Origin of the sequence: Alteromonas sp. MTD1 (genome assembly GCF_042848195.1) — a bacterium.
In the GTDB taxonomy this organism is placed as follows: Bacteria; Pseudomonadota; Gammaproteobacteria; order Enterobacterales; family Alteromonadaceae; genus Alteromonas.
In genome coordinates this window covers 57,672-115,342 of the sequence record NZ_BTGG01000002.1, presented here as the reverse complement: position 1 = coordinate 115,342, position 57,671 = coordinate 57,672, and the positions used below count along the sequence as shown (strand labels likewise).

Annotated in this window: 50 protein-coding genes (1 of these 50 only partly in view); 36 read left to right on the top strand and 14 right to left on the bottom strand. The window is 44.9% G+C overall.

All coding sequences use genetic code 11. The features are described from left to right. The 4 genes from ACGHAV_RS03135 to ACGHAV_RS03120 form a co-directional block, all read left to right on the top strand. Positions 1-1,087, top strand: partial view of a sugar MFS transporter gene (locus ACGHAV_RS03135; RefSeq protein WP_390376316.1) — the 3' portion only. It extends 176 nt beyond the left edge of the window; 1,087 of the gene's 1,263 nt are visible here — the last part of the coding sequence; its start codon lies beyond the left edge, outside the window; it ends in the stop codon at positions 1,085-1,087. A 2-nt stretch (positions 1,088-1,089) separates the two neighbouring features. Further along, positions 1,090-3,660: an exo 1,3/1,4-beta-D-glucan glucohydrolase gene (locus ACGHAV_RS03130; RefSeq protein ID WP_390376313.1), complete on the top strand. Its 2,571-nt coding sequence runs from the start codon at positions 1,090-1,092 to the stop codon at positions 3,658-3,660. A gap of 153 nt (positions 3,661-3,813) precedes the next feature. After that, complete coding sequence (locus tag ACGHAV_RS03125) at positions 3,814-4,173, top strand: adenosine deaminase (RefSeq protein ID WP_334013905.1); 360 nt, start codon at positions 3,814-3,816, stop codon at positions 4,171-4,173. A gap of 6 nt (positions 4,174-4,179) precedes the next feature. After that, positions 4,180-5,988, top strand: coding sequence for a DUF4105 domain-containing protein (locus tag ACGHAV_RS03120; protein WP_390376310.1), 1,809 nt, complete (start codon positions 4,180-4,182; stop codon positions 5,986-5,988). A 51-nt stretch (positions 5,989-6,039) separates the two neighbouring features. On the opposite strand, the gene ACGHAV_RS03115 is transcribed toward ACGHAV_RS03120, so the two are convergent. From ACGHAV_RS03115 to ACGHAV_RS03105, 3 genes are all read right to left on the bottom strand, one after another. After that, on the bottom strand, positions 6,040-8,985 hold the full coding sequence (locus ACGHAV_RS03115) for a TonB-dependent receptor (protein WP_390376307.1): 2,946 nt from the start codon (positions 8,983-8,985) through the stop codon (positions 6,040-6,042). A 63-nt stretch (positions 8,986-9,048) separates the two neighbouring features. Next, a complete protein-coding gene (locus tag ACGHAV_RS03110) occupies positions 9,049-11,730 on the bottom strand; it encodes a family 16 glycosylhydrolase (protein ID WP_390376304.1) in 2,682 nt (893 codons plus the stop codon). A 348-nt stretch (positions 11,731-12,078) separates the two neighbouring features. Next, positions 12,079-12,831: a sulfite exporter TauE/SafE family protein gene (locus ACGHAV_RS03105; RefSeq protein ID WP_390376301.1), complete on the bottom strand. Its 753-nt coding sequence runs from the start codon at positions 12,829-12,831 to the stop codon at positions 12,079-12,081. Positions 12,832-13,061: 230 nt separating this feature from the next. On the opposite strand from ACGHAV_RS03105, the gene ACGHAV_RS03100 reads away from it, so the two are divergent. Further along, complete coding sequence (locus ACGHAV_RS03100) at positions 13,062-14,141, top strand: methyl-accepting chemotaxis protein (RefSeq protein ID WP_390376298.1); 1,080 nt, start codon at positions 13,062-13,064, stop codon at positions 14,139-14,141. Positions 14,142-14,362: 221 nt separating this feature from the next. Beyond that, positions 14,363-15,946, top strand: coding sequence for a methyl-accepting chemotaxis protein (locus tag ACGHAV_RS03095; RefSeq protein WP_390376295.1), 1,584 nt, complete (start codon positions 14,363-14,365; stop codon positions 15,944-15,946). 36 nt (positions 15,947-15,982) lie between these two features. Here the strand turns inward: ACGHAV_RS03095 and ACGHAV_RS03090 are convergent, their stop codons facing one another. From ACGHAV_RS03090 to ACGHAV_RS03080, 3 genes are all read right to left on the bottom strand, one after another. Beyond that, positions 15,983-17,395 carry an ABC transporter permease gene (locus ACGHAV_RS03090; RefSeq protein ID WP_390376292.1) on the bottom strand — a complete coding sequence of 471 codons (1,413 nt, stop codon included), beginning with the start codon at positions 17,393-17,395 and terminating at the stop codon, positions 15,983-15,985. Next, a complete protein-coding gene (locus tag ACGHAV_RS03085) occupies positions 17,389-18,141 on the bottom strand; it encodes an ABC transporter ATP-binding protein (RefSeq protein WP_390376982.1) in 753 nt (250 codons plus the stop codon). Before ACGHAV_RS03085 ends, ACGHAV_RS03090 begins: the two co-directional genes overlap by 7 nt. Before the next feature lie 315 nt (positions 18,142-18,456). Beyond that, entirely contained in the window at positions 18,457-18,744 is a 288-nt protein-coding gene (locus tag ACGHAV_RS03080; RefSeq protein ID WP_334013897.1) for a YebG family protein, read from the bottom strand. A gap of 245 nt (positions 18,745-18,989) precedes the next feature. On the opposite strand from ACGHAV_RS03080, the gene rpsF reads away from it, so the two are divergent. From rpsF to ACGHAV_RS03045, 7 genes are all read left to right on the top strand, one after another. Beyond that, positions 18,990-19,391 carry a 30S ribosomal protein S6 gene (gene rpsF / locus ACGHAV_RS03075; protein WP_014951120.1) on the top strand — a complete coding sequence of 134 codons (402 nt, stop codon included), beginning with the start codon at positions 18,990-18,992 and terminating at the stop codon, positions 19,389-19,391. Positions 19,392-19,402: 11 nt separating this feature from the next. Next, a complete protein-coding gene (rpsR, locus tag ACGHAV_RS03070; protein ID WP_012519954.1) occupies positions 19,403-19,630 on the top strand; it encodes a 30S ribosomal protein S18 in 228 nt (75 codons plus the stop codon). A 26-nt stretch (positions 19,631-19,656) separates the two neighbouring features. Continuing rightward, positions 19,657-20,109, top strand: a complete 453-nt coding sequence (rplI, locus tag ACGHAV_RS03065; protein ID WP_390376286.1) for a 50S ribosomal protein L9 — start codon at positions 19,657-19,659, stop codon at positions 20,107-20,109. A gap of 307 nt (positions 20,110-20,416) precedes the next feature. Then, positions 20,417-23,542: an efflux RND transporter permease subunit gene (locus ACGHAV_RS03060; RefSeq protein ID WP_390376283.1), complete on the top strand. Its 3,126-nt coding sequence runs from the start codon at positions 20,417-20,419 to the stop codon at positions 23,540-23,542. A 12-nt stretch (positions 23,543-23,554) separates the two neighbouring features. Further along, a complete protein-coding gene (locus ACGHAV_RS03055; RefSeq protein WP_390376280.1) occupies positions 23,555-24,640 on the top strand; it encodes an efflux RND transporter periplasmic adaptor subunit in 1,086 nt (361 codons plus the stop codon). Between the two features lie 89 nt (positions 24,641-24,729). Beyond that, a complete protein-coding gene (locus tag ACGHAV_RS03050) occupies positions 24,730-25,902 on the top strand; it encodes an MBL fold metallo-hydrolase (protein WP_390376277.1) in 1,173 nt (390 codons plus the stop codon). 106 nt (positions 25,903-26,008) lie between these two features. Next, positions 26,009-26,425 carry a hypothetical protein gene (locus tag ACGHAV_RS03045; RefSeq protein ID WP_390376274.1) on the top strand — a complete coding sequence of 139 codons (417 nt, stop codon included), beginning with the start codon at positions 26,009-26,011 and terminating at the stop codon, positions 26,423-26,425. On the opposite strand, the gene ACGHAV_RS03040 is transcribed toward ACGHAV_RS03045, so the two are convergent. Next, positions 26,397-27,035: an MOSC domain-containing protein gene (locus ACGHAV_RS03040; protein ID WP_390376271.1), complete on the bottom strand. Its 639-nt coding sequence runs from the start codon at positions 27,033-27,035 to the stop codon at positions 26,397-26,399. The genes ACGHAV_RS03045 and ACGHAV_RS03040 overlap by 29 nt on opposite strands. Before the next feature lie 123 nt (positions 27,036-27,158). On the opposite strand from ACGHAV_RS03040, the gene ACGHAV_RS03035 reads away from it, so the two are divergent. From ACGHAV_RS03035 to dnaB, 5 genes are all read left to right on the top strand, one after another. After that, positions 27,159-27,734 carry an RNA polymerase sigma factor gene (locus ACGHAV_RS03035; protein WP_334013890.1) on the top strand — a complete coding sequence of 192 codons (576 nt, stop codon included), beginning with the start codon at positions 27,159-27,161 and terminating at the stop codon, positions 27,732-27,734. Further along, a complete protein-coding gene (locus ACGHAV_RS03030) occupies positions 27,727-28,233 on the top strand; it encodes a hypothetical protein (protein WP_390376268.1) in 507 nt (168 codons plus the stop codon). Before ACGHAV_RS03035 ends, ACGHAV_RS03030 begins: the two co-directional genes overlap by 8 nt. Before the next feature lie 13 nt (positions 28,234-28,246). Then, positions 28,247-29,233 carry a DUF4097 domain-containing protein gene (locus ACGHAV_RS03025; protein WP_390376266.1) on the top strand — a complete coding sequence of 329 codons (987 nt, stop codon included), beginning with the start codon at positions 28,247-28,249 and terminating at the stop codon, positions 29,231-29,233. A gap of 190 nt (positions 29,234-29,423) precedes the next feature. Next, complete coding sequence (locus tag ACGHAV_RS03020; RefSeq protein ID WP_390376263.1) at positions 29,424-29,942, top strand: hypothetical protein; 519 nt, start codon at positions 29,424-29,426, stop codon at positions 29,940-29,942. Positions 29,943-30,056: 114 nt separating this feature from the next. After that, entirely contained in the window at positions 30,057-31,442 is a 1,386-nt protein-coding gene (dnaB, locus tag ACGHAV_RS03015; protein WP_390376260.1) for a replicative DNA helicase, read from the top strand. A 75-nt stretch (positions 31,443-31,517) separates the two neighbouring features. Here the strand turns inward: dnaB and ACGHAV_RS03010 are convergent, their stop codons facing one another. The 5 genes from ACGHAV_RS03010 to rsd all read right to left on the bottom strand — a co-directional run bounded on the left by ACGHAV_RS03010 (position 31,518) and on the right by rsd (position 34,672). Then, positions 31,518-32,714, bottom strand: a complete 1,197-nt coding sequence (locus ACGHAV_RS03010) for an OmpA family protein (RefSeq protein WP_390376258.1) — start codon at positions 32,712-32,714, stop codon at positions 31,518-31,520. Positions 32,715-32,816: 102 nt separating this feature from the next. Further along, complete coding sequence (locus tag ACGHAV_RS03005) at positions 32,817-33,254, bottom strand: secondary thiamine-phosphate synthase enzyme YjbQ (protein ID WP_390376254.1); 438 nt, start codon at positions 33,252-33,254, stop codon at positions 32,817-32,819. Beyond that, positions 33,244-33,708 carry a chemotaxis protein CheX gene (locus ACGHAV_RS03000; RefSeq protein ID WP_390376251.1) on the bottom strand — a complete coding sequence of 155 codons (465 nt, stop codon included), beginning with the start codon at positions 33,706-33,708 and terminating at the stop codon, positions 33,244-33,246. Before ACGHAV_RS03000 ends, ACGHAV_RS03005 begins: the two co-directional genes overlap by 11 nt. Then, on the bottom strand, positions 33,698-34,171 hold the full coding sequence (locus ACGHAV_RS02995) for a transcriptional repressor (protein WP_334013882.1): 474 nt from the start codon (positions 34,169-34,171) through the stop codon (positions 33,698-33,700). Before ACGHAV_RS02995 ends, ACGHAV_RS03000 begins: the two co-directional genes overlap by 11 nt. A gap of 54 nt (positions 34,172-34,225) precedes the next feature. Next, positions 34,226-34,672 (bottom strand): sigma D regulator, encoded by a 447-nt coding sequence (gene rsd, locus ACGHAV_RS02990; RefSeq protein WP_390376248.1) that lies wholly within the window; start codon positions 34,670-34,672, stop codon positions 34,226-34,228. A gap of 179 nt (positions 34,673-34,851) precedes the next feature. Between rsd and nudC the strand changes: the two genes are divergently transcribed. From nudC to ACGHAV_RS02975, 3 genes are all read left to right on the top strand, one after another. Then, entirely contained in the window at positions 34,852-35,685 is an 834-nt protein-coding gene (gene nudC / locus ACGHAV_RS02985) for an NAD(+) diphosphatase (protein ID WP_390376245.1), read from the top strand. Between the two features lie 267 nt (positions 35,686-35,952). Next, entirely contained in the window at positions 35,953-37,044 is a 1,092-nt protein-coding gene (gene hemE, locus ACGHAV_RS02980) for a uroporphyrinogen decarboxylase (protein ID WP_334013879.1), read from the top strand. Positions 37,045-37,066: 22 nt separating this feature from the next. Continuing rightward, a complete protein-coding gene (locus ACGHAV_RS02975) occupies positions 37,067-37,642 on the top strand; it encodes a hypothetical protein (RefSeq protein WP_390376242.1) in 576 nt (191 codons plus the stop codon). A gap of 28 nt (positions 37,643-37,670) precedes the next feature. On the opposite strand, the gene queG is transcribed toward ACGHAV_RS02975, so the two are convergent. Continuing rightward, positions 37,671-38,825, bottom strand: a complete 1,155-nt coding sequence (gene queG, locus ACGHAV_RS02970; RefSeq protein ID WP_390376239.1) for a tRNA epoxyqueuosine(34) reductase QueG — start codon at positions 38,823-38,825, stop codon at positions 37,671-37,673. Positions 38,826-38,831: 6 nt separating this feature from the next. Here queG and ACGHAV_RS02965 point away from each other — a divergent pair, with 6 nt between their 5' ends. The 14 genes from ACGHAV_RS02965 to ACGHAV_RS02900 all read left to right on the top strand — a co-directional run bounded on the left by ACGHAV_RS02965 (position 38,832) and on the right by ACGHAV_RS02900 (position 55,922). Continuing rightward, entirely contained in the window at positions 38,832-40,340 is a 1,509-nt protein-coding gene (locus tag ACGHAV_RS02965; RefSeq protein ID WP_390376236.1) for an NAD(P)H-hydrate dehydratase, read from the top strand. A 65-nt stretch (positions 40,341-40,405) separates the two neighbouring features. Then, on the top strand, positions 40,406-40,888 hold the full coding sequence (tsaE, locus tag ACGHAV_RS02960; RefSeq protein ID WP_390376234.1) for a tRNA (adenosine(37)-N6)-threonylcarbamoyltransferase complex ATPase subunit type 1 TsaE: 483 nt from the start codon (positions 40,406-40,408) through the stop codon (positions 40,886-40,888). A 67-nt stretch (positions 40,889-40,955) separates the two neighbouring features. After that, positions 40,956-42,302, top strand: a complete 1,347-nt coding sequence (locus tag ACGHAV_RS02955; RefSeq protein WP_390376231.1) for an N-acetylmuramoyl-L-alanine amidase — start codon at positions 40,956-40,958, stop codon at positions 42,300-42,302. A gap of 195 nt (positions 42,303-42,497) precedes the next feature. Next, positions 42,498-44,327 (top strand): DNA mismatch repair endonuclease MutL, encoded by a 1,830-nt coding sequence (gene mutL, locus ACGHAV_RS02950; protein WP_390376229.1) that lies wholly within the window; start codon positions 42,498-42,500, stop codon positions 44,325-44,327. After that, positions 44,320-45,273 (top strand): tRNA (adenosine(37)-N6)-dimethylallyltransferase MiaA, encoded by a 954-nt coding sequence (miaA, locus tag ACGHAV_RS02945; protein ID WP_390376226.1) that lies wholly within the window; start codon positions 44,320-44,322, stop codon positions 45,271-45,273. The genes mutL and miaA overlap by 8 nt, the downstream gene beginning before the upstream one ends. 77 nt (positions 45,274-45,350) lie before the next feature. Continuing rightward, on the top strand, positions 45,351-45,596 hold the full coding sequence (gene hfq / locus ACGHAV_RS02940) for an RNA chaperone Hfq (protein ID WP_334013871.1): 246 nt from the start codon (positions 45,351-45,353) through the stop codon (positions 45,594-45,596). A gap of 17 nt (positions 45,597-45,613) precedes the next feature. Beyond that, positions 45,614-46,903, top strand: a complete 1,290-nt coding sequence (gene hflX, locus ACGHAV_RS02935; protein WP_390376223.1) for a ribosome rescue GTPase HflX — start codon at positions 45,614-45,616, stop codon at positions 46,901-46,903. A gap of 67 nt (positions 46,904-46,970) precedes the next feature. Beyond that, positions 46,971-48,122, top strand: coding sequence for an FtsH protease activity modulator HflK (hflK, locus tag ACGHAV_RS02930; protein ID WP_334013869.1), 1,152 nt, complete (start codon positions 46,971-46,973; stop codon positions 48,120-48,122). 5 nt (positions 48,123-48,127) lie between these two features. Continuing rightward, positions 48,128-49,009, top strand: coding sequence for a protease modulator HflC (gene hflC, locus ACGHAV_RS02925; RefSeq protein ID WP_390376220.1), 882 nt, complete (start codon positions 48,128-48,130; stop codon positions 49,007-49,009). Between the two features lie 287 nt (positions 49,010-49,296). Beyond that, positions 49,297-50,898, top strand: coding sequence for an AbgT family transporter (locus ACGHAV_RS02920; protein ID WP_390376217.1), 1,602 nt, complete (start codon positions 49,297-49,299; stop codon positions 50,896-50,898). 260 nt (positions 50,899-51,158) lie between these two features. Continuing rightward, positions 51,159-52,238, top strand: a complete 1,080-nt coding sequence (gene hemH / locus ACGHAV_RS02915) for a ferrochelatase (protein ID WP_390376214.1) — start codon at positions 51,159-51,161, stop codon at positions 52,236-52,238. Between the two features lie 63 nt (positions 52,239-52,301). Then, on the top strand, positions 52,302-52,715 hold the full coding sequence (locus ACGHAV_RS02910; RefSeq protein WP_390376211.1) for a DUF4112 domain-containing protein: 414 nt from the start codon (positions 52,302-52,304) through the stop codon (positions 52,713-52,715). 108 nt (positions 52,716-52,823) lie between these two features. Further along, positions 52,824-54,464, top strand: coding sequence for an acetolactate synthase large subunit (locus ACGHAV_RS02905; protein WP_390376208.1), 1,641 nt, complete (start codon positions 52,824-52,826; stop codon positions 54,462-54,464). Positions 54,465-54,494: 30 nt separating this feature from the next. Continuing rightward, positions 54,495-55,922, top strand: a complete 1,428-nt coding sequence (locus ACGHAV_RS02900; RefSeq protein WP_390376205.1) for an aldehyde dehydrogenase family protein — start codon at positions 54,495-54,497, stop codon at positions 55,920-55,922. Positions 55,923-56,068: 146 nt separating this feature from the next. Here ACGHAV_RS02900 and ACGHAV_RS02895 read toward each other — a convergent pair whose 3' ends face one another. After that, positions 56,069-56,428, bottom strand: coding sequence for a DUF2237 domain-containing protein (locus ACGHAV_RS02895; RefSeq protein ID WP_334013862.1), 360 nt, complete (start codon positions 56,426-56,428; stop codon positions 56,069-56,071). A gap of 264 nt (positions 56,429-56,692) precedes the next feature. On the opposite strand from ACGHAV_RS02895, the gene ubiG reads away from it, so the two are divergent. Beyond that, a complete protein-coding gene (ubiG, locus tag ACGHAV_RS02890) occupies positions 56,693-57,445 on the top strand; it encodes a bifunctional 2-polyprenyl-6-hydroxyphenol methylase/3-demethylubiquinol 3-O-methyltransferase UbiG (RefSeq protein WP_390376202.1) in 753 nt (250 codons plus the stop codon). Positions 57,446-57,671 lie beyond the last annotated feature (226 nt).

Sequence of the window (57,671 nt, the reverse complement as noted above, 5' to 3'; positions counted from 1 at the left end):
AGCAATGCTTATCCAGTTTTGCTTCTTCAGTGCCTATTTCATTGTGTCTCTGCCAGCTGGAATGGTGGTGTCGCGCATTGGCTATCAAAAGGGTATTGTTGTTGGATTAGGGATAGCGTGTTTAGGCTGTGTATTGTTTTATCCTGCAGCGGAAAGTCAGATATATGGGGTATTTTTGTTAGCCCTATTTGTATTGGCATCGGGCATCACTATTCTACAAGTTTCTGCTAATCCATATGTTACCGCGCTAGGCAATCCAAAGACGGCATCATCACGTCTTACTATGACTCAGGCCTTTAACTCATTAGGCACTACGGTTGCACCATTCTTCGGTTCTTACCTGATGTACGGTGCAGCTGGCGAGCATAGCGCCGCCACAGCGTCAGCCTCAGACGTACAAGTGCCGTACCTTATTCTTGCCGCTGCATTGTTAATGCTTGCCCTAGTGTTTTTGTATTTAAAACTACCTTCGCTTAATCACACAAACAGCAACCCAAGCTTATTTAAAGGTGGTGCATGGCAACAGAAGCATCTAGTGCTGGGTGCGGTTGGTATATTTATGTATGTAGGCGCCGAAGTTGCTATTGGTAGTATGCTAGTTAATTACCTAGCAACCCCAAGCGTTGCGGGCCTTTCCGAGGCAAGCGCATCAAAGCTGCTAGCGTATTACTGGGGTGGAGCCATGGTGGGTCGCTTTATTGGTGCATTGGTAATGCAAAAAGTATCGGGCGGTACTGTACTGGCATTTAATGCGGTAATGGCTATTGCATTAATACTGCTATCAATTTCAAGTTCTGGCGATGTGGCGCTTTACAGTGTGCTTGGTGTGGGTTTATTCAATTCCATCATGTTCCCAACTATTTTCAGCCTAGCGCTACAGCAATTAGGAAAAGACACGCCACAGGGCTCTGGAATTCTATGTCTTGCTATTGTAGGCGGTGCCATTATCCCGCTTTTCCAAGGCATGCTCGCTGACGCAGTAGGCGTTACGCTGTCATTTTTGCTACCCGCTTCATGCTACGTTTTCATTGCCTATTATGGATTAGTGGGAAGCCGTGTATCTGAAACTACTTTAATTGAGGAATAACAATGCGAAAAACGACTCTCGCTAACGTTGTTGCTAGCACCGTTCTCAGCTTGGCTGGTGGTGTTTTGCTTACAGGTTGTTCGTTTGAAGATAACACTGCAGCAAGTGTTAGTGAAAAAAACGCCACTGCGCCAAGCACTAAAGCAGCGCAAATTTGGCCGAAGCTTGATATCGAAGTTAAACGCGATGAAGCAGTTGAAGCTAAAGTTTCAGACATCATGTCATCAATGACACTGGAGCAAAAGGTAGCGCAAATGATTCAGCCTGAGATTCGCAATATTTCAGTTGAGGATATGCGTAAATACGGATTTGGCTCTTACCTTAATGGTGGTGGTGCATTTCCCAATAACGACAAACATGCAACCCCAGACGATTGGGTAGCACTGGCTGAATCGCTTTATCAGGCCTCGGTTGATGACAGTTTAGATGGTTCAACAATTCCCACCATGTGGGGTACAGATGCGGTACACGGTCACAATAATGTGATTGGTGCCACGCTGTTTCCCCACAATATCGGGTTGGGTGCGACTAATAACCCAGCATTAATGGAAGAGATTGCACACATTACTGCCAAAGAAGTAATGGCAACAGGTATCGACTGGGTATTTGCGCCTACCGTTGCAGTGGTACGTGATGACCGTTGGGGCAGAACTTACGAAAGCTATTCAGAAGACCCTGCTATAGTGCGCGAGTATGCTGCATCGGTGGTAAGAGGGCTTCAGGGTGCTGCAGATAAAGACTTTTTAGGCGACCAGCGTGTAATTAGCACGGTAAAGCACTTCGTGGGCGATGGTGGCACTGTTGGTGGTGACGATCAGGGCGACAATATTGCAAGTGAACAAGCGCTGTTTGATATTCATGCACAAGGATATGTAGGCGGCCTTACGGTTGGTGCACAATCTGTTATGGCATCGTTTAATAGTTGGAATGGTGAAAAGTTACACGGCCATAAATATTTGCTAACCGATGTATTGAAAGATCAAATGGGGTTTGATGGCTTTGTTGTTGGTGACTGGAACGGCCACGGGCAAGTAAAAGGGTGTAATAACAACGACTGTGCACAAGCTATTAATGCTGGACTAGATATTTTCATGGTGCCAAGCGACTGGAAAGTATTGTACGACACCACTATTTCACAAGTGAAAGAAGGGGCCATTAGTATGGCTCGTATCGACGATGCTGTACGCCGAATTTTGCGTGTAAAAGTGCGTGCAGGCCTGTTCGATAAACCAAGCCCAGCAAATAGACCACTCTCTGGTGACCGCTCATTAATTGGCAAAGACAGTCATCGTGAAGTGGCGAAACAAGCAGTACGCGAGTCGTTAGTGCTGTTGAAAAACAAAGATAAAATACTGCCTTTAGACGCGAGTAAACGCATTTTGGTGGCGGGTGATGCTGCAGACAATATTGGAAAGCAGTCGGGTGGCTGGACGATAACGTGGCAAGGTACCAATAACACGAATGAAGATTTTCCTGGTGGAACGTCTATATTCGATGGCATACAGAGCTTAGCCGAACAGCAGGGCGGCGAAGCTGTGCTTTCTATTGATGGTGAGTTTGAAACCAAGCCAGACGTAGCAATTGTAGTGTTTGGAGAAGAGCCATATGCCGAAGGACATGGCGATCGAGAAACGCTCATCTATCAGCATGGTAGTAAGCGTGATCTTGCGCTGCTTAAAAAGCTAAAAGCACAAGGCATTCCTGTTGTCTCTGTATTCATTAGCGGGCGCCCGATGTGGGTAAACGCAGAACTGAATGCGTCTGACGCCTTTGTAGCTGCATGGTTGCCTGGCTCTGAAGGGGCTGCGGTAGCCGATGTGATTTTTGGCAAACAAGACTTTAAAGGAAAACTTCCATTTTCGTGGCCTGCATCACCGCAGCAAATTGTAAATATAGGTGATGAAGAATACGCGCCACTGTTACCTTATGGCTTTGGTTTAACTTTCGATGATAACGATGTACTGAGTGATACATTAAGTACCAAAGTCGAGGTAAGCAGTGAATCTCAAGAGCCTATGTCTATTCTTAAAGGAGCCGTACAGGCACCTTGGGAGCTGTGGCTGTACTCTGGTGACAAATCACTATCTGTAAATGCGAGCACGCATACTATTGGCGCCATTTCTTATCGCACAGTTGATAAAGAAGTACAGGAAGATGCGCGAAAAGTGAGTTTCGATGGAAGCGAGTTCGCTGCTATGCGTTTTGCAAGCAAAAGCTTCTTCCGCGAAGACCTCAGCGCACAGCTTCTTAACAACGCAGCATTAACGTTTATCGTTAACCGTCATTCAGACATAAGTTCGCCAGTTACTATCGGTATGAACTGTGAGGGTGAAGGCGATGTGGCCGGCAGTTGCTCAACACAAATTGATATAAGCAGTAAGCTTATGGCGATGCCAATCGACACTTGGTCTACTATCAGCATTGACTTGCAGTGTTTCGTGGATGCGGGAATTGACTTTACCGGTCTTGTAGTACCGTTCGAACTTGGCAGTGCAGGCAAAGCAAGCTTGAGTGTTGCAGATATTCAATTTACACCGGAAAGTGCCAAGGAAGCTGATATATCCTGTCAGTAGTGACTATGACGTTTAAAAAGCCCTTTCCGTTGAGTTAGGGCTTTTTTTTGCGATGAACGCGACAAACTATACGCTCAGATTGACATTTTTTCATTTTTATATAGATTAATCGCCGCCAAGGTTTTGGCAGTAACAAACTAGGGATATATAAAAATGAAAAAAATTGCGCTACTTGCAGCAATTGCAATGATGACATCTGGTTGTGCCAGTGTCATGACATCAGAGAACCAATCAATTAACGTTACCACAAGTAACAACAAGCCTGCAGAAGTAACTGTTGACGATAAAACAGTGACAGCACCTGGTATGGTTGTGGTTCTTCGTGACGGTAAAGACAAAGTAGTACGCACAAAAGCGGAAGGCTGTGACACTGCTACACCAATTAAAAAGTCTATAACACCTGTTTTCTTTGGTAATATCGTAATTGGTGGCCTACTTGGCTCTACCACTGACGGCGTTACCGGTAAAATGTGGGATTATGCTGACAACGTAGAAGTTCAGTGCGCGCAATAAGCTAACATGAATTACGTAGTAAAAAGCTGGCTTTTGCCAGCTTTCTTTTTTTTGGCACTTCTTGCGGGTAATAGCAGCGCGGAAAGCGTAGAAGCCGATGAAACTATGCGTGAGCGTATAGCGTCGAAACCGCAATGGCATGCTCTTTTGCATGTAAAAGGTCAAGAATCGGCAATATCAGACCCTAAATTTACCTTATCAGCACCACACTTCTCACCACGCGCTGAACTTGATGCACTGATAGCCTATGTTAATGCGTCTGAGAGTGAAGCCACTTGTCGATTTCCTGCTCGCGTGTATTGGCTGAAAAAGCAGTTGAATAATAGTACAAAACACCTTGATGTAAGCGAATGTGCTGAACTCAATAAATATATAAATCACGTTCCTTTTGACTCGGTTGAAATCATTTTTGCCTCAGAAGTGTTGTCCTCAGCCTCGAGTATGATGGGGCATGTGTTTCTTAAAGCGAAAGGTGAAAATTACAGAAGAAATGAAGTTTCACACGCGCTTTCCTTCTTTACCGAATATGACACCTTTAACCCTTTTTCAATTATCTACAACGGGCTAGTAAAGGGAATGCCGGGCTTCTTTATTGTGAGGCCTTATGAAAAAGAGCTTGTACGATATTTAAATACCGAAGGCAGGAATGTATTCGAATATACCCTTTCCCTTGATGAAGATGCTAGACAGCTCCTGCAGCTTCACCTATGGGAACTAAAAGACATTGATATTACCTATCTCTTTCAAAGCTATAACTGTGCAACGCTTACCCTGTATCTATTAGGCATAGTTCAGCCGGAAATAAAAGTAGAAGAAACGCTATTCGTAACTCCTGCAGATGTGGTTAAAGCAGCCGCTAAGGTGCAATTAATTGCGCAATCGAAGGTGAATTTAGCCAACGAATGGGCAGTAGCAGCACTAGAGCTACAGCTAGGTACACGTAAAGTTAACAAGTTAAAGCGTATGCTTTCAGAAAGGAAAAGTACTGACTATGGCCGGTTTGAGGCGTTAACTCCGCTGGAGCTTGAGTATGTGAAGCGGTTAATCGCAATAGAACAAAAGATGACGCCATCGGATTCTTATAAGTACGGCGACTTTGATAAGCTTCTAGATAGGCATGAGCAGTTTCAACTTAACAGAAAAACAGCGAAAAACCCGCTTGATACAGTGCAAGACAGTGCTTTAAGTATAGGGGTTGAGCGGTTTAATCAGTCCGAAAGAGCGGTGCTATCCTTCTTACCAGCTTCGCACTACTTGAGAACATCAGAGCCACAATTTTTCAACGAATCAGAGCTACGTATTGCTGAAACACAGCTGTCGGTAAACACACAGTCTGGCAATGTGCGCTTGGACCGCTTTACACTTTATGCGTTCGAATCATATATGCCGTCAACGCAAAGCTTACCAAGGTGGTCTGGTACGTTATTTATTGGCTACCAACAAGCATTTGACGATGCGCTAAATGACGAAGGCTTTTTCTCATTAGAAGGCGGCCTGGGCAAAAGTTTAAGGCTTCATCGCGATGTTATTGGTTACGGAACCGCTGAGGCAGGTTTTGGCACCAGACTGAGCGAAGACATCGTATATGGCCGCTTAAATGCCGGGTTGTTTGTTAATTTAGCCTGGCAATCGTCACTTCGATTTGAAGCGTCGGTGACAGTTTCAGACAGGGTACGAAAACCGCTAAACCACTTTGTAGCTGAATTATCTGCTCAGCCAAACAATGAATATGGCGTTTATGTAAGACTTGAGCATTTCGATAGCGGCGTAAACAAAGAAGTAAGAGCAAGAGCCGGATTTGACTGGTATTTTTAAATAAAAAAGCCGCTTTTAAAAGCGGCTTTTTACTCACACGATAAACAGAAATTAGAACGTGTATCTAGCACCTAGCGTGTAACGAGGACCGTATTGACGAGCAAACAGGAACTGCTCTTCAAAGCGACCGTAGCCACGCTCGGTTTCGTCGTTAATGTTAATACCTTCTAAGAATACCGTTAGGTGTTCGTTTACGTCGTAGTTGATGCTTGCATCAACCTGACCAAAGGTATCGAACTGCGTTGCTGGGTTGTCTGATGAGCCCTGTGCTTGACCAATACCAACCACGTAGTCAGAACGCCATGCGTAGGTTACTTTTACAGATAGCCCTTCTTTTTCATAAAACACTTGGAAGTTTGCAGAGTCGCTAATACCTACAAGCGGATCCTGCTCTTCAAGGTTATATGGGTCGTATTCTACGTCACCGTCAACCAATGTTGCGTTAGCTCCAAAACCGAAGCCTGTGTCACCAAAGGTATGCTGAATAGCAAGCTCAATACCTTCAACCGTTTTCGAGTCGCTAGAATTACCTGGTTGTGTGGTACGCCATGTAATTAGCGGGTCGTTAGCATCAGGCGTTACAACACCGTTCTCGTCAGCATAGCCGTTGTTTACGAAGTAGTCGTAAATAGCGCTGTCTGTAGCTTGTTCACCAGACGCTTCAATAGCACTTACTGCCTCATTCCAACGAGGGCCTTGATAGATATCACGCAGTCCTTCGAACTGACGATCTTGACCTGTTGTAGTGATGTAGTTTTCAACTGACTTTCTAAATAGGCCAATTGCCGCAAAGCTTGCTTCGTCGTAATACCATTCTAATGAAAGGTCGATATTCGATGACTCAAACGGCAGTAAGCTTGTGTTACCCGCAGAAGCAGTACGCGCGCCAATTTTAGGGCTACCGCTGAAAGACAAGCCGCCCTGTAGTAGGCCAATTGGGGCACGTGTAATTGATTTACCCCATGAGAAGCGTGCAACTACGTCGTCGGTCACATCGACTTTCACGTCAAACATTGGTAATAGAACATCGTACTCACCAGTGAAATCTTGCAACTGAAGCTCGTCTTCGAACTGCGTGATCCACTCAGACGCCGCTACCCAGTTTACTTGAGTAGGGACGCGTACTTCGGCAGAGCTAGGTACTTCAGTTTCTTCGTAACGAACACCAGCATTGATTTGTACAAAGTAATCGCCAAGCTCGAAGTCCCACTCGGTTTGCACGTAAATAGAGTCTGTAATTTCCTCTACATTGCTCACCGATGGCGCGCCCATAAAGAACGGGTCGATTGAGTAAGCATTGCCTTCGCCTACTACATCAGCCGTGATGTTTTGTAGCTGTCTTGCAATAGCTTCATCAAAGTTGAACGTGTAGTAGTAACCTGGGTTCATGCCAGCACCGCCGCCATCAAACGCGTCTAGGAAACCTGACGTGTCGTTACGCACAAACATGCTGTCTGGGAATATTTGCGTAAATGACGGGTTGAAGCCCGGGCCGCCACGCAATCCACTCCACGCTGTAAAGCCAGATAGCGCCTGCTCTGTGCGTGCATAACCAAAATCAACTTTAACAAGTGGAATATCGAACGTATCGTTGTACCAGGTTCCGTCTAGCTGAAGCTGCTCAATGTCAGAACGACCAGGAGAATAGATAAACTGACTGAAGTTTGAATCAATTTCACTTGGCAGAATTTCGTTGGTGCCATTGTTCCAGTTTACGAAAACCTGTGGAATTTCACCGTCACGGTAGTCATAAATTTTTGATTCAAGCTGGTTTGAACCAAGAATGATTTGACCTGCGCTGCCTAAGCCTTCGTCAAAGCCATTATCAATTTCGTTGTATGAGTCATGGTAATCAAGGCTTACATGCCAGTTGTCGTTGATTGCCCAATCGAAGTTCACACCTAGCGAGCGCGCGTCAACACGGGTTGTATTACGACTAGCGGTAAATGAGCCATCATCGCCACTGATATCTGCAAAAACAGCTGTACCGTTCTCGTCTAACTCGTAAGCATTGATGTTGGCACCGAAGTTGTTCCAAATACCCCAGCCCACAGAGTTCGTGCCAGTGGTGGCGCGTGATGCTGTGTAGTCAACGGTAGCAGTAAATTCGTCAACTGGACGAAACTGTAGCGTTACCTGAGCATTTTGACGCTCACGCTGAACATCGTTAATGCCATAGTTCATGTCTTTCGGGAAGAATGCGGCGTTGGTAATATTCGTACGGTTGTCTACAACATTCGATGGATCAAGGTCTGGAAGCGCATCATTTTCTTGTAGCTGCCAACCTTGAATATTTGCCGATTGTTGCTGGAAATCACGCTCTTGATGCGAGAATGAAACGCCAAAGCCAAACATATCGTCTGCAAACGTGTTGCTGTAAACACCAGCAATTTCCGGTGTTACGTCATCGCCTTCTTCAACCGAGGTATCGTGAATGCCTTTAACCGATATCGTGGCGTTTTGTCCTGGCTGAGACAATGGCTTCATAGTAATGATGTTTACCGTTGCACCTAAGCCACCGCTTGGGTTTTCAGCACGCGCTGTCTTTTGCAGTTCTAGCGTGTTCACACCTTCAGAAGAGAGGTTTGCAAGGTCGAAAGAACGTGTAAAGCCTGTGCCCGGCATTTGACGGCCGTTAAGCGTTACAAGGTTAAACTCTGGGCCAAAACCACGTACAGTGATTTGGCTACCTTCACCGTTGTTACGGCTAATGGTTACACCGGTAATACGCTGAAGTGCTTCAGCTAAGTTCGTATCTGGAAACTTACCTAACTCTTCTGCTGATATGGCGTCTACCACACCGTTAGAGCTGCGCTTCAAGTCCATCGAACGCATTACGCTTCCGCGAATACCGCTTACTTGAATAACTTCTACTTCGTCATCAGACGGCGTAGCGGTTTCGGCTTCTTGTGCGTAGGTAGGTAGCACAAGCGATGAGCCCATTAACAAAGCCATCGATGTGGCAAGCTGGGTCTTTTTAAAAGTTGTGTGTTTCATAATTGCCCTACTGTTTCAAATCAATGAAAGGCTGCCGCTGTTTTTACGGCGACAGCTTCTTTGTTATTGCGCTGCAATTTCTACGTTATCTACGCGATAAACCGCACCGTTACCTTGCCCCCATGCTGGAAACATCATAATTACGTTAATCGCGCTGACATCCAGACCCGCATCAAAAAGGGTTTGTAGTGGGAATGTGTAGGTTTGCCACTCGCCTTGAACTGGATCTGCGCCTTCCAGACTTGCTGAAATAGGTAGTTCAACAGCGGTTGATGCGTTAATTGATTCAATCTTGAATAACCACGGCGCAGATGCATCGTTTGGCATTGAACTTACTTTCATTTCAAAGCGCACTACACCATTGGCAAGCAATGCAGACGCATCATAAGAGTGACCGTCATCAGCAATAATGCCCATTACCGTTGGCGCTTCACCGATGCGGAACTCTGCAACAGTGCCATGCTCAGCGTCGTCAATTTCTTCTGTTGGTGTTGAACCACCACAGCAATCCCAAATGCGCCATTGGTCAGCAGCTGTATCTGCGAACAATGTGATACCGCCTGCTGGTGCTTCAGCGCCGCTGTCTGGGTGGTAAAACTTAACGTTATCTAAACGGTAAACTGCGCCTTCACCTGTGCCCCAAGCTGGGAATACCATGATGACGTCGATAGCACTTACATCTAAGCCTCGAGCCTGTAAATCAGAAATTGGGAAAGTGTACGTTTGCCATTCGCCTTCAACAGGTGCTTGACCTTCTACGCTCTCTGCTAGAGGAAGCTCTACCGCTGTTGCAGCGTCATTTGATTCAATTTTGAATAACCATGTAGAGTCGGCATTCGCTGGTGCATTAACTACGCGCATATCGAATTGAAGCAGGCCGCCGTCAGTTAGTGCTGTTGCGTCAAACGGAGTATCACCACCACCTGCAGCAGGACGTGTGATAAAGCCCATTACCGTTGGTGCTTCGCCAATACGGAACTCTGCTGTTAAACCGTGTTCTTCGTCATCCATTTCTTCAGTTGGCGTTGAACCACCACAGCAGTCCCACATAGGCCAGTCTGGGTTTTGACCTTCTTCAAAAATAACCAGTTCAGGGTAGGTTACGCCGCCTTCTTGGGAAATCTCAACATTTGCCATGCGATACACCGCGCCGTTACCTGTATCCCAAAGTGGGAACACCATGATTACGTCAATGGCACTAGTATCAAGGCCAGCTTCAGCAAGCGTGCTAAGAGGGAATTCGTAAGACTCCCATACGCCTTGCTCTGGTGTTGTACCTGCACTTGCAGCTGGTCCAACATAGCCATCCATTAATGGAAGTTCAGCAAAGGTACTGCCTTCAGAGCTTTCAATCTTAAATAACCATGCCGTTTCAGTGTTGTTAGGCAGTGAGGTTACTTTCAAGTCAAATTTAACGCTGCCTGTTTCTTCAATAGGTGATGCGTCAAATGGTGATGCTTCGCCCGCAGGGTCAGTGATAAACTGTGAACGACTGATAAAGCCCATAACAGTAGGCGCTTCGCCAAAGGTGAACTCGTATACTTGCCCTTCGTCTGCATCTTCAACCAGTGCAGGTGTTGAACCACCGCAGCAGTCCCATGCAGGCCAGTTAGGGTTTGGTGTACCGTCAAAAATAGTTAGGTTCTGTGGAATACCCGTTGATGGTGGTGTTGGAATAGGTGCAGCACCTTCAACAAGCGCGTCTTCCAGTGAGTCATAACCTGGACGTATTGTTTCACAGCCTTTTCCTGTGTCAGGATCAGATGCACATTCATACACGCGAACGTAGTCGATTTCGTAGGTTTGACCTTCTGCAAACGCTGCCGCATCAATACCTGTGTCGTTTACAGCTTCAGGCCATGCACCGCCTACAGCAAAGTTTAAGATTAGGTAGAACTCTTGATCGAAAGGCGCATTGTCCCAGTGAGTAGTTAGCTCGCCCGTACCTTGTTCATAATATTCAGCATACCAACCGCGGTGTGACAAACCTGTCGCATCACCATTCGCATTAGTGCGCACTTCTGAGCGACGTTGTGTGGCATATAAGTAACCGTCCATGTACCAGCGAATTTCACCTTCTTGCCACTCAATAGCATAAGTGTGGAAGTCATCAGCTGGGTTAGCACCATCAGGTAATGCATAGGCTTGACCAGAGCTATCGTTGTTTGGCCACTCTTGGCCGTAGTGCAACGTACCGTAGATGTGGTTTTCTTGACCGCCCTCTAAGGTAGATGCTTTAAGGTTTACTGCTTCAACAATGTCAATCTCACCAGAGCGAGGCCAGCCACCATATACTTCGTCAGTTGGCATCATCCAAAATGCTGGCCAGCTACCTTGTCCTGACGGCATTTTTGCACGCATTTCTACACGGCCATATTTAAAGTCGGCTTTATAACGCGTATTTAAGCGCGCTGAGGTATAAGGCTTTGGTGCACCTTCTTCAGCAGGAAGTGCAACAATTTTTAGGGTACCGTCTGAAACAAAAGAGTTGTCGGCGCTGTCGGTATAGCACTGTGCTTCGTTATTACCGCCGCCTTCACAGTTAACTTCATGGGTCCAGTTATCATCATCGATACTGGTGCCATCGAATTCGTCACCCCATACAAGCTGCCAGTCGCTGACGGGCACGGATGCATCTACCGCTGCGATATTGGTAGAGGTTTCAGCTCCACCACCGCAACCAAAAAGTGTTGTGACTGATATCGCAGCTGCTATCTGCGAAAGTTGAGTTACTTTTTTAGTCATTATTCTCAGCCTTGGTCCAAAATATGAGCAAAAATTGAGTTCATTACGTTGCGGCGATAGCCACTTCAACATTGAGTGTAAGCGCTTACAATTGCGGTCAAATAAAAAGGGCTAATTGAAAGCGCTTACATTACATTAAGCGAGTGTAATGTAAAGGTCAATAGTGTTACCAGAAAATTAACATTTAGTATGAGGAAGGCGTAGATAAAATATTCACCGGGATATTATTTTTATTGGCTTAGGTCAAAGGTTTATTGTGTGAAACATTTTTTTAAATTTTATGTTTACGCTATTTTTACATTTTCCAAGCAAGTTCAGTTTGCATATTTTCAAAACAAAAAAGGGTAGCTAAAACGAAACGTTGCTTAATACCAGTGCTATTCCACTACAGGCAAGAGTGATGAGTGCCAATGCTCTTATCCACAATGGGTTAATATACGTGGAAAGTCTTCTTGCAAACCGTGTCACTAATAAAACAAATGGCACCCCTGCACAGCAAAATAGTAATGTTTCATAGTGCGGTAATGTTCCAAAAGGTACGAGAACTAGCCTTACCAAAGCAGTTGTTGAAAAAACCGCGAGAAGAGTGATCCTTATTTCATCTACTGGCCAGTTTTGCCTGTAGCATTGATAAACAATTGGTGGGCCAAACGTAGAAAATAGTCCACCAAGGACACCGCCCAAAGCTCCGGCAATTACAAATCCACGACGGCGCTTGGAAGGGGGGGCAAGAGTACGCTTCATCATTAACAGCGCGCAGCAGGCTAGAATACACACTCCCAGTACGACTTTCAGGAAGTCACTTTGTGAACTAGATAGATATTCAAGTAAAGCAAATCCAATGACTAGCGTTGGAAGCCCCGCCAACAAGATATATTTGTATGCCATTCGATTGACTTGATGAGCATTTTTAAAAACCAAACTTGCCGCGTTAAATAAACTTAAAAAGCTTACCAAAAACGTAGTAGCAGTTAATGGCATTATGCTAAATAACGTAAAGCTTGAAACAACGAAAAGGCCGAATCCAAAACCACTTAACGTTTGAAGTAACGTTGCCAGGCCAAGCAAAACAAAAACCATTAAAAGTGTGTTGATGTCCATGTGGGGGTCCAACGCCTGAATATACTGCAGAGAATAAGAACAACGCTTTCATAATACCTTAATGTCTCATTAAAAAATACGGCACGTATATTTAGTCAAAATGTTACATCAGTTTTTACTCGCGCTGCCGATACCCTTTAAATGCGCTACTTCAGGCTAATAGCATAAAGCTGTATATGTCTGATATTCTTGCGTAATTATTTTTAGAACAAAAATCTCGGTAAGAAACTATGTTTGTATCTCGCAGTAAATATGAAGATAAGGTGGCTGAAGCTCGCCTTTTAGAGACACGTGTGCAAGACGCTTTAGATAAAGTGGCGCTGCTTGAGGCAGAAAATGCCGAGTTAGTTGCATCTTTAGAGCAAGCAGAAGCAAAGCCGTCGTCAAATGAATCGGTGCTAATGAAATGCGTTGTTGACGCCTTAAACCAAATGGCGGGCATCAGAGAATCAGTATTAGATACTTATCAGCGAATTGATAACGAAAATCAGTCAGTCGCTAACATTAACGAGCTGTTCACTAACTCTGCTGCAACACTAAAGAAGATTGTAAGCGATATGAGCGGCTTAAATGTGCAAATGGGCAGCATGAGCGAGCGTATATCGGGTCTATCCACAACTGCCGATAACATCAATAAATTCGTTACTACAATTACCAGTATTTCAGACCAAACCAACCTGCTTGCTCTTAATGCCGCTATTGAAGCAGCACGAGCTGGTGACGCTGGTCGTGGTTTTAGTGTTGTTGCGGATGAAGTTCGTGCGCTGGCAACGGAAACCAACAAGTCGGCTACCGAAGTATCGGAGCTAGTAAACGGAATTATTCAGTCGACTTCAAAAGCGGTGTCAGGTGTAAATGAACTTCGTGGTAACAACGAACAGTTAGAAGCTGGTATTGAGCAGTTAAATAGTAGCTATGAAACCATGGTTCAGCATTGTGACAGTATGAGAGCTACTATTAGCGACAGCGCACTAAGCACCTTCATTCAAACCGTTAAGCTTGATCACGTTGTGTGGAAAGCCGATGTTTACGCTGTGCTTAGTGGTCGCAGTAATACGTCAGCGTCAGATTTTACCGACCACACAAGTTCTAGACTCGGAATGTGGTACAGAGAAAACACCAGCCAGGCCATTGGCCAAACCGCCAGCTTTAGAGAGCTAGAGACGCCGATGGTTGCTATGCATAGAAACGGTATTGATGCTGTTGCAGCAAAGCAAAATGGCGATGTTGCATTAGCAGAAACAAAACTTGTTGCGATGGAACAGGCCAGTGAACGATTACTGTCCTTGTTAGACCGTTTGGCTTCTTAAGCCTACCTGCCATTTTAGATGAAAAAGCGGTCGACATGTTCGACCGTTTTTCATATAGCAATAAACTAAAGTATAAAGTGCTTGATATAAGTCTCTGAAAAAATGTAATGTTTTCCAAATTTTTGATTTGACTAGACGTAGTCGTATTTTGATCTAGTCTTAAATAAAAGAATAAGTTCAGTTTTAACGGAACAGACTTCACTGGACGGAGAACGCGTACAATGAGAAATAACCAGCCTGTTACTCAAAAAGAGTACAAATTTCCCTCTCACCATAGGCTTATTTCTTCAACAGACAAACGCGGTGTTATCAAACATTGCAATAAAGAGTTTATTGAAGCGAGTGGGTTCAGCCGCGAAGAGTTAATAGGTAAAAACCATAATCTTATTCGCCACCCAGATATGCCTGCGCCTGTTTTTAAAGAAATGTGGAGAACATTGGAGTCGGGGCAATGTTGGCTTGGGCTTGTAAAAAACAGAAGGAAAAATGGCGACCATTATTGGGTATCTGCATTTGTAACACCTGTTTACGAAGGTACAACAATATCTGGCTACGAGTCGGTACGTGTACCGGCACTCCCTGACGAAATTGCACGCGCTTCTTCTATTTATGAAAGAATGCAGGCTGGAAAGTCGGCGATTGGTGCTACTAAGCGTTTCACGCAAACAGCTGGAAGAGTCTGGCCGTCTTTACTTATTGGCCTTTTACTTGCCATTGTAATGGGGGTAATGACAGGCCTGGTGCCCAGTTTAATCACGCTCGTTGCAATTGGTGTGTTAACGGTTGCGCAAGACATGAAAAACCGTAGTGAGTGGAACGAGCTATTAAATCTAAGCCCTGAGAGCTATCACAATGAGGTTGTAGCACAGTCTTATTTCCCCGATGCCCCGCACTTGGCACAGGCTAAACTTGCTATGGGGTGCGAGTTAGCGAGAACGCGAACTGCATTAGCTCGCATTAAAGACGCCTCTGATGGTTTAGAGCATATTTCTAGCACAACCCACGAACAGGCAGAAAACACCAGTGCAGCGGTAGTTCAACAAAATCAGGCAACACAACAAATCGCATCAGCGGTTACGCAAATGAGCCAAGCTATTCAAGAGGTAGCTGAGCGTGTTGAAAGTAACGCTAAGAGTTCGCAAACGGCGGCTGAAAACGTAAATAGAGGAAACCAAAAAGCAGAAGAAGCCATGCAAGCCATTGTTTCTCTGCGCAAGGCGGTTGAGTCTATTTCTGAAACTGTTACTGAGCTGGCGCAGTCAACCAGTGATATCGGTGAAGCCGCTAACATCATTTCTACCATCGCGGAGCAAACCAATTTGTTGGCGCTTAACGCCGCCATTGAAGCTGCGAGAGCTGGAGAACAAGGACGTGGCTTTGCCGTGGTGGCAGATGAAGTGCGCACACTAGCATCGAAAACACGTGAATCTACGGACAAAATACACAATATCATTACCGAACTGGCCGAGCGCTCAGATCGCGCAGTACGCGTGTCGACAGAAGGGCTAGCGTCAGCGGAGCACGGCAGCGCTATTGTCGAAGAAACACGCGGGGCACTACTTGAAATAAACAACGCTGTAAAAGGTATTGCAGACGCTACTGTTGAAATGTCGTCAGCTGTAGAGCAGCAGAGTACGGTGGCTGAGCATATCAACAAACAGCTTGTTGAAGTGGCAGATGGCGCGGCTGAAACTCAGCGTTCATCGGAAGCATCGCTAGCCGCTAGTGATGATTTACGCCAAACTGTTAATCAAGTACACGAGCTAATTACTCGTTTTAGCACTAATAGGCGGGTGGGCGAATAGCTCCACCCACTTGCTAATCGTCACCACTCTTATTTCCTATCTGCCAGATAACCCAGAGTGAAGACCTCGTCTGTAGGCCGCTATCGCTGGAAATAGCGATACTAAATAGGTGGCAAACAGCATCAGAGCAATAATTATAAGGCTGCTTTTACCCAATAGCGCGCCACTTAAGAATATTCCGTATTCGCTGCTTAACCATGGTTTGATTAGCGCCATTATTGCAACAACCAACCCTACGCTAAGTGCCGTGCTTATTACTGCTAAAAGCATGGCTTCCAATTGAATAAGTAGCAGCAAGGTACCTGGACCTGCGCCAATAGAGCGCAACACTGCGATTTCTTGATATCGTTCTCGCATAGACGCTAGCAGCATGGTGGATAGGCCAATAAGTGCACAGGCCACAATAAGTGCTGAAAGCCCAAGTAGAAGTGCCTCTATATTACCCATAATTTGCCAAAGTTCAGCCAGCGTCATTCCGGGAAGAATAGCCATTAGCGGCGTGGTTTTATTTTGGTTTATACGATATTGAAGCTGCAAAGCCGTTACGCGGTTTTTAAGCCCGATCATCACTACGGAAACCTGTTCCGGAGTAAAGGCATTAACGTTGTAGTCTTCCAAGCTTTCTGTAGCATTTTCATGCTCATGCTCATGCTCATGCTCATGCTCATGCTCATGCTCATGCTCATGCTCATGCTCATGCTCATGCTCATGCTCATGCTCATGCTCATGCTCATGCTCATGCTCATGCTCGGATACGGGGTTTTGTATTGCGCTTGGGCGGGTAATGCCTGTAGAGGCACTGCCATGTCCCTGATGTGGACTATGCGCTTTCTCAAGGCCTTCTAATGTTACGTATACGGCTTTGTCTACGGGTGTCCCTGTTTTCTGCAATATGCCTGAAATTACAAAAGGGTGTTCATCGTGATTATTAAACGACACATTACCCAAGCCGTGGGAAATGATAATGCTATCACCTACTTTGTAGCCGAGGTCTGCGGCAATGTCGGCACCCACTACAGTAGCAAGTGGTGTATTGAACATTGCGCCGTTTTTAAAGGTTAGTGTTTGCTTATCACCGTACTTAAAGTGCGTAAAAAAAGCGTTTGTCGTGCCAACAACACGAAATCCTCGGTGGGTATCACCAAGAGAAAGTGGAATTATCCAATCTACTTGTCGATTATTTTTTAGCGCGGCTACGCTTTCCCATTCTATTCCTTTTGTTGGCGTCCCAATGTTGAACACTGAAGAAAGCAATAAGTTTAGCTGCCCGCTCGGCGCACCAACAATTAGATCAACGCCTGATACCGTTCTGGTAAAACTGCTTTTCACTTGCGTTCTTATAATGTCTACAGAAATTAATAAGCTAATACTAATGGTGATACTAATAAGCGTAAGCAGCGCCGTACTGCGTCTACGTTTTAAACTTTCAAGCGCAATACTGCCTAACATAATAACGTTCCCGTCGGCTGTGAATTGTTTGTGTCCGACAAGTCACTAATACTGAATGTAGTATCGAAGTGCGAGGCCATACCCATGTCGTGGCTTACAAAAATCATGGTGCTGTCTTTTGCAACGCTCTTAAGCAAAGTCATAAAGCTATCTCTTGCCGCGGTATCTAATGCTGATGTGGGTTCGTCAACTATCAATAGCTCGGGGTTATTAACTAGCGCTCTAGCAATAGCAACTCGCTGTTGTTGACCTATGCTCAGTGCATCAGCTTTTTGTTTTAATACCGATGTTGGAAGACGAAGCGCATCAATCAGTGTAAGCATGCGTTCGTACATTTCGGTAATGGATGCGCCTTTTTTAGCGAAATACACCGCTGCTTTAATGTTTTGCTCAACCGATAAATACGGAATAAGGTTGAATTGTTGGAATACCACACCGATATGCTGTGCACGAAATTTGTCTCGTTGACGTGGTGATAGCGAAGAGAAAGGCTTGTCTAACAAAGTGATATTACCGCTTGTAGGGTTTAACGTACCACTTAGAAGGTTAAGTAAGGTACTTTTACCACTGCCAGAAGGGCCCGATAAGAATACATGTTGATTACTAGGCACTTTCCATTGAGGTATAGAAAGTATGGGCGGGCTACCTTTAGTGTAACTGAACGTTAGTGCATCAATGTTTACCGCTAACGCTGGCGCTTTTTCATCTGTTTTGCTATTCGACACGTCTGCCCCTACCAAATTCATCACGCTTTTCATTCGTGTAGACCAAACAAAGTCTACTATAAGACTTTCGATTAGCCGTAACGTGTGCAACTCAACACTAAGATCAGCGCTTTGCTGATATCGACGTCGTTATGTTATCAAATAACTAATTGGAGCGGCATCTTATTTAAAAGTGACGTTTTATTTTGAGAAGAAACAGTTTGAATTGACGCTAGTGAAAATTGATTTCTAACCTGTGTGAGATTAGAGAAGGCAATTGAAACACACTGTGGCGCTACTAGCGGGATTTCGTGTGTTTCAACTTACTATTTTAGCCATGAGTCGGCGCTCATTGTGTTAGCCGTTGGCTTGAAGCTTAACCACTTCCGCGCTTTCGTCTTCTAGCACGCTATCTGCAGTTGCGCCTTTAAATATTTTGCTTATTTTGTCTTTATTTTTCGACAACATAATAGTGAGTTCCTCTACTACATTATCTTCAAGCTTAATGCCTTTAGCATTGATGTACTCGGCCAAGTTGTCCGCTGCGTCTAGCATTTTGTCGTATTGATCGGCTTCTTTTTTGTCGGTAGTTACCAATTTTTCTACCCCTTTGTGTGTTACAACGTACTGTGTAGTAATGGCCATGGTAGGTCCCCTGTTTTTTAAAGACACAAAAACTGTACAACAATATACTGTATAAATAAACAGTATTTCGCATTGCACTGTTAAATTTATTTGCTGGTGCGGCATTGGCGATGTTTTTAAGGTGATTAATGCTTGTGCAATTTACAACTGCTGCGTATAATGCGCGCCCTTACAGCCATCCCAATTCGTTCCTTGTCTCCATACAGTCGGCTGTACTGTCGAGGCTACAACCGTAAGGAGCTATAATGCGTCATTACGAAATCGTATTTATGGTTCACCCTGATCAGAGTGAACAAGTACCTGGTATGATCGAGCGTTATACCACAATCCTAAAGCAAGACGGTGGTCAGATTCATCGTTTAGAAGATTGGGGCCGTCGTCAACTGGCTTACCCAATTGAAAAGCTGCACAAAGCCCACTACGTACTAATCAATGCTGAAGCATCTGCAGAAGCTGTTGATGAGCTGGAAAATGCTTTCCGTTTCAACGACGTGATCCTACGTAACATGGTTATGCGCACTAAGACTGCTGTGACTGAGCCTTCTCCAATGATGAAAGAAGAGCCTCGTCGTGAGCGTCGTGACGATTCTGCTCCTCGCCAAGACCGCGCGGAAAAGAAAACTGAAACCACTGAAGACAACGCTTAAGGAGATCACCCATGGCTCGTTTTTTCAGACGTCGTAAGTTCTGCCGTTTCACTGCAGAAGGTGTGACTGAGATTGATTACAAAGATATCGCTACTCTTAAGAACTACATCACTGAGAGCGGTAAAATTGTCCCTAGCCGTATTACTGGTACAAGCGCAAAATATCAGCGTCAGCTGTCTTCTGCGATTAAGCGCGCACGTTTCCTTGCGTTGCTTCCGTACACTGATTCACACAAGTAATTTGGCGAAAATAAGGGTTAGCTAAGATGAATATCATCCTACTAGATAAAATCGCCAACCTTGGCGGCCTGGGCGACCAAGTGACTGTTAAGTCTGGTTACGCTCGTAACTTCCTTTTCCCACAGGGTAAAGCGGTTCCTGCAACTAAAGGCAACGTAGAAAAGTTTGAAGCACGTCGTGCTGAACTTGAAGCGAAAATTGCTGAGCAACTAGCTGCTGCAAATGCACGCGCTGAGAAAGTTGCTGAGCTTGCTGAAGTTACTATCGCAGCTCCTGCTGGTGACGAAGGTAAACTATTTGGCTCTGTTGGCACACGTGACATCGCTGATGCAATTACTGCAGCTGGCGTTGAAGTTGCTAAAGCAGAAGTTAAACTACCTACTGGTACACTTCGTGAAACTGGTGAGTATGACATCGACTTACAACTTCACTCTGACGTTATCACTTCAATCAAAGTGATCATCATTGCTGAAGCGTAAGCGCTGACGTATTTGAAAAAAGCCGCTCTTTTGAGCGGCTTTTTTTGTGCCTGAAGATAGCTTCAACACTGTCTACTCACAAATCTATTCAAAAAACCTTGCCTCTGTACTTGTAATTATTTGTGTCACGTTCCGATAAATAACCTGTTTTATCCGTTCAATTATCTGCGATAAATAGCGGTTCTTGGGCCAAATATTAAATAAATGTTAATAGTCGCTAAAAATCTTATTGTCGCGGCTTTAAACTTTTTCTGTCACTTGTGCGACCTATAGTGAACCGGACAATAAAAAGCATAAGTGCATCGAGATGGACATTACAAAGCTCGCAATTAAAAACGCAACTGGCGTAGGCATAGGGATCGCTTTATTAGTGTTTCTTGGGCTTTATAGCTTGTTTAACTTACCTGTTCAGTTGTTTCCCGATATCGAACGTCCGAATATCAACATTCAAACCTCGTGGCGTGCCGCATCACCACTAGAAATTGAATCGGAAATCATTGAGCCACAAGAAGAGGTGCTGCAGGGTATTCCAGGTTTAGAGTCAATGCGAACTTGGTCAAACCAAGGTAATGCATGGATTAACTTGGAGTTTGGTTTAGGCACCGACATGCAAAAAACGCTAATTGAAGTCATTAGCCGTATGAACCGTTTACCACCGCTTCCGCGAGACGCGTTGTCACCTAATATCATGCTGGCAGGCAGCGGTGGCGATGCGCCTGCTCTCACTTATTTTTTCTTACAACGGTTGCCTGGTAACCCGAATGAAATTAACTCATACGTAACATACTTTACTGATGTCATTAAACCACAATTAGAAAGTATTCCTGGGGTTGCTCGCGCAAGAATGGAAAGCGGTGTAGGTGGTGTTGAGGAGTTTCAAATTGTATTCGACCCTTTTAAGGCTGCTCAGCTTGGTATTGATTTAACGGCTGTTGCTAATGAACTCGGGCGAGCAAATGACGTATCTGGCGGCTTTGTGGATGTTGGTCGTCGTCGTTATACGTTGCGCTTTGAGGGGCGCTATCAGCCCACGCAAATGGGCGAGATGATCCTTGAATGGCGAGATGGAAGCCCTATTAGGCTAAATGATATTGCAGATATCAAGATAACTAGGGCTGATGGCGCTAATGCTAGCGTGCAAAACGGTAACCCAGCTATTTCAATCCGTGTAGACAGACAAAATGACGCCAATGTGCTTGCAACATTAGAAGCGGTAAAAGACAGAGTTGCCCAAATAAACGAGAGCGACCTAGCACCCCAACAGTTGGTAATGGTACAAAGCTTCGATGCGTCGGTATTTATTTACAGAGCAGTACAGTTGGTTACTAGCAACCTGTTTATTGGCGTACTGTTGGCCATAGGAATTCTGTGGGCATTTATGCGACAGCTTCGCGCCACACTTATCGTGGCACTAGCCATTCCCATTTCTTTATTAAGCACCTTTGTTGTTCTACAAATTACAGGGCGTTCACTTAACATTATTTCTCTTGCTGGTTTAGCTTTCGCGGTAGGAATGGTGCTAGATGCGGCGATAGTAGTGCTTGAAAACATAGTGCGAACTCGCACGAGTGTGACAAGCGATGAAGAGAGCGCATATAAAGGTACAAAAGAAGTGTTTGGCGCGTTAATGGCGTCAACGGCGACAACCGTAGCTATATTCATACCCGTGATGTTTCTAGAAGATGTAGAAGGTCAGCTTTTTGCAGACTTAGCGTTAACCATTGCTATTGCCGTATGCATGTCGCTTGTTGTTGCCGTTACTGTGCTACCTGTTGTGGCATCTCGTTACTTGAAGGGCGATATGCCAGAAGATAGCCTTCAACGGCTATGGGCAAAAATCACCGGCAATATAATGCGACTTTCTGCCACGCAGACCCGTCGAATAATACTGGTGCTTACGCTTATGGGAGTGCCTGTGGCTGGCAGCGTAATGCTTATGCCGTCAATGGATTACTTACCGCCTGTGAAGCGTGATGCTGTTGACGCTTTCTTAAGTTTGCCGGCAGGTGCAAGCGAGAACTTCATCTCTGAGGAAGTTATTCCTGTTGTTGTCGAACGCCTTAAACCCTACATGGACGGTGACAAGCAACCTGCGCTTAAGAACTACTACATTATTACTTGGCCTAATGGCGGCACGCTTGGTGTAAGAGCTAAGGACCAATCGAAGGTGAAAGAACTTGAAGCTATCGTTCGCGACGAGATTTTAAAAGACCTTCCCGATACACAGGCATTTGCTCAGCAAGGAAACCTTTTCGGTGGTTTTGGTAATGGTCGTTCTATCGATATTCACTTGCAGGGCATAGACCAAGACATGCTTGGCGTGGCCGCACAAGCCGGGCTAGATAAGCTACGCGAAGTCTTTCCAAATGCGAACGCCAGAGCTAATCCGTCGCTAGAGCAAGCTGAGCCTGAGCTTCGTTTTTATCCTAATGATGCACGCATGATGGAAGTTGGCCTTAATCGAGGTGCAATGGGTAGTCTTGTACGCGCAATGGGCGATGGCATGTACGTAGGCGAATACTTCGACGGTGTTAAACGCATGAACATTATCTTTCGCTCAGAGCCTTGGGCTACGCCGGAAGAAGTAAACAGTACGCCGTTAATGACGCCGGTTGGCGAAGTCGTTCAATTAGGTGAATTAGTTGAAATTCAGCGTGCAGTGGGGCCAAGTCGGATTCAGCGTATTGATGGTCGTCGTACATTAACCGTAAACGTGAATCCACCAGAGGGCATGAGTTTAGAAGATGCAATGGCGGTTATTAAGTCGGAAGTAGAGCCTGCCATTATGGCAATGATGCCGGTAGACGGGTCTATTACCTATGGTGGCAGTGCAGATAGTCTAAAAGGCGCTATTGCTTCTATGGCTGATAACTTTATGTTCGCTATGGTTTTACTACTGTTGCTAATGGCAGGTTTGTTTAAGTCGCTGAAAGACAGTGTGTTAGTGGTGCTGTCTATTCCACTAGCGACAATTGGTGGCGTGCTAGCAATTCGAATTATGAATGTATTCACCTTCCAGCCCATGGACTTGCTGACCATGATTGGCTTCATTATTTTGCTAGGGCTAGTGGTGAATAATGCCATTTTGCTTGTGCATCAAACTCGCTTGGGTGAACACGCTGGGCTAACGCGAGATGAAGCGGTGGAACAAGCAGTTTTACTTCGTCTTCGTCCTATTTTTATGAGTACGTTTACCTCTATCTTCGGCATGCTTCCTTTACTGTTATTGCCTGGTGCTGGAAGTGTCATTTATCGCGGTTTAGCCGCAGTAATTGTTGGTGGAATGACCGTAAGTACCGTATTCACGCTTCTTCTATTACCCACGTTATTACGAATGAAAATGCCTGAAAAAGCGCGTATATCCCAAGTCGACAATGCGGCTGGAAGTACTTCTCAGGCAGCCAAACTCAAAAAACACAGCGATCATTTATAAGGAATATCTCTCATGAAAGCATTAATAAAAGCAGCCATATTCGGCTTATGCACTGGGAGTGCGTTGGTGGTTTCTAGTACTGTAGCAGCGCAAGAAAACACGCCAGCACCAGTGCTGGTGCAGGTAGATGAAGCTAAGGAACAAGCTATATCGCAGTTAACATGGGTGCCGGGCACTATCTTAAGTCAAACCGATGCAAACTTAGCATCGGAAGTAGATGGTCGCATTACATGGATGGCAAACGTTGGCGATGTGATTGAAGCGGGGCGGCCACTGGCAACGTTAGACGATACACGTTTGACTATTACGCTAAATCAAAATAAGTCCGATATTGCACTGTGGCAGTCTCAGGTGTCGTTATTTGAAACACGATTATCGCGTTTTAAAAACCTACAGGCGAACAATAATCTCTCACGCGGAGAGCTTGATACGGTTTACGCCGACTTAGAAAACGCCAAACAAGGACTTGCAAAGGCAGAGCTTGATTTAGCCTTTACGCAATATCAAATCGATCAGAGCCAAATTAAAGTACCTTATACCGCGCTTGTAGTAGAACGATTAAAAGCACCCGGAGAATATACCGGCGTAGGGCAAGATTTAATAAGGGTTGTTAATCCAGAGAATATCGAAGTACAGGTACGCGCACCATTAACCGTACTTCCGTTTATCAAGCGTGGGATGCCCGTTAATGTGCACAGCAAAACGCATCAAGTTGAAGAATCGATAAGGGCTATTGTGCCTGTTGGTAATACCAACTCTAGGATGATGGAGCTTCGCATTGCCATAAAGTCTGGCGACTTTCCTATTGGTAGCGCGGTAAGAGTTGCTTTACCTAGCAGCGACACCCACAACGGCGTAACCATTCCGCGAGACGCGCTTGTGCTAAGAAAGACGGGCACCTTTATTTATCAGCTAAATGATAACAACGAAGCACAGCAAATTAAGGTGCGCACAGGCGTTGGTTTAGGCGAGCGCATTGAAGTGTTCGGTGATGTGAACCCACTACAGTATGTTGTTGTAAGAGGCGCAGAAAGATTGCGTGCTGGCCAAAAGGTACGATTCGAAGAGACAGGTACAACATTAACGGCAAAAAATTAATATTTTCTTACGTTTAGTGGTAACAAGAACCAACCCGAAATAGGAAATGTGCGGTAAAGTAACCAACGTAGACAGTAGTGGGTGAAATAATGCAATTCTTCTTCGGTAAAGTTCTTGTTAATAGAAAGCTCGTCAATAAAAAGCACATTGGCAACAATAAAAAAGGTTTATCTGTGAAATACCTATGCCTATGTGCTGCTGCGCTTTTAGTAAGCCTTGGTTGTTCAACTACCAACACGGTTAACCGTGTTTCATCAGAGTCTTCACAAGTTAGATATAGCGAGCATGAGGGGTACGAAGATAGATTTCGCAACCTGTATGACGACGTTAAAAACTATCCCGTTACCTGCACTGGTAATTGTTACCCGCCTCACGAGGACATTAAGTGCCAAAGCAACATGCAGGATTGCCAATATGTGGGGAAGCGCCCGAAGGTTCAGTTAAATACGGGCTTCGACATTACATGGCTAGGACACGCTACATTCGTGATAAAAACGCCCGACAACAAGCAAATTCTTGTAGATCCTGTTTTTGGGCAGTTCGACTGGCCGGTAAACTGGGCGTTTCGTTTGGCCGAAGGGTTCAATAGAAACATGCCTGCAACGTTAAGCCAGCGCGATATTATGCAAACAGATGCGGTTTTGTATTCCCACATTCACTACGACCATTTTAATAAAAGCGATATTGAAACAATTGGCAACAACACCGAGTATTTAGTACCGCTAGGTTTTGCTGAACATTTCCCAAATAATGGCTACAGCATAAACGAAATGCCGTGGTATGCGTCTTACGCGCTTGCCGATACACAAATACATTTTGTACCAGCCCATCATTTTAGTAATCGTATATGGGTGCCTTACTTGTACGAGGATAACAACGCGTCGCTGTGGGGAGGATGGTTAATAGAACACAATGGTAAACGCGTTTATTTTGCTGGAGACACCGGGTATTCAGCGCATTTTAAAACCATAAATGAACGCTACGGGAATATCGACATTTGTCTGCTTCCAATTGCGTCCTATCACAGCGAAGAGTCTCCTAGGTGGTACAGAAAAGTGCACACTACACCAGAAGATGCCATTGTGGCGTCGAATGAACTGGGGTGTAAGGTTGTTATCCCCTGGGGCTTTGGAAACGCGACTTGGCGTATGGGCGATAAAACATCACACTCAGCCCTTTTTCGTCTTTTGCACATGAAACAGCAACTTAATACATCAATGCCTTGGGTAGTATTAAATGAAGGTGATAGCACTTCATTTTAAAATTACCTTCAAACAAGCGTTTAAACATTCACTTGCACTTACGGGCTGCCGTGGCTAATATTTGAACATCAAACGCCCTTTGGTGAAGTTTTTTCAGGGACGAAAAATGTTTAAATCTAGAACAGCTTCTTTTTCTGGCTTGGTTATCGCCTTTCTAATGTATATTGGCGTGTGCGGCTATTTCTTAAAGCAAGAGCCCGCGCCAACGCTACCTGCCTATAAGTCTTGTGAGGAAAGCTGCACTACAAGCATTGAGTTTTACGTTCCTGAAGCTGCAAAAAGAATGACGCTTGCCCGCGAACTCGACGATATTTTTGAGAGCTATACTGCGAAAGAAGTGGGCTATTTCGTTTACTGGAATGGCGACGTATGCGAGCTACGACTATATGCTAACTCACCGAACGCGCTACTCTCACTCACTTCAAAATTAGAAGCGCAAGTAGCGCCATTCATTGAGAATAGAACACATCACATAATAGAGGTTTTTGACGGTATTACCTACTCGCTACTTTCTCGCATTTAGTGCGCCATTCATCATCTAATACAGCCAATGAAGCAAGCTCAGCAGCCAGCGCTTTATCGGTTTTTAAATGTGTGCACTGCATGAGCGTATGTACGTTTACCGAGTTCTCTTGACGTTTAAGTAACGTCACGGAATCGCCAACATGAATTACGCCGGTTTTAAGTACACGGTAGTACCAGCCTGTTATCCCTCGTTCGCCTACGAACCTATCCAAATTCTTTATTTCAAAGCGTTGAGATATTTTGCTGCATGGTGCTCGGGGGGCACTCACTTGAAGTTCAACCTCTCCAAATTGCCAAATGTCGCCAATAAATACTGTTGAATCATCCATGCCTTCAACACTGATATTTTCTCCAATGCTGCCCTTTTCAAAAGCACCGTCGGGAAAATGTTTTGCCAGTGTCAGATAGTTTATAGGGGCAAATTGATGCAGTACCTTTTCTGGGCCGCCGTGTAGCTTTTTGTTTGCTTGTACATCTTCATTGGTACCGTCGATATTGACAGTTAAGGTGTTAACCGGGCTTTTAACTATACTGCTTGGTGCGCCTCTAGGCCCTAATGGCTTTGGCTTTCCAGCAAATAAAGCATCAACAGTGAAGGTGGTTAGCATGGTTTCTCCAAAAAAATATTTTGTTTATTTAAACCTTTCTACTATAGGGTACGACTAACTCTATAACACTAACAAGTGCGATGCTTAAAAAGCAGAAAAGTACGTAAAGAATATGAGAAGACAATGGAACACACCCAACAACGTGTAGTTCACGCCAATGTGGTGTTTGGTAAGCAAGACGAAGACCACTGGATATCGGAAGCAAAGCGAGGCAGTAAACATGCCTTTCGCCAACTGTACGATATGCATATTGGTCGTGTGTATGCTTTGTGTTACCGACTCACTGGCGAAAAAGGCATGGCAGAGGATGCGGCTCAAGAAGTGTTTATTCAGCTTTGGCGAAAGCTGGATAACTTTGAAGGGCAAAGCCAATTCTCAACGTGGCTTCACAGCGTAACGGCAAATATTACGATTTCTTACATTCGAAAGCAGAAAGGTTGGGTGCAGCGGATGTTCAATTTAGAGTCCAGCGGTATTCACGATATGGCGGCAGAATCGCAGAGTACTGATATAGATTTAGAAGCCATGGTAGTGAGGCTTCCCGAGCGAGCAAGAATGGTATTCGTACTGCACGCCATCGAGGGCTATCGGCATGAAGACATTGCATCCATGCTCGATATGGCAGTGGGCTCAAGCAAAGCACAGTTCTTTCGTGCAAAGCAATTGTTAAAAGATTACATGGGGTATGGCGATGAGTAATTTCGATGAACAGCTTTCTCAACAACTCAACAGCCTTGCAAAAGAGAAGCCGCCTGAGCGAGATTTGTTTCGTGGCGTAGAGCTTGGTATTGAAGCACAGCGTAATGGAAAAGAGAAGCAAAGCAGTAATGGTGTAACGAATAATCAATGGCTGGCCATTGCCGCTAGCGTATGTTTAGTTACCGTTATCTGGCTGTCTGCGCCGTTGGCATTTAAAACCGAGAACACACAGGCCGATACTTATGCTCTGATAGAGGCGCTTAGTACGCAACAACAGCAGCAGGTTAATAGCTTATTGGCTAGCTATGAAAGTACGCCAGCTTTAACACAAGACTGGCAACAACAATTGAAAGAATTAGACGATGCAGCAGATGCCGTTAAGTTAGCGTTGAAGGAAGATCCTGACAATTCGGCATTAATTAAAATGTTGCACCATGTATATCAACAGCAAATTGCCTTAATTGAGCGAGTGCACGCGCCAAAGTGGCAGCAAATTTAAAAAGGGTATGATGATGAAATCAATATTAAAGACAACACTTTCTCAAAATGTAGCAAAAGCATTTGGCGTAACGCTATTACTTACCATTGCCGCCAATGTTTACGCGGGCGAGATGATAGATAAAACCATAGATACATCTAGTTCGCCGAAGGTAGACATTGAGCACGTTAACGGTAAGGCAGAAATACGTGTATGGGACAAATCGCAGGTTCGTGTAACTGGAGAGTTAGGTGAACGAACAGAAGAGTTTATCTTTGAGCAGCGCGGTGATGTAGTAGTTATTCATGTCGAAGTAGAGCGCAGCAGCCAAAGCTGGTACAAGAAAGTGAAAGACGGTGACGACCTTACCATTTATGTGCCTGCGTCAAGCGACTTACATTACACTGCGGTAAATGCAGATGTTAAAGCAAGTGGCATTACTCGTGCAGTTGATGTTGAAGTAGTTAACGGCGACGTAATGCTTCAAGACATTGCAGAGCGTGTTGAAGTGGAGTCGGTGAACGGCGATATAGAACTTAAAAACGTTCGCGGACGATTGGAAGTTGAAAGCGTTAATGGCGATTTAGATGTTGAGCATACTGGAAGCACGTCGGTGTCGTTTACCTCGGTTAACGGTAAGGTTGAAGTAAAGACTAATAGCCCAGACGTAACGGTTGAAACGGTGAACGGTCGCATCGATTTAGCACTTGGTGATGTGGACTCATTGGATATTGATACCGTAAACGGCCGCACGTTTGCTAGTTTATCAATAAATGCTAATGGTCGCGTAAACGCTAATTCAGTGGGCGGCGCAATGGAGTTTCAATTCCAGCCAAATGTGTCTGCACAATTTGATATTGGTGCGCATGCTGGTGGTAACATCATCAATAAAATCAGTGATGTGCAAGCTAAAAAGCCTAAGTATGGTCCTAGCCGCTCGCTTCGCTTTATCAATAACGGCGGTGCGGCTGATGTAGACATCTCAACCGTGCACGGACGAATTGTTCTAGACCAAAAGTGAATAAGTAAGCACCATTACAATCGTTAAAATAAGTTGAAATGGTAAATTTTGTCCATATTTATTAATCAACTGGCAAAAGGCTGCATCAGTGCAGCCTTTTTTGTGTTTAGAAGATAGCTTTTAATGGTAAATGTGTACTGCTCATAGTTGCCGATGTCGTTTTTAAAAAGTCATTATACGGGAGAACGAGTTGAATATTATTGGGCACTTAAAGCGCTTTTGGCGATTTCATAGCTTGGTACTAGGTGCATTAAGCATTTCTGCGCTTACGCTGGGTTGTGCAATGCATGAGCCCGCGTATTACGAAGGTACCTGGGTAGTGACTGCAGCGCATCCGCCTGTTGAAACCACTCAACATACAACGCAGCCAAATGTAGCCCAGTTGGGCGTGGCCCAATCGAGTGCGGCCCAACCAAATGAGTTTCTTGGTAGCTCGGTGGTTTATTCGTCTGTATCGGCGCGATTAGACCAATATCTGTGTGAAGCACCAACGTACACCGAGCGCACAATAGCGCCATCGGCAATTGAATTAGACTACAAGGTTTCCTATGCGTTGTTAGGCTTCTCTAATGATAAAATCAGTTTAGTTGAGCTATCATGCTCAAACGATGGCGTTTCAATTGGCTCACAGCTTTTGTATCAAGAAAATACGCTAGCTTATACCCATGTTGACGGTACCTTCTTAAAACTTGAAAAAGCCGTGTTTTAGCAGTAATTCAATTTTCTTGTTTTTACCCTAATTCCTGAGTTCCCGTATTGAGGGAAGAGCTCGAAAAGCGCATAATAACCAACTGACTTTTGTTCGACGTTATAAGGTTGTATTGTGGCTTCTGCTCCTAAAGGCGATAAGAATGTAGAAAAATTGAAGGTTCCACCTCATAGTATCGAGGCGGAGCAATCTGTTTTAGGAAGCATGCTCATCGACCCCGAAAGTTGGGATAAAGTTGCCGAACTTGTTTCCGACAATGACTTTTATAATCGTTCTCACCAAATTATCTTCCGTGCAATAACCCGCTTGCTTAATAGCAGTCAGCCTATCGACCTGATTACCGTGTCGGAAGAGCTGGAAAAACACGACGAGTTAGACGACGCAGGTGGTTTTGCCTACTTAGGTGAACTTGCCAAAAATACCCCGAGCTCTGCGAACGTTGTATCGTACGCTCAAATCATCAGTGAGCGTGCTATTACACGAGAACTGATTGGCGTTGCGCACGAAATTGCCGAAGTGGGTTATAACCCCGAAGGAAGAAATAGCGCCGATATCCTTGATTTAGCTGAGAGTAAAGTATTCGAGATTGCCGAACGCAGAACAGGCGAAAACGAAGGCCCTCGCGACGTTGAGTCTATTCTTGGCAAAACCATAGACCGCTTGGAAGAGTTAGTAAAAACCAATAAAGACGTAACCGGTGTTACGTCTGGTTTCTCCGACCTTGATAAAATGACCAGTGGCCTTCAGCCTTCAGACCTTATTATTGTGGCGGCACGTCCTTCAATGGGTAAAACCACGTTTGCCATGAACTTGGTTGAAAACGCAATGCTAGCGGAAGACAAACCAGTACTGGTATTTAGCTTGGAGATGCCGTCGGAACAAATCATGATGCGTATGCTTGCATCATTAAGCCGTGTTGATCAAACCAAAATTCGTACTGCGCAACTAGATGATGAAGACTGGGCGCGTATTTCAAACACCATGGCGATGTTAAAAGACAAAGATTGTCTGTTTGTTGATGACTCATCCGGGTTGACCCCAATGGACGTTCGAAGCCGAGCGAGGAAGTTGGCTAGAGAGCGTGGTGGTATAAGCCTTATCATGGTGGATTATCTTCAGTTAATGCGCGTACCGTCGTTAAGCGATAACCGTACATTAGAAATAGCAGAAATCTCGCGCTCACTAAAAGCGTTGGCGAAAGAGTTAGAAGTGCCAGTAGTGGCGCTTTCTCAGCTTAACCGTACGCTAGAGCAGCGTGCTGATAAACGTCCGGTTAACTCAGACCTTCGTGAATCAGGGTCAATCGAGCAGGACGCCGACCTTATCATGTTTATCTATCGCGACGAGGTCTACCATGAAAACAGCGAATACAAAGGCATTGCAGAAATTATTATTGGTAAGCAGCGTAATGGCCCTATCGGTACTTGCCGTTTAACATTCCAAGGGCAATTCTCGCGTTTCGACAACTACGCTGGCCCAGCTATCGCTGATGAATATTAAGTTAGCCTGTTAAAGTCGATAAATAGGAACAAAAAAGGCGCCTGATGGCGCCTTTTCTTTAGCTAGTTAGCTGAATTATTTTTCTTCAGCTACTTTCACAGTACCTTTAACCGTTACAGAGATACGACGGTTAATACGGTGTGCTTCAGCGTTGCTCGCCGTATCAAGAAGTTGTGTTTCACCGTAACCAATCGTTTCAAGGCGTGAGCTGTCGATACCGTACATATCAACCATTACTTCTTTAAAGTTAGCTGCACGACGCTCTGAAAGGTCCATGTTGTACGACTCTGCACCTGGCGCAGAAGTGTGACCTTCGATAACTGCTGTGGTAGATGGATACTGCTTCATGAATTCTGCGAATTCTGAAATTTCAGGATCCTTAGGCATTTTAACTACAGCACTTTCGTTGTCGAAAAGAACGCGTAGCGTGATTTCTACCGTTTCTTCATCAAACAATGTACAACCTTTAGCGTCTACTTTAACGCCTGCAGGTGTGTCAGGGCACATGTCTTTGCTGTCTACTACGCCGTCTTTATCAGCGTCTTTAATAGCACAGCCTGTAGAATCTACTTTTGTACCAGCCGGTGTATTAGGGCATTGGTCAACGCTATTCATTACGCCGTCGTTGTCGTTATCAACGTTACAACCCATTGCGTCAACACGAACGCCAGCTGGTGTCATAGGGCACTGGTCTTTACCATCTACAACGCCGTCGTTGTCGCTGTCTACTGGCGCAGCAGGTGTGCTTTTGCCAAATGGAACAGCAAAACCTAGTTTTAAGCTGTAGTCGTTGTAGTCATCACCGAAATCGTGATAAGTCGCAATTTCCGTAATTACTTTTACAGAATCTGCAAGGTCCCAGTGTTTACCAATACCCATGTTACCTAGCGTAGTTGAAACACCAGCAGTTTGACGTTTAACACCACCGAAAACATACCATGCATCGTTTGGCGCGAAGTATAATGCATCGACACCTACTAAAGCGCCGTTCTCTTCGCCGCCAGATACAGTATCTAGACCAAGCGCAGTGTACTCTAGACGTGCTGCCCAGCTTTGTGTGAAGCGAAAGCCATATTCAAAAGAAACACCGCGACCATCGTCATAGGTGCCGTTTGGTGTAAGTGATGCTGGACGAGCAGAATCAGTGTTGTAGTACATGCCAGACATACCAAACCAGTGCTTGTATTCAGGTTCAGCTGTTTCTTGTGCAAGAGCGTGCGTAGAGGTAAGCATTGCAATTGATAGCGCTGCCAATTTAAAGTGCTGTTTCATAGTCACATCCTGTTTAACGTTGAGTGATTATCAATTTTGATAATTTTTTATGTTGTGTTTAGCCAATATGGCTAGCACAAGTTGTGCCATTTATAATATGGGTTAGGCTGCAATCCCTTGTAATGTGGCAATAATTGTACGTCTACCACCGCTATTACGGTGCTCACCAAGCATGATACCTTGCCAAGTGCCCAATGCAAGTCTGCCTTGTTGGACAGGGATCGTAACCTGACAGCCTAGTATACTCGATTTTAAATGCGCAGGCATATCATCATCTCCTTCATAAGTATGTTGAAAGAAAGATAAATTTTCCTTTACCGCATAATTACAAAAGGCTTCCATGTCCTGTCTTACGGTAGGATCTGCGTTTTCGTTTACCGTAAGACTTGCACTTGTGTGCTGAAGCCATAGGTGAAGTAAACCTACTTCCACCTGTTTTATACTGGGTATGGCGGTTGTCACTTTATCAGTGATAAGGTGAAAACCGCGGGGATATGCTGGCAGTGTAATTTTTTCAGACTGCCAGAAATTATTTGTCAAAACAGATTTCCAAGTGAGCTCGGCCTTCATCGCATAAGAAAGGAAGTATAATCTTTGCGCCGTCTACTTGGTGGCTAATAGAGTGCTGTTTTCCTGACACTACAATAGGCGTTGCCATGCCAAATTCAAAGCCTCGCTCTGCAAGGTCTCGCTTGGCGTTTCCGCATATCATGTTGGTAACCTCACCCACCATGTCGCCCACTTCAGCGTCGAGTTTTTCTGGACGCTCACCAACCATTCTTTCCATAATGGTGAGTGCAAGCGACTCGTCAAACGTAATAGACATAGAGCCGCGCACGTTTGGGCCCACCATACCGATGAGACCAGACACATCGCCTTTTGCGATATCGTCTTGTTTGCGTTTAGGCTTTCCTGGCGTAAGTGTGGTCTGCGCCATTGTTTCCATAACATTAAGCAAACCGGCAATAAACGGGTTCACAAAATCAGCATTCATGTGCATTCTCCTTGATAGGGCTATCTTCCGTTTGTTGGCAGTCTGCGCATAATCCATGTGCTTCTATTGTTTGTTTTGATACACGAAAACCGTGTTGTTGCGCTTGATTCTCAAGCGTTTCCTGTAAACCTTCAGATTGAATTTCCGCGACATCACCGCAACTGTCGCAAATAAGAAACTGTACCGGGTGATTGCAACCAAAATGGTAACATGCAACAAAGGCGTTGGTTGACTCTAAGCGATGGATGAACCCGAAATCGAGAAGAAAGTCTAATGCACGGTAAACCGTTGCTGGTTTGGCGCTTGATTCAGTCTCTTTCAATGAGTCCAAAAGATCGTACGCGCCCATAGGACCATGTTTCGACACGAGTATTTCATAAACCTTTTCTCGCAAAGGGGTAAATCTAGCGCCACGTTGCTCGCAATAAGCACGTGCCTTGTGGATAAGTGTGGTTTTATTCATTAATGGTAACCGTCAACTCTACCTTCATTGTTATTGTAAAGCTCTGTTTAAGGATCACGCCTCGTGAGTGTGAACATGAGCTATGAGCTCGTCCTCGAGGGCAAAGCGTTCCTCTAGGGTTTCGCCCAGTTGCGCAAGCGCGGCATCGAAGTGTGACGCTTGCTCTGCCGTTACAGCATCTGCAAACGTATCATTAAATAAGAGTGATGCGTCAGTAGTTTCTTTGAGCTTTGGGTAAAGTTGCTCTTTCAACGCCTCACCCGCGCTGTCATTTCCAGCGATGATATCGAACACTTCAAAATGTCCTGCCGACAGGTAATCCATCAATGCGTCGCAAAACTGCGAAATTTTATCTGCGTCGGGCAAACAGCCATTATTCTGATTGATACCCGCAAGGTTGCAGTACGAAACAAGCAATGCTTGGCGTTCAAGCAACCATTTATCAATTACTTGGTGTTTTCCGCCCCACTTATTCTTAACGTTCTCTAGTTGCTGCAACATGTTAATGGTTACCTATTAAGAGACTCCTATTCTCAGTATAACACTGTGCACTTGTGACACAAATTTTGCGCGAAAAAGAATAACATGAGCCGTATTTGAGCAATATTTACCACAGTGTGACTTGTTAGATATTGTTGTATTTGTGCTAAGGTAAGTGGCGAAAACAGGAGGCAGTAATAATGATGATTAAGCAAAGTAAAGCGAATCTAGACACCCAACAGGCCATGTGGGTTATTTTCAGCCGCGGCAAATTGCTTATTCAAACACGTGTTCAAACTATACCTGTAGCGCATTTTAGCGATTTACCTTTCCTGAATTCGTATATTGATGATATCCATCAACTTCCCCCTTTAAACGACTCGGCGCATCGAGACGTGCCAGTTTTCGTGGTTGACCTAGGCTCGCAGCATATCGAAGAAGACGGATGGGAGCGCGTACCGCTTCGCTCTCTATTGTTTACTGAACAAGACATAGCGTTCACGGTAATTGGCAGAGCATGGCAATACATACACTTTCTTCGTACCCATCAATATTGTGGCCAATGCGGTGCTAAGGCCGAAAGAGTAGAATGGGAAATGGCAATGCATTGTCATCGATGTGGCCACCGAAGCTATCCACGTGTGTCACCGTGCATCATAGTGTCTATCCATAATAATCAGCAAATTCTGCTGGCAAAAGGCGTAAGACACAAAGAGGCCAATATGTATTCAACATTGGCAGGTTTTGTTGAAAGCGGAGAAAGTCTAGAAGAGGCTGTGCACCGTGAAGTATTCGAAGAAGTGGGCGTTCGCGTAAAGAACCTGCGCTATTTTAACAGCCAGCCATGGCCATTCCCTCACTCTTTAATGGTAGGTTTTATCGCTGAGTATGACGGTGGTGATATTCGTTGCCAAGAAAACGAAATTGATGATGCGCAGTGGTTTGACGCAGATAATTTGCCTAACACCCCACCTAAAATTTCTATAGCAGGGCAGTTGATTGAAGAAACACTGTCGCTAATTAGCAACAAATAAAAAACCCTGCAAAAGCAGGGTTTCAGTATGTATAGCACGGTCCCTTGAAGGGCTTCTTTATCTTACGAATCTAGTAATAACAAACAATGAAAGCGCTTGCAAGTTACAAATTCAAGTGATGTTGAGCGTAATTTGTCTCATCTTCATCGCATGAAGCATAATTTAGGTCACGTTTTAGCACACCCCTTACATAATGCTGGTATACTCCTCGGCTTCGAGCCGTCACGGCCTTTGTTCATTGTATTTAGAGCTATTTAGGTGAGTTATATGTCGCAAAATATTCCTAGTATTGAAAAGCCTGCATTAAAGAACGACCGTTATTTACGTGCGTTGCTAAAGCAGCCTGTAGATATGACACCTGTATGGATGATGCGACAGGCTGGTCGTTACCTACCTGAATATAAAGCTACGCGCGCTGAAGCGGGTGATTTTATGTCACTTTGCAAAAATGCAGAATTAGCATGTGAGGTTACGCTTCAGCCATTAAGACGTTTTCCGCTTGATGCTGCCATTCTGTTTTCAGATATATTAACTATTCCCGATGCAATGGGCTTGGGACTTTACTTTGAAACAGGTGAAGGCCCACGTTTTAAAAACCCTATTACGTGTAAAGCCGATGTAGATAAAATTGGGCTGCCCGATCCAGAGGGCGAATTACAATACGTAATGAATGCAGTGCGCACTATTCGTCGAGAGTTAAAAGGTGAAGTACCATTAATCGGTTTCTCAGGTAGCCCTTGGACGCTAGCGACGTACATGATTGAAGGTGGCTCTAGTAAAGCCTTTACCAAGATTAAGAAAATGGCGTTTGCGGAACCTGCAACCTTGCATGCTTTGTTGGCGAAGCTAGCCGATTCTGTTACTGAATACCTTAATGCTCAGATTGCAGCAGGCGCGCAATCTGTTATGGTTTTCGACACGTGGGGTGGCGTACTTTCACCGCGCGACTATAAAGAATTTTCGCTTCAGTACATGGAGCGCATAGTAAACGGCCTTACTCGCGAAAGCGAAGGGCGAAAAGTGCCGGTAACCTTATTCACTAAAAATGGTGGGATGTGGTTAGAGTCTATTGCCGCAACTGGCTGCGATGCTGTTGGCCTAGACTGGACAATAGACATTAAAGAGGCGCGTGCTCGTATTGGTGACAAAGTAGCACTACAAGGCAATATGGACCCTTCTATGCTTTACGCCCCTGCAGCACGAATTGAAGAGGAAGTATCTACAATTCTAGCGGGTTATGGCGAAGGCACTGGCCACGTATTTAATTTAGGACATGGAATTCATTTAGATGTGCCACCAGAAAATGCAGGCGTATTTGTTGAAGCTGTGCACAAGTTCAGCAAGCAATATCACAAATAACAGCCGCGCACGCTAGCCAACAATGAAAATATGGCTTCTGCTTGCTCTTGTCTCGTTTATTTTGGTAGCTGGGTTTAAATATCTCGGCTACCAGCAGCATTTAAATGAATCTACTGTCGAAAAGGAACGCTTAACAAGCGTGCTTAGTCGCGCTCGTGTCACAGAAACAAGCGAGTTAAAGGTTATTAAGCCAGCCGCGAAGCTGACAACAAATAATGACTTTAAAACTTTCTACCCTAACTCCATGAATACGTTAAATGACGAGCAACAAAAATTGCCCGCTTTTCAATCTAAAAGTGAAGCGGAGACAGAGTTAGCTTTGAGTCATTTCTTTGCCTCTCACCCTACAAGCTCGTCCTTTATTTTTGAGCGTATTCAATGTGAACAACAACAGTGTGAGCTTACGGGTGAATACTATGGAAGTGAAAGCGAGCTTACTGAAGTAGTAACTGCATTAGAGCAAGAGCCTTGGTGGCATTATATGTCGCCCACGTTGACCACTACAGCAGCGGAAAAGGGTGTGAAAATAACCATGCTGTTTTTGTCACAGTCTGCAGGCGCTGATAAACGAAACAATACGCAACCTACAGCCGATTAACGGCAACTTCCTACAAGCTTTTGCTAACTTAAGCGTCGCGGGGTAAGCCTTTTTCAACCGCACGTATAAGCCGCTTCTGCTGGCGATTTTCCTGTATATCAATTTTGCGATTAAGCTGTTGATCAAGCGCCCAGTTGATATGCCTGTCTACCCGGTCGCTTACCATGCCTCGCTTTTCTTTAAGCAATGAAATTGACGTTTCATTGTACGGTGCGTTACCAAGCGCAACGGCAATATTGCGTTGCCACTTTTCAAAGCCAATTCGACGTATTGGTGACCCTTCAGTATTTTTAAGAAACGTCTCTTCTGACCAGCTAAACAGCGTATTGAGTGACTGTCCATGTAATGCCTGCCTAGGGTGAAAATCTGCCTCGGTAGTTACATCTGCATAGCGATTCCAAGGGCAAATTAGCTGGCAGTCGTCACAGCCATAAATACGATTCCCCATTAGTGGGCGAAGCGACTCTGGAATGTCGTCATCTGACTCAATAGTAAGGTAAGAAATGCAGCGTCTTGCATCTACTTTGTATGGCGCCACGATGGCATTGGTAGGGCAAATGGTTAAACAGGCAGTGCAGCTTCCGCAGTTTTCTTCTACTGGTTTATCAACCGGTAACGGTAAATTAATAAAAAGCTCACCTAAGAAGAACCAAGAGCCGGCCTCTTTATTAAGGGTTAGGCTATGCTTCCCCGTCCAACCTATGCCTGCTTTTTCTGCAATGGCGTGTTCGAGCACTGGTGCTGAGTCGACAAAAGGACGGTATTGTGTAGTCGATGAGTCAATCTCAGACAGCGCGTTAGTAATCTTCTCACCCAACTGTTTTAAGCGTTTACGCAACACTTTATGGTAGTCACGGCCAAGTGCGTAGCGGCTAATGTACCCAATATCTGGACTGTTCAAATGTTTCGCAAAAGACGCATCAGGAGGCAGGTAATTCATACGAACGCTAATAACACGCAACGTGCCAGGTACCAGTTCATCAGGTCGAGCGCGTTTCATTCCGTGGCTTTCCATAAACGACATGTCGCCGTGGTAACCTGCATCAAGCCATGCTTGTAAATGCGCTTCGTGATGATGTAGATCAATATCGCTAATACCAACTTGCTGAAAGCCTAGCGCCATGCCCCAAGCCTTGATATTGTTGGTTAACTCAACGAGGTCGATAGAATTAATTGCGGACATTTGCTCATGCTAGATACTCAACTCACGTCAAGTTTATCATACAAACTATTTAGAGCCGATCAGGTTCGAGAAAACGAGGCTCAGGCGGCTGCCGACTCTGGCTGCGACATGTTTACGTTAATGCAGCGCGCAGGCGATGTTGTATTTAAACAATGCCAAGAGCTAATGCCTAATTCCGACGTTTATTTAGTACTAGTTGGGCAGGGAAACAACGCAGGTGATGGTTATATTGCCGCAGTAAATGCCAAGCTTGCAGGTAAACAAGTGCATTTGTGTGCAATTGAGCCAGAACGTAAGTTAGAAGGTGATGCAGGTATTGCTCAACAGCGCTGGACTGACGCTGGTGGCAAAATAAATACATTTGATTCAGCGTTACTTGAGAAAGCCGATGTGGTTATTGATGCTCTATTAGGGACAGGTATTAATAGCTACATTCGAAATGAATTTGCTGACGTTATCGACGCGCTCAATGCGTCATCTACGCCAGTGGTGAGTGTTGATGTGCCATCAGGTCTTGATGCGAATACCGGTCAAAGTCTAGGTAGGTGTGTACAGGCCGACATTACAGTTACTTTCGTAGGTATAAAACCTGGCCTGGTAACAGGTGCCGGTAAGCAATCCTGCGGCAAGCTAGTGTACGCCGACTTAGGCATTGGTAAAGCCTTTCAATCGCTGGCTAGGGCTAGCGCTACAATGCTAAATATCGACCATTTCAAAGGCATGGGCCCACGTGATATTAACAGTCACAAAGGCACTTACGGCCGCTTGCTGTGCATCGGCGGTAACCGAGGTACAGCTGGTGCTATTCGCCTTGCTGGTGAAGCCGCTTTGCGAAGTGGAGCTGGTATGGTGCGCGTCTTTACACACGAATCTTCTGTTATTCAAGTTAGCGCTGGGCGCCCTGAGCTTATGGTGTCTGATTCTCATCTTGAAGATGCGTTAGCATGGGCAACGTGTGTTGTTATTGGGCCAGGGCTAGGACAAGACGAATGGGCTAACCACACATTTGAACTCACAATGAAACACTGTCAGGCAAACAACAAGCCTGTGGTTATCGATGCCGATGCCCTCAATATTCTTTGCAAGCAATCTACAGCATATACGCTATCTGACAGCATACTCACCCCACATGCTGGAGAAGCAGCGCGATTACTTGGTGTATCGATAGATGAAGTAGAAGGCGACCGATTTAATTACGCAAGACAATGCTCACAGCGTTATCACGCGGTATGTGTGTTGAAGGGTGCAGGTACGCTTATTGATAATGAGAAGAAAACGTGGGTATGCCGACACGGTAACCCAGGTATGGCAACGGCTGGTAGTGGTGACGTATTAAGTGGAATTCTTGGTGCACTGCTGGCACAAGGTGTAGAAACCGATATTGCGGCAAAGTACGGCGTTGTATTACATGCAAAAGCGGGTGACGATATTGCCCAACTCTATGGGCAACGTGGTATGATAGCGAGCGATTTATTTGACGCAGTGCGTGCTTTAATTAATCACAAACATCTGTGATCTTCCCTTAAACGGGTAGGCATTAACTGCGTTTTTCGGTTTTTTGTTATATTGGAAAATTGTTGATGTCTTACCCGCAAACTTCTTTTTTCGCCAATGAAATAGACGATACTGCGCAGCTTGCAAAAGACCTAGCACAGGCCGTTTCAAGCCAACTCTCTACCGATGCCGTTATTTATTTAAACGGCGACTTAGGCGCAGGTAAAACCACGTTCAGCCGGTATTTTATTCAGTCTCTTGGCCATTCAGGTAGCGTTAAAAGTCCAACCTATACGCTAGTTGAACCTTATGAGCTAGAAAGCGTCAATATATATCACTTTGACTTATATCGTTTGGCCGACCCTGAAGAATTAGAATTCATGGGAATTCGAGATTATTTCGGTGGTGGTGCCATTGCGTTAGTAGAATGGTCTGAAAAAGGCGGCGAATACTTGGCATCGCCTGACTTAGTGATTAGTATAAATATTACGCCATCTGGTCGACAGTTCGCCATTGAAGCAAAAAGCGCCCACGGTGCAAAGCTGCTTCAGCAGTGCAAGCGCATTTAGCGTAAAACTGGTATTGAGTAACAGTTGAAAAACCAGACACAAAAAAACAAAAGCATATAGGCAAATTATGGTGCGCAGTATAATTTCGGTCTTATTGTTGTGTTTGCTTGTGCAAATTGTACACGCCGCACAAAATAGTATCGACGGAGTAAGAATATCACCGTCGCCGGATAATACGCGCGTTGTGTTTGATATGAAGTCGAATCCAGACTTCACCTATTTCACCCTTAAAAATCCGCTGCGCTTGGTTGTTGACCTTCAAAATACTAACAAAGCGTTCAAACTCTCCTCTGTTGAAAACAGCGGTGATCTTATTAAGAAATTGCGCTATTCAACGCCAAAGAATAAGCAAGCTGCACGTATTGTTGTTGAACTTAATAGAAAGGCGACGCCTAATTTGTTCGCAATGGCACCTGCTAAATCATACGGCCATCGCTTAGTTATCGACTTAACCGACAGTGAGCCTAAACGAACCAATACATCGTTGGCGTCAACGCGTAATTCGGTAGTACTAGACGATAAATCAAGCCCTCGAGATAGCGACATTATTGTTGCAGTAGATGCAGGTCACGGTGGGCGCGACCCTGGTTCGATTGGCCCTGCCGGTACCTTTGAAAAACACATCACGTTAAGCGTGGCCAAAAAACTTCAGGCAATGATTAACGCCGAACCCGGCATGCGAGCAATAATGACGCGTAGCGAAGATTACTATATTTCGCCTAACCGCCGTCCAGAAATAGCGCGCGAGAAAAAAGCCGACCTATTAATTTCCATCCACGCCGATGCGTTTAGTCAACCACAACCTCGCGGCGGGTCGGTGTGGGTATTATCAATGCGAAGAGCAGATACTGAGCTGGGTCGCTGGCTAGAGAAATCAGAACGACATGCTGAACTGCTTGGTGGTGCCGCTGAGGTAATTAACGATAAATCCAGCGAGCGTTATTTAACAGAAACCATTCTTGGGCTGTCGATGGACCATAGTATGGCCACAAGTCATGATCTGGGTAACAAAGTAGTAGAAGAATTAAAAAAGGTAACTAGCTTGCACAAAAGGAAGCCTCAAGCTGCAAGCCTAGCTGTACTAACTGCTCCCGATATTCCTTCCATTCTGGTAGAGGTGGGTTTTATTTCGAATCCACAGGAAGAAAAAAACTTAAACTGGTCTACGCATCGCGAGCGTCTTGCCTCAGCTGTGTTTACTGCTACCAAGCGTTATTTCAAACAAATGCCGCCCGATGGTACACTGTGGGCCGCTGAAAAAGCGAATAACCGCACTCATAAAGTGCGCAGTGGTGAATCGTTGTCGCTGCTTGCCCAGCGCTACAATGTAAAAGTGAGCAGTATCAAAGCTGCGAACGACCTAAACAGTGATGTTGTAAGAATTGGTCAAGTACTGACTATTCCCAGAACATAGCATTGACGATTATCTGTGTTATCTAGCCGTATTGCATAGCATTGTTATAGAACGGGCAGCGTTACTCTGGATGGGGACCCCCATTATTGATTGCACGGCACTTTTATTGGTAGCACAGCGTTATTAACGTTATCACGCATCATCACATAGCAATGTGGTGATATACACGAATTAGTATTATCACAGGGTATTACATTGCCTATACAGCTTTTATCTCCGCAACTTGCTAACCAAATAGCAGCCGGTGAAGTGGTGGAGCGTCCTGCGTCAGTGGTTAAAGAGCTCTTGGAAAATAGCCTAGATGCTGGTGCAACAAAAATTGAAGTCGACATTGAGAAAGGCGGGCACAAGCGTATCCGCATAAAAGATAACGGCAGCGGTATTGCCAAAGAAGAACTTCAGCTTGCGCTTAGCCGTCATGCAACAAGCAAAATAGCCACATTAGATGACCTAGAGCAAATTCTATCGCTGGGCTTTCGCGGTGAAGCGCTAGCAAGTATAAGCTCGGTGAGTCGTTTAACGTTGACGTCGCGCACAGAAGCGCAAACAGAAGCGTGGCAAGCATATTGCGAAGGCCGTGAAATGGCAGTTAATGTGCAGCCAGCAGCGCATCCCGTAGGCACAACTATTGACGTTGCCGACTTATTCTACAACACACCTGCAAGGCGCAAGTTTCTTCGCACAGAGAAAACAGAGTTTCAGCACATAGAAGATGTGATTAAGCGCATTGCACTTAGCTACCCAAGTGTGTCGTTCATCTTAAAGCACAACGACAAGGTGGTTAAGCGCTTTATCGCTGATAAAGCGGGAAGTTTGTCTACCCGCATTGGTGCGGTAGTAGGTCAAAAATTTATACAGAACGCCGTTCACGTTAATACTGAATACGATGGCATTTCTATTGATGCATGGCTTGGCAATGAAACAATGCTTCGCAGCAGTAATGACTGCCAGTTTAGTTTTGTAAACGGTCGTGGTATGCGTGACAAGCTCATTATGCACGCGATAAGACAAGCATATGAAAGTGTGTGGGGTGTAATTGAGCAGCCAAGCTTTGTTGTTTACCTTACGTTAAGCCCAAAAGACGTGGATGTGAATGTACATCCGGCAAAGCACGAAGTGCGTTTTCAGCAAGGTCGTTTGGTACATGACTTTATATGTAAAACCGTTGGCGATGCGCTACATGCTATTACGTCAAATGAAGAATTTGATGAAATGGCATCCTCAAATACTTCACATCAATCCAGTTTTGGCGATACTAACGTCGCCCACGATTACATAAGACCGCTACAAGAACAGTCATCTACTCCGTCGCAGTATAGTGAAACCGGTAGTGCCTCGCCTTTAGGAGGATCTTCAGGTGGATATAACAATACAGGCTTCGGTAGAAATGCATCTTCCAGCGCTAGAAGTGGCGTTGGCGCTTTCCAGCGTCAAGCGAAAGGACCAAGTGCGGCATATCAAAGCAGCTACAACGCGCTTATGACGCCAAAAGGCGACATGGCAGATGCAAGCAGCGATAAAGAAAGCGCATTAGAGCGTTTAAATCTAACAGCAACGCAGCGTTTGTATTCTAAAAATGAAAAAATTTTCCTTCTTAGCGCCGGAAAACTTGCAAGTATTTGGTTAAGCGAACTATTTTTAAAAGCAGAGCATAGTCAGCCGCTACTGATGCCGGTAGCAATATCAAGCGAACACGTAAGTGAAGAGGTACTTGCGCACTTACGTGCGCTTCATTTTGATGTAAATAAAGCAGCAGGAAAATATCGACTGCAGCAAGTGCCTGCGGGTACACGTCACATGCCATGGCTAAAGTGGTTCAAATTTTTGTTGGCGACATCCGCTGCTGAGTCAGACATGAGCCGAGACGAATTCATAACGTGTATTGATATACCTGATAGTGCTATTGACCCTGATGTTGCAGGGCAAATTTGGTACTGGTTGGATCAGCAAAGCGAAGTGAAACAATGGGAAACGATTGAGCAATTTGCTAAAGTGCGCCCGTTAACTATTCTGCTAGATGTATGAGGTACAAAGCGTGTCCAGTGGCATAATAACTGCATCGCCAGTAGTAGCGATAATGGGCCCGACAGCATCTGGTAAAACCGGATTAGCTATTGAACTTGCCAAAAAATGCAATGGTGAGGTAATCAGCGTTGACTCGGCGCTTGTCTATAAAGGCATGGACATAGGTACGGCAAAGCCAACGCAAGAAGAACAAGCCGGTGTTAAGCATCATCTTATTGATATTATTGACCCTGCTGAAAGTTATTCTGTGTCGCAATTTGTAAACGACACCAACGCGTTAATCGGCGAAATTCTGGCTAAAGGCAAGCTTCCAATACTAGCTGGTGGCACAATGATGTACTTCAATGCCTTGATAAATGGAATTTCGCCACTACCTAAGTCGGATGAAGTGGTACGAAATGAAATAGCTGAACAAGCAAAACGCGACGGATGGGCTGTTTTACACAACGAATTATGTAGCGTAGATGCAGTAAGCGGTGAAAGAATTCACCCAAACGATCCTCAGCGAATTATGCGGGCGCTAGAAGTTTATCGCTCGACGGGTCGAACGTTAACAGAGTGGCAACAGCAAGAGGGTAGAAAATGCCCTTTCACTATTTCGCAGTTTGCTATAGCACCGGAAGATCGCGCCGTGCTGCATCAACGTATTGCTAAACGTTTCGACATTATGCTGTCGCAAGGTTTCAAACAAGAAGTTGAAAAATTATACGAACGTAATGATCTTCACGAAGACTTACCCTCTATACGTTCAGTAGGCTATCGACAAATGTGGCAGCATTTAGATGGCAAGCTTGACGCAGACGAAATGCGCGAGCGAGGAATTATTGCAACGCGGCAGCTGGCAAAAAGGCAGTTGACGTGGCTTAGAGGTTGGGAGCAAGTGTCGTGGTTGGACACATTTGCTAACGATAATTTGACTAAAATTACAGCAAAAGTCACACTTTGAATGTTGGAGTGTGTTATACATTAGACCTACTGCGGTGATTTAAGGCCACCGCAAATAATAAAAACTAAGGATATCAAATGGCTAAAGGGCAATCTTTACAAGACCCATTCTTAAACGCTTTGCGTAAGGAACGTATTCCAGTATCAATTTACTTGGTAAACGGTATTAAACTTCAGGGGCAGGTTGAATCGTTCGATCAGTTCGTCATCCTTCTGAAAAACACAGTTAGCCAAATGGTATACAAACATGCAATTTCAACAGTAGTGCCAGCACGTGCTATTACAATGCCGAGCACAGGAGATTCAGATAATAAAGGTGAATAGAATTAAAGGTAACGCGCTTGTTTGACCGTTATGAAGCCGGTGAACAGGCTGTACTTGTTCATGTAAATTTTTCCGATGAAAATAGCAAAGAAGACTTAAGTGAATTAGAGCTACTTGTGTCATCTGCAGGCGTAAATGCGGTGGAAGTTATTACCACTTCGCGCAGTGCGCCCCATGCAAAGTTTTTTGTCGGTTCAGGTAAAGCAGAAGAAATCGCTGCCGCTGTAAAAGCGCACGACGCCAACGTAGTGATTTTTAATCACGCATTGTCTCCTTCGCAAGAGCGAAATTTAGAGGCCGCGTGTAAATGCAGAGTGTTAGACAGAACTGGGCTTATTCTTGATATCTTTGCGCAACGCGCAAGAACGCATGAGGGTAAGTTACAGGTCGAGTTGGCTCAGTTGAGACACATTTCAACACGCCTTATAAGAGGGTGGACCCACCTTGAGCGTCAGAAAGGGGGGATTGGTCTTCGTGGGCCTGGTGAAACTCAGCTAGAAACAGACCGTCGATTGTTACGTGGTCGTATAAAAGCTATTCTTCGTCGTTTGGAGAAGGTGCAAAAGCAGCGCGAGCAAGGTCGCCGCTCTCGTAAACGCGCAGAAATTCCAACGGTATCCTTAGTTGGCTACACGAACGCGGGTAAATCGACGCTGTTTAACACTATTACCGACTCTCACGTTTATGCAGCCGATCAATTGTTTGCAACACTCGACCCCACACTACGCAAAATTGAATTAAAAGACGTTGGGCCTGCTATTTTAGCAGACACCGTTGGTTTTATTCGTCACTTACCTCATGACTTGGTAGCGGCGTTTAAAGCAACGCTTCAAGAGACTCAAGAAGCAGACCTACTATTGCACGTTGTAGATATCGCGGATGCGAAATATCGAGAGACAATGGACGAAGTAAATGATGTACTTGAAGAAATTGAAGCGGGTGAAATTCAACAATTACTAATCTGTAATAAGATTGATAAACTAGACGATGTTAATCCGCGTATAGAAAGAAACGATGAAGGCGTGCCCGTGCGTGTGTGGTTATCTGCACAAACTGGTGAAGGGACGGAATTGTTAAGCCAAGCGCTTACCGAGTGTTTAGGTAAGAGTATGGTGAATTACACATTAAAAATTCCGCCAGCGCACAGCAGACTTCGCGGCGTGCTTTACGAGCTAAATTGTATTGCTAATGAAGAATACGACAGTCAGGGAGATTGGGTTGTTGACGTAAGAATGCCCACTGCCGACTGGAATAGGCTTGAAAAACGTTTAGAAAACGGAATATCAGAGTATGTTGTGCGACATTAGTTGGCGTTAACGTCAGCGGTGCATGCTAATTTCAAAAAAATATAACAGTAATCTATGGAGTATCAGCATGGCTTGGAACGAGCCGGGTGGCAATAATAACGACCCGTGGAAAAATCGCGGTGGGAAAGAGCAAGGTCCCCCAGATTTAGACGATGTATTTAAGAACTTGTTTGGCAAGTTTGGTAAATCAGGCGGTAACGGTGGCGGCTCTGGCAAAAGCTTGGGTGGCATCGGTGCTGGTATACTTGTAGGCCTACTGGTTGCTATTTGGTTTATCAGCGGCTTTTACACTATCCGTGAAGCGGAGCGCGGCGTAGTGTTGCGCTTTGGTGAATATCATCAGCAAGTAGAACCGGGTCTTCGTTGGGCACCAACATTTATCGATACCGTAATTCCTGTTGACGTCCAATCTATCCGCGACCAGTCTTCATCGGGCTCTATGCTCACCGAAGACGAAAACGTGGTTAGCGTTCAAATGGAAATGCAGTTCAGAGTGGTTGACCCATACCGCTGGACATTTGCAGTTGAAAGCCCTGAGCAAAGCTTAAGCCAGTCGCTAGACAGTGCTATTCGCTACGTAGTTGGTCACTCAACAATGGATGACGTACTTACCGACGGTCGTGAGGTTACACGCCAACGCGTTTGGGAAGAGCTTCAGTCGATTATCGAACCTTATAACATGGGCGTATCGATTATTGATATGAACTTCCGTGATGCTCGCCCACCAGAGCAAGTAAAAGACGCGTTCGATGACGCCATTGCTGCACAGGAAGACGAGCAACGCTTTATTCGTGAAGCTGAAGCCTACGCAAGAGAAATTGAACCACGTGCTCGTGGTCAAGTTAACCGTATGAATGAAGAAGCCCAAGCGTATAAAGAACGTGTAACGCTTGAGGCACAGGGTGAAGTAGCGCGCTTTAACGAGCTACTACCACAATACGAAAAAGCGCCGCAGGTAACACGTGAGCGTATTTACCTTGAAACCATGGAAGAAGTATTGGGTAACACCAGTAAAATTATGGTGGATAGCAAAGGTGGAAATAACATGATGTATCTTCCACTAGATAAAATCATGGAGCGCCAACAGTCTTCAAACACGCCGCGTTCGCGCAACACACTAGAAGGTCTACAAGCGCCGGTAACTGATGCGAACGGTGCAAGCCGTAATTCATCACCGACGTCAGGTCTTCGCGGTAATAGCTTCAGAGAGGGGAGATAATAGCTATGAAGAATTTATTTATTGCTGCTGCTGTCCTTCTTGTACTGCTAGCGTCGGGCTCTTTGTTTGCCGTTAAAGAAGGTGAGCGAGCTATTGTAATTCAGTTTGGTAAAGTTCAGCGCGATGACGCAACGGGCGATACGCGCGTGTTCGAGCCTGGCTTACACTTTAAACTGCCGTTCATCGACTCTGTTCGCCATCTTGATGCGCGTATTCAGACCCTTGATGGTACACCGGACCGCTTTGTAACGAGTGAAAAGAAAGATCTTATCGTTGATTCATACGTTAAATGGCGTATTGATGACTTCGCTCGCTACTATCTGTCTACAGGTGGCAACAAGCTACAAGCTGAAGCACTATTGAAGCAGAAAGTGAACAATGGTCTTCGTTCAGAGTTTGGTACACGTACCATTGCGCAAATCGTGTCGGGCGAGCGCTCTGCATTGATGAACCAAGCAATGGAGCAAGCTTCTACTTCATCTGACGAGCTAGGTATTGAAATTGTTGATGTTCGCGTTAAGCAAATTAACCTACCTACTGAAGTAAGTAATTCAATCTTCCAGCGTATGCGTGCAGAGCGTGCGGCGGTGGCAAGAGAGCACCGTTCAGAAGGTCAGGAACAGGCTGAAGTGATTAAGGCAAACATCGACGCTAAAGTAACGGTAATGCTTGCTGACGCAGAGCGTAATGCAAGACAGCTTCGCGGTGAAGGTGATGCATTAGCTGCTCAAATTTACGCAGATGCCTATTCGCAAAATGCTGACTTCTATAGCTTCTTGCGCAGTATGGATGCTTACAAGCAAAGCTTTAACAGCAAACAAGATGTAATGGTAATTGCGCCAGACAGCGACTTCTTCAAATACATGAACCAGTCAAAGGGCAACTAATTACATTTGCTAGGTAAATGACAGAAAAGCCAGTCAATTGACTGGCTTTTTTTATGCCGCTGTAAACCTTTAAACCCCTGTTTTTACGTACTAACCTTTAACCGTCTTTACGTGGTTAGTGATGGCGAGTTGCGCTGATTTACTGCTATCACTGCCAAAATCACTAGAGATCGGGTAAAATACCACCGAATTATTAAAAAAAGCTGCACCACTCATTTGTACGACGCATTGCCGTCCCAGCGATGCATTCGATAAGCAGGTGCGAATAAAACGACAGAGGGAACGTTTTGACAACCGAAAACACAAATACAGTTTCCGTCGATAATAACGACGGAAAGGGTGGTTTATTCTCGCGATTTCTTACCACCGTAGAATTTTTAGGTAACTTACTACCTCACCCAGTAACACTTTTCGCTTTGCTTTCGCTGTTTATCGTAGTGTTAAGCGGCGTATTAGGGTACTTCGATATTGCCGTTGCTGATCCACGTCCAGCAGGTGCTAAAGGTCGCGAAGCTGACGGCATGATTGAAGTTATCTCGTTAATGAGTGCTGAAGGATTACAACGCATCGTTACAGGCCTTGTAACAAACTTCACTGGCTTTGCTCCCCTTGGTACTGTGCTTGTTGCATTACTTGGCGTGTCTGTAGCCGAGCATTCTGGTTTGCTGTCAGCGGCCATGCGTGCGCTTGTTATGAACGCATCAAAGCGCGCGGTAACCTTTGCCATTGTTTTTGCAGGCATCATCTCAAACACGGCATCAGAACTAGGCTACGTTGTTCTAATCCCTCTTGCAGCAATGATATTCCATTCGTTAGGTCGCCATCCACTAGCTGGTCTTGCTGCGGCCTTTGCGGGTGTTTCAGCAGGCTATAGTGCAAACTTATTACTGGGTACTGTAGACCCATTATTATCCGGTATAACAGAAGCCGCGGCGCATATGATTGACCCCGACTACGCGGTTGGTCCAGAGGTTAACTGGTACTTTATGTTTATCAGTACTTTTGTTGTCGCGACCATGGGCGCGCTGGTAACAGAAAAGGTAGTAGAGCCTCGTTTAGGGAAGTTTGATGAGTCTGAAGCCTCTATCGATTTAGGTAAGCAGTCTATGGATGCACCTACCGATATCGAGAAAAAAGGCCTGCGTTGGGCAGGTATTTCTTTTGCTGTGGTATGTGCAATTTTGGCTCTAACGGTAGTACCGGAGAACGGTATTTTACGTCATCCTGAGACGGGTGAAGTTGCTGGCTCGCCGTTTCTTAAAGGCATTGTAGCGTTTATATTTATTACCTTTGCGGTTCCCGGTTTTGTTTATGGCAAAGTAACGGGGTCGATGAAAAACGACAAAGATGTCATAGATGCGATGTCTAAAAGTATGGGCGCAATGGGTCTGTACATTACGCTTGTTTTCTTTGCCGCTCAATTTGTTGCATTTTTCAAATGGACAAACTTAGGAACGGTATTAGCGGTAAAAGGCGCGGCACTACTTCAAGCCGCTGGCCTTGATGGTCCGTCAGTATTTATTTTGTTTATTCTTATGTGTGGTGTGGTAAACCTGTCATTAGGCAGTGCGTCAGCACAGTGGGCAGTAACAGCGCCTATTTTTGTACCCATGCTAATGCTAATCGGATACGCGCCAGAGGTTATTCAGGCTGCGTACCGTATTGGTGACTCGGTTACCAACGTTATAGCGCCGATGATGAGTTACTTTGGCCTAATATTGGCTATGGCAGCGCGCTACAAAAAGGATTTGGGCATGGGAACCTTGATTGCCATGATGCTACCTTATTCGATGGTGTTTATCGTAGGTTGGACTTTACTGTTCTACGTCTGGGTATTCCTATTAGGTATGCCAGTAGGCCCAGGTGCGGCAACTTATTATCAGCCATAGATAAGACTCTAGCAGTAAAACTTAAAAAGGCGGCGTCCGAATAGGTAGCCGCCTTTTTTGTATTCAAAATTCAGTCGTTTAATCTGTGAGTTTTCGTCTGTGTTCAGATCAAAAAACACTAATATTCAGTATACTACTAGTATTAAATTGTAGTCGGCGTGTAAAAGATAAATTCGATTCAGCATAGCTTTGAAAATTAACGCCGCTGAATAACATCGTCTTGCTGACAAAATATGCAGTACTTCTTGGAAAAACGGTAAATGAAATATAAATCGAATAAGGGTTTTACCCACGGACAAGCTGATAAAATTGGTGTGTTGGTTACAAACTTGGGTACGCCTGAAGCGCCAACGAAGCAAGCCTTACGCCCCTATTTGAAAGAGTTTCTGTCAGATCCACGGGTGGTGGAAGTGCCAAAAGCCATTTGGTGGTTTGTGCTTAACCTGATTATTCTGAACATTAGACCAAAGCGTTCAGCAGAGGCTTATTCAACGGTTTGGACCGAAGATGGCTCGCCGTTGTTGTCTATTACCAAAGCGCAATCTGAAGCTATTGCAGAGCGTTGTAAGGCCACTTATGGCGATGACGTGGTGGTAGATTTTGCTATGCGTTATGGCAATCCAGCTATATCAGACGTTATCGAGCGCATGTTATCCCAAGGCGTGCGAAAGCTTGTTGTGTTGCCGCTTTATCCTCAATACAGCGCCTCTACGACAGGCTCTACATTCGACGCTATTGCCAAAGATTTTACGTCGCGCCGCTGGTTGCCAGAGCTTCGTTTTGTAAATAGCTATAACGACAGAGACGGCTTTATTACTGCACTAGCAAATAAGGTAAAAGCCCATTGGGAAAAGCACGGCAGGGCGGATAAGTTAATACTGTCTTATCATGGTATTCCAAAACGCTACCTTATGAATGGTGACCCATACCATTGTGAGTGCCACAAAACGTCTCGTTTGCTTGCAGAAAAGTTAGGGCTTAGCAGCGATGAATACATGACCACATTTCAATCGCGTTTCGGTCGTGAAGAATGGTTAAAACCTTATACCGATGAAACGTTAAAATCGCTGCCGGGTAAAGGCGTCAAATCAATTCAAATCATGTGCCCAGGCTTTTCTGCCGATTGCCTAGAAACTATCGAAGAGATAGGTGAAGAAAATCACGAATACTTTATGGAAGCAGGCGGCGAACGTTACGAATATATCGAGGCGTTAAATAGTGATGAAGAACATATAGATGTGCTTTTCGATATCGTTAAGGAAAATTTGCACGGATGGACTGTTCAATCAGACAATGGCCTACGAGCTGGTCTAGCTCGAGCTTTAGGTGCAGATAAATAGCCATAGCTAATCAGGCGTAAGTAAACCAGAAAAGGCAAATAAAGATAAACAAAGGGGAGCGACATGGAAGTAAAAGCGCCAAGTGAACTGTTAAAAGCACAAAAGCTTGCTAACTTGCTGGATACGGCAGTCAAGCTTCCCATTATTCCTATAAGAATAGGCTTAGACTCGCTAATCGGCCTTATCCCCGGAGCGGGGGACGCACTTATGCTATTTATCTCGCTGCGCATCGTGTGGCTAGGCAAGTCACTTGGCATGCCTAAAGCACTTATAGCCCAAATGATAAAAAATTCTGTTATCGACTTTGCTTTGGGCTTTATTCCCTTCATTGGAGATATTGTCGATATTTTCTACAAAGCCAATCAAAAAAATGTGCGCATAATGGAACGCTGGTGGATATCACAGAACAAGGCTAATGTAGATAAGGCAACGCAGCAAGCGCTCGAAACATGGGCGGCGCAACAGGATGCGAACTAAATGTAGTGCATCTAAGTTGCTAAAAAATAAATCGTTTTTAAGGTTATACCCGTAGCAATGAACTAAACGCGTCAAATTTACCAACACTTTACAAGGAGTGTGCAGTACATGAAAGCGTCAGATTTATTCGTTAAAGCATTAGAAGCTGAGGGTGTTGAATACATATTTGGCATACCCGGTGAAGAAAACCTCGATTTACTAGAATCACTTCGAAACTCCTCTATAAAATTAGTCTTAACTCGCCACGAACAAGGTGCTGGGTTTATGGCTGCCACTTATGGTCGACTTACAGGAAAGGTAGGCGTTTGCTTATCAACGCTGGGCCCTGGTGCAACTAATTTGGTGACGCCAGCGGCGTATGCCCAGTTAGGTGCTATGCCAATATTGATGATAACCGGGCAAAAACCCATTAAAACCAGCAAGCAAGGGCGTTTTCAGGTTATTGATATCGTGGATATGATGCGACCCATTACCAAATTCACTACGCAGATTGTTAGTGGCGATCGCATTCCATCTACAGTTAGAGAAGCATTTAGATTAGCGCACGAAGAGCGCCCGGGTGCAGTGCATATAGAATTACCTGAAGACATTGCTGCCGAACAAACAACGGCAGAGTTGCTTGAGCCTAGTGTGTCTAGAAGGCCTATCGCAGAGTACAAAGCAATTTCACATGCAATAAGCATGATAGAAGAGGCGCACTCGCCTTTATTGCTAATTGGCGCAGGTGCAAACCGAAAGCTTACAGCGAAAATGTTGCGCGAGTTTGTCGATAAAACCTGTATTCCTTTTGTTACTACGCAAATGGGCAAAGGCGTACTCAACGAAAGCGATTCTCGCTTTGCCGGTAATACAGCACTGTCAGACGGCGATTTTGTGCATCGTGCTATTGAGCGTGCCGACTTAATCATTAATGTGGGTCACGACGTTGTAGAAAAGCCCCCCTTCTTTATGCATCACAACGACAAAAAAGTGATCCACGTAAATTTCGAGACAGCCGCTGTCGACCCCGTTTATTTTCCTCAGTTAGAGGTAGTTGGCGATATTGCCAATAGTATTTGGCAAATAAAAGAAGGCATTACCCCGCAAGACAATTGGAAACTAGACTTCTACCAAGACGTACATGACGCGTATGTAAAGCATAGGGCTGAGGCTGAGGATGATAATCGATTCCCAATTTTGCCCGAGCGATTCGTAAGAGACATAAGAAAAGTGATGCCCGATAACGGCATTGTTACGCTAGATAACGGTGTTTATAAAATTTGGTTTGCACGTAACTATCCCGCATATCACCCAAATACCTTACTGTTAGATAATGCGCTTGCCACTATGGGGGCAGGGCTTCCTTCGGCTATTGCTGCCAAAATAGTGAAGCCTGATGTTCCAGTGGTTAGCGTGTGTGGTGATGGCGGCTTTATGATGAATAGCCAAGAGATTGAAACGGCGGTTAGGTTAAAGCTTGATCTTGTCGTCATTATTTTGCGTGACGATGCGTATGGCATGATCAAATGGAAGCAGGCCAATATGCAGTTTGACGAGTTTGGCTTAAATTACGGCAATCCAAACTTTGTTAAATATGCACAAAGCTATGGCGCGAGAGGTTGGCGAGTAGACGATACCGACGTACTTATTCCTATGGTTGAAACGTGTTTAAACACGCCAGGGGTGCATATTATCGACTGCCCTGTTGATTACAGTATGAATGACAAAACACTGAATCAAACCATAAAAGAATTAAGCGCGAAGCTGTAAATCTAAGGCAAACAAATAAGGAGTCAATACATGTTGAAGGACAGTTATCCCTACTACCTTGCAAATAAAGCCTATTTTGCGAATACCGATTTAGACGTAACGAACAAATACACGGGTGACGTTGCCACCAGGGTGGCAATGGCCGATGCCACCGTAATAGATAAAGCCATAGCGGCAGCCGAAAAGGCGCAACCTGCTATGACAGCCATGGCACCCTACGAGCGTCAGGCAGTGTTAGAGCACTGCGTGAAACGCTTTACAGAGCGTGCCGATGAATTAGCACAAGCTTTATGCATTGAAGCGGGTAAACCGATTAAAGATGCAAAAGGCGAAGTTACTCGTTTAATTGATACCTTTAAAATTGCTGCTGAAGAGTCGGTAAGAATAAATGGCGAAGTGGTGAACCTTGAAATATCCGCGCGAGCAAAAGGGTATCAAGGCATGACGAAAAAGGTTCCTATAGGGCCGTGTTCGTTCATATCACCTTTTAATTTCCCACTTAACTTAGCTGCACACAAAGTAGCCCCAGCCATCGCCGCGGGCTGTACTTTCGTACTGAAGCCTGCGTCGCGCACACCTATTGGTGCGCTGATTATTGGCGAAGTGTTAGCAGAAACCGATTTACCCGAAGGCGCATTCTCTATTTTGCCGTGTAGCCGTGATGGTGCGGATTTATTTACAACCGATGAACGGCTTAAACTGCTTAGCTTTACGGGCTCGCCAGATGTGGGTTGGGCATTGAAGGCGAAAGCCGGTAAAAAGCCTGTGGTGTTAGAACTTGGTGGAAATGCAGCATGCATTGTTGATGAAGACGCAGACATAGAAGATGCCATTGAGCGTGTGATCATTGGTGCTTATTATCAGTCTGGTCAAAGCTGTATTAGCGTGCAGCGGTTATTAGTGCACAGTAAGATTTATGAAGAGTTTAAAGAGCGCTATGTAAACAAAGTAAAGGCATTGGTGTCTGGCGACCCATCAAAAGAAGATACGTTTATCGGTCCAATGATTTCAGAAGGTGAAGCCGAGCGACTTCACGGATGGATTGAAGAAGCTAAGTCAAAAGGGGCAACCATATTATGTGGTGGTACACGTGACGGGGCTATGTTAGAGGCAACGGTAATGGAAAACGTACCGAAAGACTGCGATGCAAGCGCCGAAGAAGCGTTTGGCCCGCTTTCTATACTTATGCCGTTTGACGACTACGACAGTGCTTTAGATGAGGTCAACAACAGTCGTTATGGATTACAAGCTGGCGTATTCACTCGTGACATCTATAAGGCTCATAAAGCATGGGATGTGCTAGATGTAGGTGGTGTGGTTATTGGTGATGTACCCAGCTGGCGGGTAGACAATATGCCCTATGGTGGTGTTAAAGACTCTGGCTTAGGTAGAGAAGGCATTCGCTATGCTATAGAGGATATGACGGAAACAAGACTTATGGTTATTCGTACGCCGTAGCCTCTGAATTTCGATGTTGTAACCTCCAAACCAACAAAAAAAACAACTAGGCAAAAAGCGAACGAGATCGAAAAAGGCGCACTAAGCGCCTTTTTTATTTTCAAACATATTACGGCGTTAACCGTAAAAATTGTATTCATTATGGCTTAGTCTGCCGCGTACTCTTCTAACAACGCAAGTGGAATAACATCGAGCGCTTTTTCGTGGGTGGCTTCTAGCCTTACTTTAGGTGCAACACCTGCCTCATAGGCTTGTAACCATCGTGCCGCACACAAACACCATCTGTCGCCGTCTAGTAAACCGGGAAACTCCATACTTGGCCATGGTGTAATAAGGTCGTTTCCTTGACGAAGCGAGAACTGCAAAAATTCATCGGTCACAATAGCGCAAACACTGTGGTTGCCAACATCGGCACTAGGTACATAACAGAAACCTTCTCGGGTATATCCCGTATTACCGCAACATAACTGAAGTGGACGTCCATAGACATTTTTTGCGTTCGCCAAAATCAAATACCTCTTAAACTACGTATTATGCAATGTTGACTCACATTACGTTCGTGGGTTCCATGGGTCAACTATAAGCCAGAACTTGGGGTAATTCTGTTTCGATGATTATTCGTAAATCAGTACGTAAAAGACAGAAAACGGATGACACCGCTCTGCTCTGTGTTTCGAAGCCAAGGGTTTTGAGGTGCTGGGCTTCGAAAGACTGTGCTTTCAGACACTGTGCCACAAGAAAGTAAAATAGTAGGTAAAGGGTAAAAACATATGCTGGATAAAAGCCAAAAGACAGGTAGCGTTAATTTTTCTGAAGAGGAAGTTGAGAAGTTTGATGCATTGGCTGAAAGCTGGTGGAACCCTAAGGGCAAATACAAAACTGCGCTTGAGTTTAATCGCGCTAGGCTTGAAGTCATTAAGTCTCAAATCAATAGTCATTTCGGTATTCATCACAACAAAAAAGGTTACTCATCATTGTCTATTATCGACATTGGTAGCGGCGGTGGTTTGATAAGTGAACCTTTGGCCGGTTTAGGGGCCAACGTCACGGGTATTGATGCCAGCGCGGTAAGTGTTGAAGTTGCTACGCGCCATGCCGCACAAAATAATGTCGATGTTACCTACAAACATATGCTTTCTAGCGAAATGGTGAAAGAAGGAAAGCAGTATGACGTGGTTATTAATGCCGAGGTAGTCGAGCATGTGCCTGATCAACAGCAGCTTATTCAAGAATGTGCCAGTATGGTAAAACCTGGTGGCCTGCTTGTGCTGGCGACATTAAACAGAACGCTGAAAAGCTTGATTATTGCTATTATTGGTGCGGAATACGTGATGCGTTATTTGCCCATTGGCACTCACGATTGGCGTAAATTTGTAAAACCGCAAGAGCTTGAAGCATGGGTAGGCACTGACTTTTCACTACAGCATCAAATAGGCATGAAGCTTAATCCTCTGAAGGGGGAATGGATAGTTACGCCTAGCTTGAGTGTTAACTATATCCAAGCGTTTTCGAAACATGAATAGGGGTAATGCGTTTACATAAGTCCTGTTTATTCACCGTATATAGTTTTTAAATAGTATGGAGTGGTATACGTTAAAAAAATGATAACACTATGTAATAAAGCGTTTTTATTTTTGCACCGTGGGCCTATTAGCTAAATTTTTACTTAAAGGCTACATTAAAGTAATTTAATCAGGCTTGATCTTCACAATTGATTTACATGATAGTTACAAGGTCGGACCACCTGTC

Excerpts from the sequence above, each read along its gene's own strand:
- ACGHAV_RS03105 (WP_390376301.1), bottom strand. The coding sequence starts at position 12,831 with ATGGACATCAACACACTTTTAATGGTTTTTGTTTTGCTTGGCCTGGCA.
- ACGHAV_RS03010 (WP_390376258.1), bottom strand. The coding sequence starts at position 32,714 with ATGAAACAGCACTTTAAATTGGCAGCGCTATCAATTGCAATGCTTACC.
- rpsF (WP_014951120.1), top strand. The coding sequence starts at position 18,990 with ATGCGTCATTACGAAATCGTATTTATGGTTCACCCTGATCAGAGTGAA.
- ACGHAV_RS03125 (WP_334013905.1), top strand. The coding sequence starts at position 3,814 with ATGAAAAAAATTGCGCTACTTGCAGCAATTGCAATGATGACATCTGGT.
- ACGHAV_RS03090 (WP_390376292.1), bottom strand. The coding sequence starts at position 17,395 with ATGTTAGGCAGTATTGCGCTTGAAAGTTTAAAACGTAGACGCAGTACG.
- rpsR (WP_012519954.1), top strand. The coding sequence starts at position 19,403 with ATGGCTCGTTTTTTCAGACGTCGTAAGTTCTGCCGTTTCACTGCAGAA.
- ACGHAV_RS02975 (WP_390376242.1), top strand. The coding sequence starts at position 37,067 with ATGAAAATATGGCTTCTGCTTGCTCTTGTCTCGTTTATTTTGGTAGCT.
- queG (WP_390376239.1), bottom strand. The coding sequence starts at position 38,825 with ATGTCCGCAATTAATTCTATCGACCTCGTTGAGTTAACCAACAATATC.
- ACGHAV_RS03115 (WP_390376307.1), bottom strand. The coding sequence starts at position 8,985 with ATGAAACACACAACTTTTAAAAAGACCCAGCTTGCCACATCGATGGCT.
- ACGHAV_RS03055 (WP_390376280.1), top strand. The coding sequence starts at position 23,555 with ATGAAAGCATTAATAAAAGCAGCCATATTCGGCTTATGCACTGGGAGT.
- ACGHAV_RS02995 (WP_334013882.1), bottom strand. The coding sequence starts at position 34,171 with ATGAATAAAACCACACTTATCCACAAGGCACGTGCTTATTGCGAGCAA.
- ACGHAV_RS03085 (WP_390376982.1), bottom strand. The coding sequence starts at position 18,141 with ATGAATTTGGTAGGGGCAGACGTGTCGAATAGCAAAACAGATGAAAAA.
- ACGHAV_RS03120 (WP_390376310.1), top strand. The coding sequence starts at position 4,180 with ATGAATTACGTAGTAAAAAGCTGGCTTTTGCCAGCTTTCTTTTTTTTG.
- hemH (WP_390376214.1), top strand. The coding sequence starts at position 51,159 with ATGAAATATAAATCGAATAAGGGTTTTACCCACGGACAAGCTGATAAA.
- miaA (WP_390376226.1), top strand. The coding sequence starts at position 44,320 with ATGTATGAGGTACAAAGCGTGTCCAGTGGCATAATAACTGCATCGCCA.
- ACGHAV_RS03030 (WP_390376268.1), top strand. The coding sequence starts at position 27,727 with ATGAGTAATTTCGATGAACAGCTTTCTCAACAACTCAACAGCCTTGCA.
- ACGHAV_RS03095 (WP_390376295.1), top strand. The coding sequence starts at position 14,363 with ATGAGAAATAACCAGCCTGTTACTCAAAAAGAGTACAAATTTCCCTCT.
- ACGHAV_RS02905 (WP_390376208.1), top strand. The coding sequence starts at position 52,824 with ATGAAAGCGTCAGATTTATTCGTTAAAGCATTAGAAGCTGAGGGTGTT.
- rsd (WP_390376248.1), bottom strand. The coding sequence starts at position 34,672 with ATGTTGCAGCAACTAGAGAACGTTAAGAATAAGTGGGGCGGAAAACAC.
- hemE (WP_334013879.1), top strand. The coding sequence starts at position 35,953 with ATGTCGCAAAATATTCCTAGTATTGAAAAGCCTGCATTAAAGAACGAC.
- ACGHAV_RS03000 (WP_390376251.1), bottom strand. The coding sequence starts at position 33,708 with ATGAATGCTGATTTTGTGAACCCGTTTATTGCCGGTTTGCTTAATGTT.
- hflK (WP_334013869.1), top strand. The coding sequence starts at position 46,971 with ATGGCTTGGAACGAGCCGGGTGGCAATAATAACGACCCGTGGAAAAAT.
- hfq (WP_334013871.1), top strand. The coding sequence starts at position 45,351 with ATGGCTAAAGGGCAATCTTTACAAGACCCATTCTTAAACGCTTTGCGT.
- ACGHAV_RS03025 (WP_390376266.1), top strand. The coding sequence starts at position 28,247 with ATGAAATCAATATTAAAGACAACACTTTCTCAAAATGTAGCAAAAGCA.
- ACGHAV_RS03045 (WP_390376274.1), top strand. The coding sequence starts at position 26,009 with ATGTTTAAATCTAGAACAGCTTCTTTTTCTGGCTTGGTTATCGCCTTT.
- ACGHAV_RS03100 (WP_390376298.1), top strand. The coding sequence starts at position 13,062 with ATGTTTGTATCTCGCAGTAAATATGAAGATAAGGTGGCTGAAGCTCGC.
- ACGHAV_RS02900 (WP_390376205.1), top strand. The coding sequence starts at position 54,495 with ATGTTGAAGGACAGTTATCCCTACTACCTTGCAAATAAAGCCTATTTT.
- tsaE (WP_390376234.1), top strand. The coding sequence starts at position 40,406 with ATGTCTTACCCGCAAACTTCTTTTTTCGCCAATGAAATAGACGATACT.
- rplI (WP_390376286.1), top strand. The coding sequence starts at position 19,657 with ATGAATATCATCCTACTAGATAAAATCGCCAACCTTGGCGGCCTGGGC.
- ACGHAV_RS03060 (WP_390376283.1), top strand. The coding sequence starts at position 20,417 with ATGGACATTACAAAGCTCGCAATTAAAAACGCAACTGGCGTAGGCATA.
- ACGHAV_RS03130 (WP_390376313.1), top strand. The coding sequence starts at position 1,090 with ATGCGAAAAACGACTCTCGCTAACGTTGTTGCTAGCACCGTTCTCAGC.
- ACGHAV_RS03035 (WP_334013890.1), top strand. The coding sequence starts at position 27,159 with ATGGAACACACCCAACAACGTGTAGTTCACGCCAATGTGGTGTTTGGT.
- ACGHAV_RS03040 (WP_390376271.1), bottom strand. The coding sequence starts at position 27,035 with ATGCTAACCACCTTCACTGTTGATGCTTTATTTGCTGGAAAGCCAAAG.
- hflC (WP_390376220.1), top strand. The coding sequence starts at position 48,128 with ATGAAGAATTTATTTATTGCTGCTGCTGTCCTTCTTGTACTGCTAGCG.
- ACGHAV_RS02910 (WP_390376211.1), top strand. The coding sequence starts at position 52,302 with ATGGAAGTAAAAGCGCCAAGTGAACTGTTAAAAGCACAAAAGCTTGCT.
- ACGHAV_RS03110 (WP_390376304.1), bottom strand. The coding sequence starts at position 11,730 with ATGACTAAAAAAGTAACTCAACTTTCGCAGATAGCAGCTGCGATATCA.
- ACGHAV_RS03050 (WP_390376277.1), top strand. The coding sequence starts at position 24,730 with ATGCAATTCTTCTTCGGTAAAGTTCTTGTTAATAGAAAGCTCGTCAAT.
- ACGHAV_RS03080 (WP_334013897.1), bottom strand. The coding sequence starts at position 18,744 with ATGGCCATTACTACACAGTACGTTGTAACACACAAAGGGGTAGAAAAA.
- nudC (WP_390376245.1), top strand. The coding sequence starts at position 34,852 with ATGATGATTAAGCAAAGTAAAGCGAATCTAGACACCCAACAGGCCATG.
- ACGHAV_RS02965 (WP_390376236.1), top strand. The coding sequence starts at position 38,832 with ATGCTAGATACTCAACTCACGTCAAGTTTATCATACAAACTATTTAGA.
- ACGHAV_RS02955 (WP_390376231.1), top strand. The coding sequence starts at position 40,956 with ATGGTGCGCAGTATAATTTCGGTCTTATTGTTGTGTTTGCTTGTGCAA.
- ubiG (WP_390376202.1), top strand. The coding sequence starts at position 56,693 with ATGCTGGATAAAAGCCAAAAGACAGGTAGCGTTAATTTTTCTGAAGAG.